The 43,174-nt window shown below is 49.2% G+C and carries 40 protein-coding genes, 1 tRNA gene and 2 pseudogenes (1 of these 43 running past the window's edge); 24 read left to right on the top strand and 19 right to left on the bottom strand.

Features of this window, described 5'->3' with window-relative positions:
• The 4 genes from B7991_RS13930 to B7991_RS13915 form a co-directional block, all read right to left on the bottom strand.
• Window positions 1–1,648 (bottom strand): acyl-CoA dehydrogenase family protein (locus B7991_RS13930; protein ID WP_088631362.1); only part of this gene is annotated, 1,648 nt, incomplete at its 3' end.
• A gap of 5 nt (window positions 1,649–1,653) precedes the next feature.
• Window positions 1,654–2,679, bottom strand: coding sequence for an electron transfer flavoprotein subunit alpha/FixB family protein (locus B7991_RS13925; RefSeq protein ID WP_072827777.1), 1,026 nt, complete (start codon window positions 2,677–2,679; stop codon window positions 1,654–1,656).
• 3 nt (window positions 2,680–2,682) lie between these two features.
• Window positions 2,683–3,564: an electron transfer flavoprotein subunit beta/FixA family protein gene (locus B7991_RS13920; protein ID WP_014545688.1), complete on the bottom strand. Its 882-nt coding sequence runs from the start codon at window positions 3,562–3,564 to the stop codon at window positions 2,683–2,685.
• A 175-nt stretch (window positions 3,565–3,739) separates the two neighbouring features.
• Entirely contained in the window at window positions 3,740–4,042 is a 303-nt protein-coding gene (locus B7991_RS13915) for a hypothetical protein (protein ID WP_088631361.1), read from the bottom strand.
• A gap of 326 nt (window positions 4,043–4,368) precedes the next feature.
• On the opposite strand from B7991_RS13915, the gene B7991_RS14920 reads away from it, so the two are divergent.
• The gene (locus B7991_RS14920) at window positions 4,369–4,521 is read left to right on the top strand and encodes a hypothetical protein (RefSeq protein WP_173476176.1); all 153 of its coding nucleotides are present in this window, start codon (window positions 4,369–4,371) and stop codon (window positions 4,519–4,521) included.
• 4 nt (window positions 4,522–4,525) lie between these two features.
• Window positions 4,526–5,098, top strand: coding sequence for a GNAT family N-acetyltransferase (locus B7991_RS13910; protein WP_088631360.1), 573 nt, complete (start codon window positions 4,526–4,528; stop codon window positions 5,096–5,098).
• Window positions 5,099–5,651: 553 nt separating this feature from the next.
• Here the strand turns inward: B7991_RS13910 and B7991_RS13900 are convergent.
• Window positions 5,652–7,613, bottom strand: coding sequence for a M6 family metalloprotease domain-containing protein (locus B7991_RS13900; RefSeq protein WP_088631368.1), 1,962 nt, complete (start codon window positions 7,611–7,613; stop codon window positions 5,652–5,654).
• 164 nt (window positions 7,614–7,777) lie between these two features.
• Between B7991_RS13900 and pyrH the strand changes: the two genes are divergently transcribed.
• Window positions 7,778–8,482, top strand: a complete 705-nt coding sequence (pyrH, locus tag B7991_RS13895; RefSeq protein WP_173346818.1) for a UMP kinase — start codon at window positions 7,778–7,780, stop codon at window positions 8,480–8,482.
• A 58-nt stretch (window positions 8,483–8,540) separates the two neighbouring features.
• Here the strand turns inward: pyrH and B7991_RS15250 are convergent.
• The 5 genes and pseudogenes from B7991_RS15250 to B7991_RS13875 all read right to left on the bottom strand — a co-directional run.
• Window positions 8,541–9,101, bottom strand: a pseudogene (locus B7991_RS15250) (aspartate/glutamate racemase family protein); the annotation flags it as partial.
• 3 nt (window positions 9,102–9,104) lie between these two features.
• Window positions 9,105–9,578 (bottom strand): annotated as a pseudogene (locus tag B7991_RS15245) (CatA-like O-acetyltransferase, family 2); the annotation flags it as partial.
• Window positions 9,579–9,609: 31 nt separating this feature from the next.
• Window positions 9,610–10,131 (bottom strand): GNAT family N-acetyltransferase, encoded by a 522-nt coding sequence (locus B7991_RS13885; protein ID WP_088631357.1) that lies wholly within the window; start codon window positions 10,129–10,131, stop codon window positions 9,610–9,612.
• A complete protein-coding gene (locus B7991_RS13880; RefSeq protein ID WP_088631356.1) occupies window positions 10,131–10,811 on the bottom strand; it encodes a dihydrofolate reductase family protein in 681 nt (226 codons plus the stop codon). The genes B7991_RS13885 and B7991_RS13880 overlap by 1 nt, the downstream gene beginning before the upstream one ends.
• On the bottom strand, window positions 10,808–11,392 hold the full coding sequence (locus tag B7991_RS13875; RefSeq protein ID WP_088631355.1) for a TetR/AcrR family transcriptional regulator: 585 nt from the start codon (window positions 11,390–11,392) through the stop codon (window positions 10,808–10,810). The genes B7991_RS13880 and B7991_RS13875 overlap by 4 nt, the downstream gene beginning before the upstream one ends.
• A 304-nt stretch (window positions 11,393–11,696) precedes the next feature.
• On the opposite strand from B7991_RS13875, the gene B7991_RS13870 reads away from it, so the two are divergent.
• The 6 genes from B7991_RS13870 to B7991_RS13845 all read left to right on the top strand — a co-directional run bounded on the left by B7991_RS13870 (window position 11,697) and on the right by B7991_RS13845 (window position 17,993).
• Entirely contained in the window at window positions 11,697–12,515 is an 819-nt protein-coding gene (locus B7991_RS13870) for a TIGR02147 family protein (protein WP_254917988.1), read from the top strand.
• Between the two features lies 1 nt (window position 12,516).
• Window positions 12,517–14,067 carry an FISUMP domain-containing protein gene (locus tag B7991_RS13865; RefSeq protein ID WP_088631353.1) on the top strand — a complete coding sequence of 517 codons (1,551 nt, stop codon included), beginning with the start codon at window positions 12,517–12,519 and terminating at the stop codon, window positions 14,065–14,067.
• 29 nt (window positions 14,068–14,096) lie between these two features.
• The gene (locus tag B7991_RS13860; RefSeq protein ID WP_088631352.1) at window positions 14,097–15,704 is read left to right on the top strand and encodes an FISUMP domain-containing protein; all 1,608 of its coding nucleotides are present in this window, start codon (window positions 14,097–14,099) and stop codon (window positions 15,702–15,704) included.
• A gap of 158 nt (window positions 15,705–15,862) precedes the next feature.
• Window positions 15,863–16,396 carry a ribosome recycling factor gene (frr, locus tag B7991_RS13855; protein ID WP_014546512.1) on the top strand — a complete coding sequence of 178 codons (534 nt, stop codon included), beginning with the start codon at window positions 15,863–15,865 and terminating at the stop codon, window positions 16,394–16,396.
• A gap of 12 nt (window positions 16,397–16,408) precedes the next feature.
• Window positions 16,409–17,119, top strand: coding sequence for an isoprenyl transferase (locus B7991_RS13850; RefSeq protein WP_088631351.1), 711 nt, complete (start codon window positions 16,409–16,411; stop codon window positions 17,117–17,119).
• Window positions 17,112–17,993: a phosphatidate cytidylyltransferase gene (locus B7991_RS13845; RefSeq protein ID WP_088631350.1), complete on the top strand. Its 882-nt coding sequence runs from the start codon at window positions 17,112–17,114 to the stop codon at window positions 17,991–17,993. Before B7991_RS13850 ends, B7991_RS13845 begins: the two co-directional genes overlap by 8 nt.
• A gap of 91 nt (window positions 17,994–18,084) precedes the next feature.
• Here the strand turns inward: B7991_RS13845 and B7991_RS13840 are convergent, their stop codons facing one another.
• Both B7991_RS13840 and B7991_RS13835 read right to left on the bottom strand, forming a co-directional pair.
• Window positions 18,085–19,242, bottom strand: a complete 1,158-nt coding sequence (locus B7991_RS13840; RefSeq protein WP_088631349.1) for a histidine phosphatase family protein — start codon at window positions 19,240–19,242, stop codon at window positions 18,085–18,087.
• Window positions 19,243–21,228 (bottom strand): SUMF1/EgtB/PvdO family nonheme iron enzyme, encoded by a 1,986-nt coding sequence (locus tag B7991_RS13835; RefSeq protein WP_088631348.1) that lies wholly within the window; start codon window positions 21,226–21,228, stop codon window positions 19,243–19,245.
• A 237-nt stretch (window positions 21,229–21,465) separates the two neighbouring features.
• On the opposite strand from B7991_RS13835, the gene dxr reads away from it, so the two are divergent.
• The 5 genes from dxr (at window position 21,466) to rseP (ending at window position 29,891) form a co-directional block, all read left to right on the top strand.
• The gene (gene dxr / locus B7991_RS13830; protein ID WP_088631347.1) at window positions 21,466–22,614 is read left to right on the top strand and encodes a 1-deoxy-D-xylulose-5-phosphate reductoisomerase; all 1,149 of its coding nucleotides are present in this window, start codon (window positions 21,466–21,468) and stop codon (window positions 22,612–22,614) included.
• 127 nt (window positions 22,615–22,741) lie between these two features.
• Window positions 22,742–23,953, top strand: coding sequence for an alpha/beta hydrolase (locus tag B7991_RS13825; RefSeq protein WP_254917986.1), 1,212 nt, complete (start codon window positions 22,742–22,744; stop codon window positions 23,951–23,953).
• A gap of 100 nt (window positions 23,954–24,053) precedes the next feature.
• Complete coding sequence (locus tag B7991_RS13820) at window positions 24,054–25,916, top strand: glycoside hydrolase family 9 protein (RefSeq protein WP_088631346.1); 1,863 nt, start codon at window positions 24,054–24,056, stop codon at window positions 25,914–25,916.
• Between the two features lie 380 nt (window positions 25,917–26,296).
• Complete coding sequence (locus B7991_RS13815) at window positions 26,297–28,342, top strand: glycoside hydrolase family 9 protein (RefSeq protein ID WP_088631345.1); 2,046 nt, start codon at window positions 26,297–26,299, stop codon at window positions 28,340–28,342.
• A gap of 196 nt (window positions 28,343–28,538) precedes the next feature.
• Complete coding sequence (gene rseP, locus B7991_RS13810; protein WP_254917989.1) at window positions 28,539–29,891, top strand: RIP metalloprotease RseP; 1,353 nt, start codon at window positions 28,539–28,541, stop codon at window positions 29,889–29,891.
• Window positions 29,892–29,996: 105 nt separating this feature from the next.
• Here the strand turns inward: rseP and B7991_RS13805 are convergent, their stop codons facing one another.
• Both B7991_RS13805 and B7991_RS13800 read right to left on the bottom strand, forming a co-directional pair.
• Entirely contained in the window at window positions 29,997–30,362 is a 366-nt protein-coding gene (locus tag B7991_RS13805; RefSeq protein ID WP_014546523.1) for a cupin domain-containing protein, read from the bottom strand.
• Window positions 30,363–30,436: 74 nt separating this feature from the next.
• On the bottom strand, window positions 30,437–30,682 hold the full coding sequence (locus B7991_RS13800) for a TIGR03905 family TSCPD domain-containing protein (protein WP_088631367.1): 246 nt from the start codon (window positions 30,680–30,682) through the stop codon (window positions 30,437–30,439).
• Window positions 30,683–30,894: 212 nt separating this feature from the next.
• Here B7991_RS13800 and B7991_RS13795 point away from each other — a divergent pair, with 212 nt between their 5' ends.
• Together B7991_RS13795 and B7991_RS13790 are read left to right on the top strand one after the other, a co-directional pair.
• Entirely contained in the window at window positions 30,895–31,428 is a 534-nt protein-coding gene (locus B7991_RS13795) for a flavodoxin family protein (protein WP_088631343.1), read from the top strand.
• A 20-nt stretch (window positions 31,429–31,448) separates the two neighbouring features.
• Entirely contained in the window at window positions 31,449–31,928 is a 480-nt protein-coding gene (locus B7991_RS13790; protein ID WP_088631342.1) for an isoprenylcysteine carboxylmethyltransferase family protein, read from the top strand.
• Window positions 31,929–31,931: 3 nt separating this feature from the next.
• On the opposite strand, the gene B7991_RS13785 is transcribed toward B7991_RS13790, so the two are convergent.
• Window positions 31,932–32,336, bottom strand: coding sequence for a GNAT family N-acetyltransferase (locus B7991_RS13785; protein WP_176421837.1), 405 nt, complete (start codon window positions 32,334–32,336; stop codon window positions 31,932–31,934).
• Between the two features lie 60 nt (window positions 32,337–32,396).
• Between B7991_RS13785 and B7991_RS13780 the strand changes: the two genes are divergently transcribed.
• Window positions 32,397–32,849, top strand: a complete 453-nt coding sequence (locus tag B7991_RS13780; protein WP_088631340.1) for a GNAT family N-acetyltransferase — start codon at window positions 32,397–32,399, stop codon at window positions 32,847–32,849.
• Here B7991_RS13780 and B7991_RS13775 read toward each other — a convergent pair.
• On the bottom strand, window positions 32,846–33,574 hold the full coding sequence (locus B7991_RS13775) for a hypothetical protein (RefSeq protein ID WP_088631339.1): 729 nt from the start codon (window positions 33,572–33,574) through the stop codon (window positions 32,846–32,848). The two genes, B7991_RS13780 and B7991_RS13775, sit on opposite strands and share 4 nt — an antisense overlap.
• 368 nt (window positions 33,575–33,942) lie before the next feature.
• Here B7991_RS13775 and B7991_RS13770 point away from each other — a divergent pair, with 368 nt between their 5' ends.
• From B7991_RS13770 to B7991_RS13745, 6 genes are all read left to right on the top strand, one after another.
• A complete protein-coding gene (locus B7991_RS13770) occupies window positions 33,943–34,257 on the top strand; it encodes a type II toxin-antitoxin system RelB/DinJ family antitoxin (RefSeq protein ID WP_088631338.1) in 315 nt (104 codons plus the stop codon).
• On the top strand, window positions 34,254–34,835 hold the full coding sequence (locus tag B7991_RS13765) for a putative toxin-antitoxin system toxin component, PIN family (RefSeq protein WP_088631337.1): 582 nt from the start codon (window positions 34,254–34,256) through the stop codon (window positions 34,833–34,835). Before B7991_RS13770 ends, B7991_RS13765 begins: the two co-directional genes overlap by 4 nt.
• 49 nt (window positions 34,836–34,884) lie before the next feature.
• Complete coding sequence (gene purD / locus B7991_RS13760; protein ID WP_088631336.1) at window positions 34,885–36,177, top strand: phosphoribosylamine--glycine ligase; 1,293 nt, start codon at window positions 34,885–34,887, stop codon at window positions 36,175–36,177.
• A 103-nt stretch (window positions 36,178–36,280) separates the two neighbouring features.
• The gene (purE, locus tag B7991_RS13755; RefSeq protein ID WP_088631335.1) at window positions 36,281–36,754 is read left to right on the top strand and encodes a 5-(carboxyamino)imidazole ribonucleotide mutase; all 474 of its coding nucleotides are present in this window, start codon (window positions 36,281–36,283) and stop codon (window positions 36,752–36,754) included.
• Window positions 36,755–36,870: 116 nt separating this feature from the next.
• Window positions 36,871–37,797, top strand: coding sequence for a DUF3108 domain-containing protein (locus B7991_RS13750; protein ID WP_254917985.1), 927 nt, complete (start codon window positions 36,871–36,873; stop codon window positions 37,795–37,797).
• Between the two features lie 204 nt (window positions 37,798–38,001).
• Complete coding sequence (locus tag B7991_RS13745; protein WP_235003019.1) at window positions 38,002–38,928, top strand: autotransporter outer membrane beta-barrel domain-containing protein; 927 nt, start codon at window positions 38,002–38,004, stop codon at window positions 38,926–38,928.
• A gap of 75 nt (window positions 38,929–39,003) precedes the next feature.
• Here the strand turns inward: B7991_RS13745 and B7991_RS13740 are convergent.
• From B7991_RS13740 to B7991_RS13730, 3 genes are all read right to left on the bottom strand, one after another.
• Window positions 39,004–39,075, bottom strand: a tRNA-Arg gene (locus B7991_RS13740).
• 98 nt (window positions 39,076–39,173) lie between these two features.
• Window positions 39,174–40,487 (bottom strand): 30S ribosomal protein S12 methylthiotransferase RimO, encoded by a 1,314-nt coding sequence (rimO, locus tag B7991_RS13735; protein WP_088631334.1) that lies wholly within the window; start codon window positions 40,485–40,487, stop codon window positions 39,174–39,176.
• A 104-nt stretch (window positions 40,488–40,591) separates the two neighbouring features.
• A complete protein-coding gene (locus B7991_RS13730; protein ID WP_088631333.1) occupies window positions 40,592–41,134 on the bottom strand; it encodes an SPOR domain-containing protein in 543 nt (180 codons plus the stop codon).
• Between the two features lie 339 nt (window positions 41,135–41,473).
• On the opposite strand from B7991_RS13730, the gene B7991_RS13725 reads away from it, so the two are divergent.
• On the top strand, window positions 41,474–43,174 hold the 5' portion of the coding sequence (locus tag B7991_RS13725) for a SpoIIE family protein phosphatase (protein ID WP_088631332.1). 234 nt of this gene lie beyond the right edge of the window; only the first 1,701 of its 1,935 coding nucleotides appear in the window; the start codon lies at window positions 41,474–41,476; its stop codon lies beyond the right edge, outside the window.

The following is a 43,174-nucleotide window of genomic DNA, read 5'->3' as shown; positions in this document are numbered from 1 at the left end:
CGACTTCGGCTTCGGCGAGGTTCAAGTACACCTTCATGCTCTTGTCGAACAGTTCCGGTGCCTTGGTGGCGTCGCGGAGGAGCAACTGGGTCATCACGCAGTTGGCGGCGAGTTCGTACAAGTGACGGCTGCAGAGGTCGGTGAATTCGTTGTTTTCAACGGACTTCACGTATTCGATAGCTTCGTTGTACTTTTCGTCCATAGCCTTGGCACGAGCCTTGAGGCTTTCGTATTCCGGGCGAACGTCCATAGCTTCGAGTTCTTCGAGCATGAGGCCGTAGCTGCCGGTGGTGATGTGCGGGAGTGCTGCAACAGTCTGGAGCTGCGTCGTACCTTCGTAAATGGAGGTGATACGAGCATCGCGGTAGAGGCGCTGGCAAGCGTATTCAAGCATGTAGCCCGAACCGCCGTGAACCTGGATACAGTCGTAGCTGTTCTGGTTTGCGTATTCGGAGTTCATGCCCTTGGCGAGCGGCGTGCAAGCGGAAGCGAGCTTCTGGTAAAGCTTGAGTTCCTTCTTTTCGTCGTCGGTGAGCTTGCGGGTGCGCTCGATGTCCTCGAGGCACTTGTAGATATCGACGTAACGAGCTGTCTGGTACAAGAGGGCGCGGCCTGCATCGAGGCGAGCCTTGATGTTCGAGATCATTTCGTAGACGGCCGGGAAGTTCACGATAGCCTGACCGAACTGCTTACGGTCCTTGGCGTAGGCGAGAGCTTCGTTGTAAGCCATCTGGCTGATACCCACAGACTGAGCGGCAATGCCGAGGCGGGCGCCGTTCATGAGGGCCATCACGTACTTGATGAGACCGAACTTGCGGCGGCCGCAGAGTTCAGCCTTGGCGTTCTTGTAGACAAGTTCGCAAGTCGGGCTTCCGTGAATACCGAGTTTGTTTTCGATGCGGCGAACGTCAACGCCACCGTCACGCTTGTCGTAAATGAACATGGAAAGACCACGACCATCGTGCGTGCCTTCTTCGGAGCGGGCGAGCACCAGGTGAATGTCGGAGTCGCCGTTCGTGATGAAGCGCTTCACGCCGTTCAAGTACCAGCACTTGTCAGCTTCGCTGTAGGTGGCCTTGAGCATCACGCGCTGCAAGTCAGAACCTGCATCGGGTTCGGTCAAGTCCATGGACATCGTTTCGCCGGCGCAGATGCGCGGGATGAAACGGGAACGCTGGTCTTCGTCGCCGAATTCATAGAGCGTTTCAATGCAGTCCTGGAGGGACCAGATGTTCTCGAAACCGGCGTCTGCAGAGGCAATCATTTCGTTGATGGCCGTGTAGGCGGTAATCGGGAAGTTGAGACCGCCAAAGCGGCGCGGCATCGTGACACCGTTGAGGCCAGCCTTGCGGGTGGCTTCAAGGTTTTCGTATGTCTTGGATGCGTAGCGGACGCGGCCGTTTTCGCAGTGCGGACCTTCGGCATCCACGTCTTCGGAGTTCGGGAAGACCGTGTTTGCGGTGATGTCGCCAGCGACTTCGAGCACGCGGTTGTAGTTGTCCATAGCGTCGGCAAAATCTTCCGGCGCATAGTCGAAATTGTCCTTGTCAGCAAAGCCGTTTTCCTTGAGCTCGACAATGCGCTGCATCAAGGGGCTGCTTTCGAGGTTGAATTTAATCTCGGGGTGATCTGTGTAGAAATTTGCCATAGCGCTTACTTGTTGTTTGCCTTGTAATACTTGATCATCTTCGGGAGAACTTCTTCGACGGTGCCGTTGATCACGTAATCAGCGATAGCGTTGATCGGAGCTTCGGGGTCGGAGTTCACGGAGATGATGATACCTGAATCCTGCATGCCAGCGAGGTGCTGGATCTGGCCGGAAATGCCGAAAGCGATATAGACCTTCGGGCGGACCGTCACGCCAGTCTGACCGATCTGACGGTCATGATCGACGAAACCTGCGTCCACAGCGGCGCGACTAGCACCGACTTCAGCGTGGAGTTCCTTGGCAAGTTCGAACAGCATGTCGAAGTTTTCCTTGGAGCCCATGCCGTAACCACCGGCGACCACGATCGGAGCGCCCTTGAGGTTGTGCTTGGCCTTTTCCACATGGCGTTCGAGCACCTTGACCACGTATTCCGTTTCCGGAACGTACTTGGCCACGTCGTGCTTGATGACTTCGCCCTTGTAGTTCGGGTCCACGATTTCCTTCTTCATCACGCCTTCGCGGACGGTTGCCATCTGCGGGCGGTGTTCCGGGTTCACAATCGTTGCGACGATGTTACCACCGAATGCCGGACGGATCTGGCAGAGCTGGTTTTCGTAGAACTTCTTCACGCCACCGATGCTCATTTCGAAGCTGTCGATTTCGAGTTCGGTACAGTCAGCGGTAAGGCCGCTGTGCATGGCGCTGGAGATGCGCGGGCCGAGGTCACGGCCGATAACCGTTGCACCGAGCAAGCAAATCTGCGGCTGTTCTTCCTTGAAGAGGTTCACCACGAGAGAGGCGTGCGGGTTGGTGGTGTAGGGGAACAGGCCTTCGGCGTCGAACACATGAACCTTGTCCACACCGTAAGGGAAAACCTGTTTTTCAATGCCATCAAGGCCCTTGCCAGCGCAAATGCACTCGAGCTGAACGCCGAGAGTGTTGGCCAACTTGCGACCCTTAGAAAGCAGTTCAAGGGAAACGTCAACGACGGTGGTTCCCTCAATTTCGCAATATACAAATACGTTATTCATAGGTTAGCCAATAATCTTCCCGTCTAAAAGTTCCTTGATAAGTCCTTCAATGTCGGCGTCGCTTGCGGAGAGCGTGCGGCTTTCCTTGGCCTTGAACACGATGTTCTTGACGGCCTTCACGTTCGTCGGCGAGCCTGCCTTACCGATCTGGGCCGGGTCGGCGTCGATATCGGCGGCACCCCACTGCGGGATGTCGAGGTAGGGCTTCTTAGCGATGAGAGCTGCGTACTTGTCTGCATCTTCCGGCTTGCGTTCGGCAACTGCAGTAGCGTTCTTGAACTTCATGATGCGCTTTGCATTGCGCGGACGGCACGGAGCTGCACTGCCGTTCACGGTCACGACCAGCGGGAGCGGTGCTTCCACAGTTTCGACACCACCGTCAATGTGGCGGCGGATCACGACCTTGCGTGCCTGTTCGTCGAGCTTCAAGATTTCTTCGGCGTAAGTGACCTGAGTAAGTCCGAGCTTTTCTGCAATCTGCGGACCGACCTGTGCGGTATCGCCGTCGATAGCCTGGCGGCCACCGAGGATAATGTCATAGTCACCAATCTTCTTCACTGCCTGGGCGAGCGTGTAGCTCGTAGCGAGTGTGTCAGCACCACCGAGCGGGCGGTCCGTCACGACGTAACCGCAGTCAGCACCGCGGTACAAAGCTTCGCGGACGACTTCGGCAGACTTCGGGAGACCCATGGTCAACACGGAGATGGTGGAACCAGGGAACTGGTCCTTCAAACGAAGGGCTTGCTCCAGGGCGTTCAGGTCTTCGGGGTTGAAGACCGCGGGCAATGCGGCACGATTGATAGTACCCTGCGGCGTCATGGCGTCCGGGCCTACGTTTCGTGTATCAGGTACTTGCTTTGCAAGCACAACGATTTTAAGACTCATATTACTATAGTGTTTTAATTTAACGGTTAATTGAAAATCCTGCTACTCTGCAAAATTTTACGGATACAAGATAAAATTATTAAGCCCGACGGATTTTTGAATATGCTCCGAACGGGCCGAAAATAACTCCATTTTAAGATTTGTGTAATAATTTTGTAATGTTTAGGGGCGGGCGTTAATCCGCTTTCAAAGCGAGATTCATCAAAGTTGCGAAATTCAGCTTTTTGTTTCTCGCGATGGTCAAAAATTCCTTTTCTTCTTTCGTTACGCGAATCTGAAATTTCAGCGGAGAGGCAAACTTAGTTTTTCTTCCTGCATTTTCGCGAGCGCCCCCATGTCCGAATTTCTTCTCGTATAAAGCGAGTCCAGATTTTTTCAAGTATTCTTTTTCGGAGATGATCTTTTCTCCGGCAACAACTTCGGATTCTTTCTTCTTGAAAACGAAACCTTCTGAATCTTTAACATATACATATGGCATATTAAACCTCTATGTAGAGTATAAACAAAGATTTTGATTTTGTCAACATATTCAAAGATTGTGCGGAATTAAGGTGATTATGTTTTTAGGAGTGAGGCGACCTCCCCTGATTACAGCCTCGTCGGGTCTTTCATAACGACCTCAGAGCCTGGCTTTTTGCTAACAGTTGTTTGCAAAATGAACGGTTCGCGGCTTGACCCCTTGCTTTGCAAAAATCCTTTTGGTATATTATGAACACGCCGGTTTATTAGAGCGTTGCCGGGCTTTCACCTGTTTAGTGTTAGCTCCAGAGTTAATATATTCACCTTCAAAATAAGGATAAGGCTATGGCTATTCGTTGCAAACCGGCAAGATTCCCCAATTGTAAGCCCGTTGTGGTGCCACCTTCGCAGGTTGAAAGGGTCTTGAAGTACCTTAGGGGCGAAATAAAAGTCCCTGTGGTTGACCGTCCGATTGTAGACAAGCCTGACGATCAGTAAGCTGATGCTTCAACCTAGTGATTTCTCTTTACTTCCTTGCACAAAGGAAGATATTTCGGCTATTGCTTCTCGGGGGCATTTCTGTTTTCCACCATTTGATCCGACAAAGGATGATGATCCCGTTTCTTTGGATACGTTCTTTTGCAATGTGGTTCCTAATGAAGCCGAAGAACATTTTTCAAAAACTTATAAGCTAGTGAAAAATGTAAAGCCAGATGATATTCTTGCTTTGGCGAGTATAGCTAATTCAGGATTTTCTTTTGGCTCGTATGAGGCCAAACCTGCTAATTTGCGAAATACGGGATACAATGAAGACTTTCCTTCGATTATGCTACTTGCTTTTGGAGTTAGGCTTGATTGGCAAAATCGAGGTATTGGTTCTGTGGCTTTCAAAAAACTTTTGCAGATGATACGAGATTATTCAATAGCTGGGGTTCGCTTATTGATTCTTCATCCACTCGAAACAGCAGTTCCTTTTTATAAGTCGCTCGGTTGCGTAGAGGTTTTTAATGAAGATTTCCAAGATGAAGTAGAATCTATGTTCATTGATGTATGGCATAAGGAGCATGTTTCATGAATCGTATTAAACTTGTTGGTGTCAATTGCGATGGAAGTATGCGTCTTTGGCGTGGTCCTGAAGTGAAGATAAGTGTGTTTGCGTCGCGGCTCTTTAATGTAGATAGCTGTTGTCTTGAACAGTGGGCGACAAAAATGGGAGAAATGCATCGGTGCCTTGTGGGAACGTTCCATTCTAAAGCTGAACAACGGATTTTGAATGTTGCTCTTGCGAATGGGGCGTTCGCAGTTTGGCTTCGCGGATGCTCACTTCCAAGTTGTTACAGTGGCGAATTATGGAAAGCTATGGCCGAAGATCGGTTGCTTGTGATTTCGTGTTTTCATATGAAACATCATACGCGTGATACAGCTCGGTATTGTACGCACTTGGCTACAATGTGCTGCAAGCGGCATGCGTATTTCTTGAAAGACGATGATTCGCTGCTTATTCCGTGCTGCCGCAAGGCAATCTCTTGGCGATATGACGTCCAAGTGTATAATGAAGAATGTTCATGAAGTTTTCTTCTAAAAAAACGCGGGCTTTAGTTCATATCATATAGCCTGCGTTTTGAATTCTACTGAACCATTTCTACATATGCGCCTTTAGGTAAGTCGGGCAGAGAGCCGTTCGCGTTGCGCTTTCCGACGGGTTTTCCGAGCGCATTGAAAATCATGTTTCCGGGCTTGCCGCGTTTTGAACTGCGAATGTTTGAAATCCTCGTCGTCTTTTGCGGTATCGTGACCGTGATTTCAAAAGTGACTTGCTTGCTTTCGTAAACGACCGCTTGTCGCACGGTGAACGAATCTCCGGCCTTGACCTTGTTCGGCATGTGTCCGATTTTTGTTGTCATCGTCGTAAGGTCTGCGTTGGAATAAACGATGCTCGTACCGTTCGGATCCCAGGCGACGATTTTGCCATCCTTGTCAAACCAATGTCCGGTCCCTTCGCCGGTGGTGCGGCTGTTGAGCGTTCCGTCGGGCTCTACACCGTAGAATTTGACTTTGTTTGCAATCTCGTTTTGCTTGATGCCTAAAATCTTGGCGACTTCGCTGCCCTTCAGGTCAAGCGTCACGGGCGCGTAGTTGTCGCTTATCGGGAGTATCGTCTCCAGTGCGATTTTCTGGACCGTGATTTGGACAGAACTGCTCGAGCTTCTCGGTGGTGTCACGCTAGACGAACTCGACGAGCTTGAAACAGCCGGCGCACTTGACGAACTCGACGCAATCCCTGTTGAACTTGACGATTCTTGTGCTGGGCAGTTCCCGCCTATGCAGAATGTTAGCGTTTCTCCGGGCGTCCCGATGTCCGTAATCTTTAGCCCTGTTTTGGAACCGTTGTACCAGCGGATGGCGGGATACTTGTCATCCGAAAATTCGGGATAGGCGCTGTAACTGAAGAACGTGTTGGCTGTACTTCCTGGGCTTGGCCACTGTTCTGTCACGTTGTCGTTAGACTTGCCTGCTGCGCTCGCGTGTACGATTCTCAATCCGAGTTTGTCCGAAGCGGAGTTGCCTTCGATCGAAAAATCGTAGTGCTGCATCAAGAGTCCGCTTCCTTTTAGCACTTGGTTGCGGCCCTTGTTTTGTACGTAGGACCATACTAAACCTTCTTTGTCGGGCCTTGCGGGGTTCTTGTAGCGGTAGCAGACTTCGCCGGGCTTTGTGGTTTCGAGGCTCACGTCATTGCTGGTTACGTCCACAAAGGGAATCCAGCCTTGGTCCGCGCGGTAAAAGTCGTTGATGGCGACTGGGTTCAAATCATGCGCACGGTTGCCCATGGTGCAGTAGTCGCCGTACCAATAAAGGTCTGGCCAGCCAAAAATCATGTGTCCCGATTCATGCACAAAGACGTAAATGGAAAACTTTCCCGGCATGTCCGTCATTTGATGATGCGTGAGCCGGACTCCGTCGCGTCTTTCGTTGGACCATCCGGAATGCGGCCAAAGGCCTTGTCCCCATGTTTGTCCGGGGCCTGCGTAGACGATGTTGATGGCTTCGGTGGTGCCGTCCTTGTCATTGTCGTAGCGCGAATAATCCACCTGCGAATCGAAATACGCGAATACTTCTTTCATGAGCGAATCCGATCCCGTATATCCTTGCAGGCTCTCGTACCAGGATTTGGGATGCTTTGCGCGATACCAGCCGAAAACTTCGTTGGTGAGGTCGAGCTGCCCGTTCGAAACATCCAAATAGTAGTCGCGGACGGAACCGTTGCAACCGTCCCTGTTGAACCCTTCCTTGTTCAGCCATTCTTCAACGTCGGCTACCGAGACGGGCGCCTTCTGGTCTGAAAAATCGACGAGGAGCGTGAGGCTGTAAATTTTGCCCTTTGGGGCTGCATAATGGCTCTTGTTTTGTGTGACAGGCGTTCGTGCCAAGAGAAAACTTGGCTTGCCTGCGCTTTGGTTGTTGAATGTCGGTCGAGCCTCTTCGGGCCATTCCTGGACGCGTTTCCCTTGATACACGATGTCTGCAAAAAGCATCGTCGGGAGCAATAATATGCTCGATAATAGGCCAAATATAATTTTGGTTTTCATAAACATCCCTTTCCCTTTAATCCATTTTTAGAAATACATTAATTTGCGGCAAGAAGGCGTTTCGTATGAAAAAAGCAAGGACTATTAGTATTGTTTATAGCCTATTTTTATTACATTTCCTCTGAAACACTAATAACTAATGACTAATAACTAGTGACTAGATTATGAAATTCAAACGCATTCTTCTCAAGCTCAGTGGCGAAGCCCTCGCAGGCGAAAAAGGCCACGGTATCGATAATCAGATTCTTTCTGACATGGCCTCCGAAATTGCATCCATCGTCAAGCAGGGTGTGCAAGTCGCTCTCGTGATTGGCGGCGGCAACCTCGTCCGTGGCATTTCTGCTTCTGCTGGTGGCATGAACCGTGCCCAGGGCGATGCTATGGGCATGCTCGGCACTGTGATGAACGGCCTTGCCATGCAGGACGCTCTCGACAAGCAGGGTATCGACTCCGTCGTGATGTCCGCTATCCGCATGGAACCGGTCTGCGAATTCTTCGACCGCCGCAAGGCTCTCAAGCTCCTCTCCGCTGGCTCCGTGGTCATCTTCTCTGCTGGTACGGGCAATCCGTTCTTCACGACGGACAGCTGTGCTGCTCTCCGCGCGATCGAAAGCGAATGCGACGTCATCATGAAGGCCACTAAGGTCGATGGCATCTACACAGCAGACCCGGTCAAGGATCCGACGGCAACCCGCTTCGACGACATCAGCTACAAGGAAGTCATCTCTCGCGGCCTCAAGGTGATGGACACCGCTGCCGTTGCTCTCTGCATGGAAAACAACATGCCTATCTTCGTTTTCAAGATGGAAAAGGGCAACCTCACGCGCGCTGCCATCAATGGCGACCTCGGCACGCTCGTGCATTGCTAATAAAAGTCGCTTACGCGAAAAAACGAAACCCTCGCATTTTTGCGAGGGTCGTTTTGTTTTATTCTAGGGCCATCCTCGCGGCTTCGGTCGCGTGGATGATGGTTGTGTCGTAGGTGGGGAGCACGCTATCTTTTGCGCTGATGAGCATGCCGATTTCGGTACAGCCGAGAATCACGCCTTCGGCGCCGCGGTTCTTCATTTCTGTAATGATTCTCTGGTATTCCTTGCGGGATGAATCAAGAATTTTGCCGAGGCAGAGCTCGTTGAAAATGACATCGTTTACGAGTTCGGTGTCTTGGGCGTCAGGCGTCATGACTTCGAGACCGGCTTCTATGATACGGTTCTTGATGAAGTCTTGCGTCATCGTGAATTTGGTGCCGAGGAGGGCAACTTTCTTGATGTTGTCGCGTTTGATGCAGTTGGCGGTCGCATCGGCAATATGCAAAATCGGGATGCGGATTTCTTTTTCGATTTGCGGGACGAGCTTGTGCATGGTGTTGGTCGCGATGACGATAAAGTCGGCGCCGGCGATTTCGAGGCGTTTGGCCGCATCCGAAAGAATCTTGGCGTTTCCGTCCCAGTTTCCGCTAGACATATTTGCTTCGAGTTCGGCAAAGTCCACATTGTACATGCCGGAATTCATGCCGACCGCGCCGTCGATTTCCGTATCGATAATAGCCGATGTGCCGATGACCATGCTGTTCTCGGACAAGTCCCAATCCTGGCAACTTTCCGCCACGATTTTTGTGTACTTGAGGTAGTCGCGGTTGAATGTCGCCAAATCTTCGGAATACGGGATGTCGCAGGAGCTGACTTCATCTTCGTCGTTTTTCACGATTGTGTTCACCGCAATCGAATCGTATTGCATGAGCTTGCCGTTGACCGGGAGCATGTAAAATTCCTTAACGCCTGCCGCAGCCTTGCCGATGCAGTAATCCATAAGCATATTGAATTTCAAGCCGCGCTTTTTGCTCACCTTCACGAGTCTTGTGACGTTCAGCGTTTTGAAAAATGTCACCATCGGATTTGGAGCTTGCATCCAAAACTCAAACGCTTTTGCTCTCGTTGTGCTTTTCGGATCGATTTCTTTTGCCATTTTTTACCTTTAAATATGTTCGCCGATGACTTTATCCGTTTCGGTGGAGTTTCATCACTTTCACGGGGCGCTTGCTGCCGCCATAAAGATTTTCGCAGTAGCGCATTTCGCCAGTTTCGCGGAACCCGCATTTTTTCATGACGCGGCCAGAGGCGGGGTTGTCGATGAAAAAATCGCTCCAGAGAACATCAATGTGCTTTTCGTTGAAACAATAGTCTATCATCAACTTCAATGCTTCAGTACAAATTCCTTTGTTCCAGTAAGGCTTTGCAATCCAATAACCGGCTTCGGCCTCGTTCTCGCCGATGTCGATGTTGCTTTCGCCTTTGAGCAGGTAACCGATGCAACCGATGGGTTCTCCCGTCTCTTTCAGCTCGATTGCCCACATGTGATCTCCGCCGAAAATCGTGCGGATGATTTGCAGGCTTTCTTCTACGGATTTGTGCGGTTCCCAACCGGCGCGCGGTCCTATATCCGGGTCACTTGCGTATTTGAAAAGTGCTTCGGCATCACATTCGCGCCACGGGCGCAGTAAAAATCTATCTGTTTCCATTATTTAATAACCTGATAACGCAATCTCAAATATGAGTCTTGTAAAGCTGTGCAGTCCATCAGTTTCAATGCACAGAGCTTGTGAAGTTCTTCGACGGATTTTAACGAATCCCCGTCAATCAAAGTTGCGGTCTCTTTTCCGCCAATCAAAACTGGTGCCACTACAATATCGATAAAGTCGAATAACTTTTCCCGCAAAAAGAGTCCGTTGATTGTTCCGCCCGATTGCACCGTCAGCCGCTCGCAATCATAATCCGCTTTCAAATTCGCAAGGGCTCTGTGCAAGTCCAATTGTTTCTGGTAGATGATGTGTAAGTTTTCTTCGTGAACTGAAAACGCGGGATGCTTCGGATTCGATGTGATTAAAACAAAAGTCTTGGACCTCGCACAAAAATAGCGGATGCCATGTTCGGTCAGGTGCGTGTTGTCCAAAAGAACAAACGATACTGGCGACTTGGCGGGCATTTCCTTTTCGTTGCAGCCCATCTTTTGCTGGACGCGGCCCGTGTTAAATGACCAAAGATCTGTTGTCTGCTCAATTTCGTAATATTGGTGCAGACCTTCCTTGATGCCTTCAATATGCGGAAAGTCCTGATCTACGTCCAAAGCGTCCGTAGAGCCGGTGCTGATTTTACCGTCAACGGACATCAGCATGAACAATGTAGTTGTTGGGCGGTTCATTTCCTGTATGTTTTGAAAAAATGTTGTAAGTGCTTCTCGATAAATTTGAGTGCTTCTTTTTCGCATTTTGGTTGGCGATCGACTTTAGAAATCCATAGTGCAACGGGTGCCGTAATCTCTGTCGCAAGCATTTCCGGGTCGTCCTTGACGATTACGCCTGCAGCCATCAGAGTTTCGAGAATCTTCTTGTACATTTGCAGAAGTCCATCCACCTGATGCCTTGTCGTGATTTCGGCAAGGCGCTCGCTGCGGAACTGTTCTTGCACCAAGAAAATGCGCATCTTCTTGATGATCGGGTCGGTCATCGTAAAGCGCACTTTCTTCATTGTCTCATGGATGAATCCGTCGATGTTTTCGGGGATTGTGCCGACCTTTTTCGCGGAGCCAAACGATTCCTCGTAACGCGCTTCGGCGATGTCGATTAGCGAATTCAGAATGTCTTCTTTGCCTTTGAAATGCTTGTAAAGCGACGGCGCCTTGATGCCGACATCCTGGGCGATTTGCTCCACGCTCGTGCCATCGTACCCGTTTTTAGCAAATAGCGTTAATGCGGTTTCGAGGATTTTTTCTTTTGTGGACATAGGCTGGTCTCCGCGCGGTTTCCTGTAGTGAATGCTGGCTAATGACTATTAGCTTCTTGTGCTCGGAAATTTAGCTAATGAACATTAGCCTTGCAAGTGAAGGCGGCTTTTGATGATCGGCAAATCGATATTGAAATGAAATACCAAAAAAACGTGTTCTAGGAATACGACTGTGTTCTGAAAATATGTCTTCATTTTTGAAAAATGATAAAAACTTCTTATTTTCGAAAAATTTAAGGCATTTTGTGTCCTAAAAATGTTGCCAATGTGGTATGTAAATAGGTATTTTATTAGTATGAAGCCAATGATTGAATACATCGATTATCGAAAAGTCATCCAAGACTTTTATGACGAAAAAAAGCGAGCTTCTGCTTTTTCATGGCGTGATTTTGCTAAGTCTGCCGGTTTTTCTTCTGCAGTTTTTCTTAAGTATGTTTGCGAAGGAAAAAAGAATCTGAGCAAAGCGGCTGCATCATCAGTTGCTTCTGCAATGGGACTTTCTGAATTTGATGCCGCTTATTTTAACACTATGGTTGCTTACGGTTCTGCAAAAAATGAAAGCGACAAGGTAAAGGCTTATGAGGAATTGTGCTCTATGGCGAACCAGCGAAAGGTTAGAACGCTCGGCGCAAATGAGTATGATTACTTCAGGTCCTGGAAAAACTCTGTTATCCGCGAATTAGCTCCGGCAATGCCTGGCGCAAAGCCCTTTGAAATGGCTAAAGCTTGTAAACCGTTGATTTCTGCGAATGATGTTGACTCCACCCTGAATTTTTTGGAAAGGAGCGGGTTGCTTGTCAAAGACGGCAATGATGTCTACCATCAAACGGACAAGACTATTTCTATTGGCGCCGTCGATGTGATTCCTGCGGCTGCTAGGAATTTGCAGCGTCAAATGGGTGAACTTGCTTTAGATGCCGTCAGCTTGCCTCCTTCTGAGAGAAGTATGTCGGGCATTACCATGGGCATAACCCGTCAAGGGTATGAGCGGATTGTGAAGGCTCTTACGGAATTTCGCAAACAGGTTTTGAATATCATCTCCAAAGACGGTGATACGGAACAGGTTTATCGATTGAATTTTCAATTTTTCCCACTTACAGAAAAAGTTAGAGGAGAACGTTAATATGGCTTTGAAACGGTTTATTTTATTGTCCGCCCTTGTTTTTGCGGCTTGCTCGGACAATGTTGCAAGTGGTGCCAGCGAAGATGTGGGTATTACGCCTCTTGGTAAATGGCAGGTGGCAGGCCTTTCTCAGAAGGGACCTTTTGTTACTGGATCTACAGTGAATGTTTTCGAGCTTGAAGGTTCGACATTGAACCAGACTGGAAAAATATTCAAGTCTACGATCAGAAGCGATAAGGGCGATTTCGTGGTCTCGGGGCCGGGACTTGCTTCGCAATATGCGATAATTGAAGTAGAAGGTTATTACCGTAACGAAATGACTGGGCGAAAGTCTTCGGGCTCTCTTGTCTTGAATGCGATTACGGACCTCAGCCATCGAGAAAATGTCGTCGTGAATTTGCTGACTCATTTGGAATATGAACGAGTCAAGTATCTTGTCGTCAACGGCAAGTCGGTAAAGGACGCCAAGGCGCAAGCCGAAAAAGAAATCCTTACCACGATGGCGATGGATGAATCTGGAACAAGTTTCGAAGATTTGAACATCTTTAAAGAAGGCGAAGAAAATGCCAAACTCCTTGCGATTAGCGTCTTGATGCACAGTGATGTCGATGTCGCTGGTCTTACAGAGCGCATCGGCAAATTTAGTTTAGCCTTAGAAAATAATGGCGTATGGAATGATTCTCTAACGAGAACATCTATTGCTGACTGGGCTTCAGATGCTTCGGAAGAAGGAACGCTTAAAAATATCAGGGATAGCATTCTTGCCTGGGATGTTTCAAAAACATTGCCGAACTTTGAAAAGTACATCGATATGTTCTGGGCCGATAATTACGGCTTGGGAAAATGTTCTAAGTCGAATGAAGGCGATACGTCTGTAAACGTAAATATTTTGAGCTCTCGATATGGAGACAAGTTTATTTGCATGAATGAACGTTGGGAATATGCTCATACAAGGATAAGCAAGTATAAAGGTGAATTTGGAATATTGAATGACGAAAGAGACGGACGTTCTTATAAAACTGTTCAAGTGGGGGACCAGACTTGGATGGCCGAAAATTTGAGATACAATTACTCGGCAAAAGAACTTGTTACTGGGTGTCCTGAAAATATTCCTGATAATTGTGAAAAAATGGGGCGCTTGTATTCTTATGCCGCTGCTATGGATTCTGCTGGACTTTTTAGCAAAGATGGATTGGAGTGCGTCTTGAATGAATCCCAAGAGATGGACTGCGATTATAAGGAATCGTTGCGGGGTGTTTGTCCAGAAGGTTGGCATTTGCCATCGCAAAAAGAATGGGAATCTTTGATATCCGTAGCTGGAGGATATATCATGGCAAAAAAGACTTTGAGAACGGCTGATGATTTTGGTACAGATGAGTTGGGCTTCAATATCACTGATGAAACATCAAGGTTTTGGACGTCTTCCAAATTTGAATATTCGGGTTCGTTAACCAGATTTCCGGCTTGCCTTAATTTTGCTGCCGCCAGCTGGATCTCGTTTGCACCCAGCAATGAAAATGAATATGTTCGTTGCGTGAAGGATCGCGTTTAACAGTTTTTAATTAAAAAAGGAGCTTTTATATGAAATCATATTCAAGTATAATTTTGATGGCCCTCTTGTTTGTTGCCTGTTCTGATAATATTTCGGGCAGCGATATCACAAAGGATGATGCCACAAAGGGCGAAGCCACACCTCTTGAAAATCCTTCTGTTGACGGTTGGAAAATTTCTGGGTTCTCACAAAAAGGACCTTTTGTTACCGGTTCTAACGTGAGTATTTTGGAACTGGATAGCTTGACGTTTGATCAGACCGGTAAAATATTCAAGTCGACAATCCGAAGTGACGAAGGTGACTTTTCTGTCTCGGGAAAAAGATTCCCTTCGCCGTATGCGATGGTTCAAGTTAAAGGCTATTACCGTAACGAAATTACGGGAAAGAGGTCTTCGGGCCCCTTGACTTTGAGCGCATTTACTGATCTTCGTAATCGTGAAAAGGTTAATGTGAACCTGTTGACTCATTTGGAATTTGAACGAGTCAAGGCGCTTGTTTATAACGGAAAATCTTTTAAAGAAGCCAAGGCTCAGGCCGAAAGAGAAGTCCTTGCAGCGATGGCTATGAATGAAGCTGGTGAGTCTTTTGAAGATTTGGATATTTTTAAATCGGGTGACGGAAACGCCAAACTCCTTGCGATAAGTGTTTTGATGCAAAGCAATGTCGACGTCGCTGGCCTTACGGAACGTGTTGGAAAGTTCAGTATGGAACTTGCTGAAAATGGCTCTTGGAAGGATTCTGCGACGAGGACGGAAATCGCAGACTGGGCTTGCGAAGTTTCACAGCGAGGCTTACTCGTCGATGTCAGAAATAATGTCCTTGCGTGGAAAATTTCGGATACTCTTCCGGACTTTGAAAAGTTTGTCGATGTGTTCTGGGCCGATAACTATGGTCTTGGGATATGTTCCGATGCGAATGCGGGTGATACGGCTGTAAACGTAAATCCTTTGAGCAAACTAAACGGAGAAAAATTTATTTGCAAAAACGAACGTTGGGAATCTGCGGATAAGAAAAGCAACTATAAGAGTGTGTTCGGAACGATGACCGATGCAAGAGATGGTCAGATGTATAGAACCGTCGAAATCGGTGACCAAGTTTGGATGGCTGAAAATCTGAATTATGATTACCAGACTCTTCAAACTCATTCTGTATGCTATAAAAGCGAATCTGGCGAATGTGATGAATTTGGATTGCTGTATCCTCTTGCGGCGGTAATTGATTCGGCGGGCTTGTTTGGTAATGAAGGTGTTGGTTGTGGCAATGGTAGTTGGAGTATGTGTAACTACAGTGAATCTTTGAGGGGTGTTTGCCCAGAAGGGTGGCATTTGCCTTCGGAAAGTGAATGGTTCCGATTACTTGAGTATACTGGTGGAACTGTTGTAGTGCCTGATGTCGAGGAAGTTATTTATAAAGATGTTAATGGAATTAATGTCAATGATTATGGATTTAATAGTCTGGGAGGAGTTGCTTTTTATGCTACGGGTGGTTTTGCAAGTAGAGAAAGTGCTGTTTACTGGGCTTCTTCTCAATATGAAAATCTTCCATCGACAATGGAAATTGGTACAGAAAATGCTGAAATAAACTATACAGGCTGGGGTTTCACCTCATTGCACTATGTTCGTTGTGTGAAAGATTGATTGTTATTTAGAGGATTATTCGCACATACCGATCCATCGAGTTAAATTTTTACCTATATTTCAAACGTATAACTAACGCTAGGAGTCCTTCGGCTTTTGCCGCAGGTCTTTCTAGTTTTAAACGTATTAACTAGTAACTAAGAACTAGGAACTAAAAGATGTCTGAATATTCTGAAAAGATGGACAAGGCCATCGAGGCCACCGAACGTGAATTTTCCAAGATCCGCGCTGGCCAGGCAAGCCCGGCTATCCTCAACGGCGTGCGCATCGACTACTACGGCACTCCGACCCCGATTTCTCAGGTCGCCAAGATTTCTGTGCCCGAACCGCGTATGTTGCTCGTGACTCCGTGGGAAAAGCAGCTCGTCGATACAATCGACAAGGCTATCCTCGCTGCTAACATCGGCCTTACCCCGATGAAGGACGGCAACTGCATCCGCGTGACGCTCCCGATCCTCACGACCGAACGCCGCAAGGAACTTGCCAAGATCGCCCGCAAGCATGCCGAAGACGGCCGCGTGGCCATCCGCAACATCCGCCGCGATGCTAACGACGCCCTCAAGAAGAACAAGGAAATTTCTGAAGACGAAGTCAAGAAGCAGCAGGACGAAATCCAGAAGGCTACCGACAAGGCTATCGCCGAAATCGACCGTTTGCTCGCCGAAAAGGAAGCAGACATCCTCAAGGTGTAGTCCGGGGTTTGCGTGGCAAATCAGCTTAGACATGTCGCTATCATCATGGACGGCAACGGGCGTTGGGCTCGTAGCCGTGGCCTTGAACGTTTCTTAGGTCACCGCAAGGGAACCGAATCGACGATTGATGCGGTCGAGGTGGGGGTAAACCTCAAGCTCGAACACATGACGTTGTATGTTTTCAGTTCCGAGAACTGGGGCAGACCGTCGAAGGAAGTGGATTACCTGATGAACCTCCTCATCGAGATGGTGGTCAAAGAAATCCCCGACCTTATGGCCAAGAACGTGAAGCTTACGGTTATCGGTAACATGAACCGCATTCCCGAAAAGCCGCGTGCAAGCCTCCAGTCCGCTATTGATATTACAGCAAACAATGCGGGCATGCAGTTGAACCTCGCCATCTCTTATGGCGGTCGTCAGGAAATCGTCGAGGCGACAAAGCATATTGCGGCAGAAGTTGCTGCGGGTAAGCTTAGCCTCGATGAAATCAATGACGATGTTTTTGCAAAACATTTGTACCTGAAGGGTGCTCCCGATCCGGATCTGATTATCCGCACGGGTGGCGAGTTCAGGCTTTCCAACTACCTTCTGTGGCAGGCCGCCTATAGCGAGTTCTATGTGACGGACACGCTCTGGCCCGATTTCACGAAGGAAGAGTTCATGAAGGCGGTCGAGTTCTATAACACTCGCGAACGCCGTTTTGGGAAGGTTCTTCATGAGTAATTTGACTCAGCGATTGATCACTGCATTTATCGCAATTCCAATCGTTTTTGTTTTACTTTGGTTCAACGACTTTAGTCGCATTGGACTGATGTGCTTTTTGGGCGCCGTTGGCGCCTGGGAATGGGCTCGCATGGCATCCAAGATGTACGCAGGCCCGGACATGCGTTACCTCTCGTTTGCGTCGTCTTTGGCATTGACGCTTGCGTGGGCGCTCTCGAAGGGCGGCTACTTTGGACTCCCGGCTGTGCCTTACGTTGTCGGCATGACGTTCCTCGCCATTTTCGCAATCTACATTGGCGTGGCCTACGCGAAGGTCGAAATCGACCATTTGTTCCCGTGGCTCGTGATGCAGCTCGGCGCTCCGCTGTACGTAGGGCTCTGGGGTGGCATGAACGTACTCATGATGGGCAACGGCCAGGGCTTTGAACATTGCTACCCGTTCATCCTCGTGATGACTGCGGTGTGGCTCTGCGATACGGTCGCTTATTTCTTTGGCAAGTTTGCTGCAGGCAAGGGACCGTTTGGCCGTCATTTGTTTGCACCGAGCATTAGCCCCAAGAAAACTTGGGAAGGCTCGATTGCAGGCTCCATCGCAACGATTGCATGGGTTGCGTACTGGGTCAAGTGCAGTGCTGCTCTTAGCTCGTTCGAAATGAATTTCACTTGGACATCGGCAATCGTCATCGGCCTCCTTATCACGGTAGCTGGTCAGGTGGGCGACCTCTTGATGTCTGCACTCAAGCGCTGGAGCGGCACGAAGGATTCCGGGAACTTGTTTGTCGGGCACGGTGGCGTGCTTGACCGTTGCGACTCCTTCCTCCTTGCGGCGCCTGCTCTATACATCTTCATGGACTTCTTGAAGACCATCGTGTAAAAACAAAAGCGCTACGCAAAAGCATTGAAAAGACCGTAACTGATTCTCTCAGTTACGGTCTTGTTTTTTTTTGCAAGGTTTAAGTTCTTGATTATCTTTTGGGGGTTGACGGCTTCTTGCCTCCCATGCCGTGCTCCTCCATGTAAATGGCGAGGTAGTCAATAACGCCTGAATCTGCGCCTTTGACCGGAACATAGCGCAAGCTGTTGTCTGCCCCGATGATGATGGCAAGCCCGGCAATGTAATTAATCCAGTGGTAATCTTCATGGTACTTCAAGGCGACTTTGCCTTTGGAGCCGAACACGGCGAGCGGCATGACGAAAATGTCGTGCGAGACCATTATGCTTACGCGCTTCCATTTGGATAAATTCTTGAGGATGACTTTCTGTATGAATTCTTCGGCGCGTGGGGTGAGTTCGTAAAGCGCGTCTGTGTAGCCGCCTTCGTAAGCCCAGTGGGCCATGAGTTCTACAGAACCGCCTTTCATGTTGAGCTTGGTGGCGTACTGTGCGAGCGAATCTGCTGAAATTTTCAGGAACCAGTTTCCGGTGATGTCGTAGTTGGTGATGAGTTTCGGGAGACTTGCTTCTCCGCGGCCTTTTGAAATGTTGTTTGCAGTCTCGTTGGTGCGCACGAATCCCGAAGTGATGTAACTAAATTCCTCGTCGCTCTTGAGCGTGGTACCTAAATTTTGGGCCATTTTTACGCCGTTAGCGGTGAGTTCCGTTTCTATGGCGACGTTGTCTTCGCGCTCGGAATGTCGAATGATGAAGACTGCTTTTTCGTCTGCGGTAAGACTCTTGTAGACGTCGGCGACAGTTGCAAAACCGTTCTCGTCAAGCGAAATCTCTTTTGCTGGTAGCGATGTTTGCGAGGAACTGGAAGATTTTGCTACATCTGAAGACGAAGAAACTGTCGTCTCTTGCGATGATGAAATTGCGGATGAACTTGTTTGAACTGCAGAAGACGAAGACCGCCGATGACTGCTTCGTGATGAACTGGAAAATTGTTTTTGCCCGCTTGACGATGAGCTTTTTTGAATGGCTGAACTTGATGGCTCGACGGTTGCAGTCTCCGATGACGATTGCTCCTCAATTGTTGTAGTTGTGGAAGAGGATGAAGCGGTGCTTTCAGAAGCTGTTGTGGATGTGGCATTGTCACAGGCTGAAAGCATCGCCGTGTATGCGATTGCGGCGAACAAGGGATAAGCCGCAATCGCGCAGAGCGCGCTTTGTGTAGTTTTATTCATTTACGAACCCCACTGGTAATCGCCGGCTTCATAGATTGGATTTTCTCCGTTGAAGCCGCGTGGGCGCTTGATTTTATCATCGAATAAAGTCTTATTGAAAATGCGGAAGTCGCCGCGTTCGTAGCTCTGGAATGAAATGTGACAGAAAATGGGGCCCGCCGGCATGTATTCGCTGAAGCTCATGGTGCGTTCGCCCGCCGTGTAAAGGTAGTTGAAATACTTGCCGTTTAAAACGATGTGGAGACCGATATTTCCGACGGTGAACCAGCGCCCTTTGGCGAGAATGTTTTCGTGGTGGGTGTCGTCGTAGTCCATGACGACAAATTCTGCATCGCCGCTCTTGTCTAAGTGGAAGCGGTACTTATGGTTTCCGCCACAGCAACGCCCGTCGAAAAACCACGTGTATCCGCTTGCGGCTGCAATGCGCGGGTCGCGAACGCTTGTGTCGGGGTGGGCGAGTTGCTCGTCTGTGACGATGCGTTCGGGTTCTACAGCGGCGATAAGCTGTGCTAAAGTCTTGGGATTGCTTACGGTCGGGAGACTTACTTTATTCTTGGCTTCGCTTGCGGCTCGCCTGTACAGACGGTATGGAATGCCGTCATCGCTAATCATTGTGAGTTCATCTTCGCTGAACACGTAGTAAGCGTAAGTCTTTGTGCCGCTCTTGGTGACAACGTTAAAACTGCGGTTGTTGAGCGTGTACCACTGCCCTGAAACATTCGGGAAGCCAGAAACTGCCGCAACATCATTTTCTCCGATAACGACAGTGTAGTCGTCGCTGATCCAGGCTTCGTCTGCGGTGGTAATCAAGCGGCAGTCGCGATTCTTGTCGCCTTGGCAGGTGGCTGCAGACGGATTTGCCGCTTCGCAGGGACTTACCATTCCCGGCGGGAGTTCCGTAGACATGCCTAGTCTAAAGCCCATGTCTGCGGCGCCATCGCGGCTGCGGATGGCGCGACGGCTCACTCGCGCAAAATCCGCGGGCTCGCCGTAACTCCCGCCTCTTCGCGTCTTGTTGCCACTTCCTGTGAGCTGTACCGGATTTACCTTGTCTGCGTCCGTGTAGGCTACGAGCCAGTCGTAGACCCATTCCCACGAGTTGCCACTCATGTCGTAAAGTCCAAGCTTGTTTGGTTTCTTAGTGGCAACATCGTGTGATTTTCCGCCGCTGTTTTCGGAATACCATGCCACATCATCGACGTTGTTACTACCTGAAAATTTAAACTTGTCTGCAATTCCGTCTTTGCCACCGCGGGCCGCAAATTCCCATTCGGCGTCTGTGAGCAAGCGGTATTGCCGCCCTGTTTTTTGTCCGAGTTTGCAGGCGTAATTGTTGGCGTCAAACCAGCTTACTCCGATTTTGGGAGCTTTGTCCGATTCCCATGCATTCTTTTTCCCGCCCATGACGGCATTCCATTGGGCTATCGTTACTTCGGTCGGTGCGATATGGTATTCGTCAACTGTTACTTTATGCGAAGGTGTTTCGTAAATTTTATCAGGCTCGGCACAGTTGTCGCAGCCGCGCGTGTAAGTGCCTCCAGCCACATAGACCATGTTGAAGGCGACTCCGTTTATCGTGTCTGCAAAATTTGCGGGCGAGGTGTAGACAAAGGAACTCTCGCTAGAACTGGAATTTGCATGTGCACTAGAGAAGTTCCCTTGCTCGATTTCCGAAGAAGAACTTCTGTGCGGATGCCCGCTTGAAGAGCTTTTGACTGAGCCCGAGGAACTCCCTTGCATTCTGGAAGACGTTGCCGAATTCCCCGCTGAAGACTCCGCTCCTGAAGAAATCAAATCCCCGGATGACGAAGAACCGCCTGCGTTCCCTGTAAAACTGGAACTGGACGAAATTCCAAAATCATCTGTAACGGAAGAAAGATTACTGTTTTCTCCGGAGACTCCGTTGTCCGAAGAATCCGAGCACCCTATGAACATCCCCACTGCGCAACAACACGCAGCATATACACCCGAGGAAAGTATGCGCATATGCACCTCCTTCGAGCAAACCTAACCCAATTTCAAAATAACCTAAAAAAGATGGTTTCGTTTGTAAATTTTCGCAAACGTGTGGACAAAATGCCAGTTTGAGTCGAATGCCTATTTTTTAAGTGTCAAAATTAATCGAAACAAATAAGGATGAACACCGCCTGCACGGGAATGACCACATCGGGTACATCCGTCTCTTTTTTTATCTTTTAACTGAATAAAAAAAGAGGTTTTTAAATGAAAAACGTTGTTCTTTTGGGTGCCACCGGTTCTATCGGTACCTCTAGCGTTGATGTCATTCACCAGCATTCGGATATCTTCAACCTTTACGCTGTGGCTGCAAATAGCAGTGTCGAGAAGGTTGCTGAAATTGTGCGCAAGTACAATGTTGAACGTGTGTGCATGTTCAACGAGACGGCCGCCAAGGAACTTGAAGGCGTGCTTGGCCGAAAGGTTCTTGCTGGCATGGACGGCCTTTGCGAACTCGCTGCCGACCCGAAGGCAGACATTATCATCAACGCCTTGATGGGCGCTGTGGGTTGCCTCCCGACGATTACCGCTATTGAACATGGCAAGCATGTCGCCCTTGCAAATAAGGAAACGATGGTGATGGCAGGCCCGGTCATTTGGGACAAGCTTGCTGAAAATCCGAAGTCCTTCATTACGCCGATTGACTCCGAACACAGTGCCATTTTCCAGTGCCTCGAAGGCGGCAAGCGCGAACACGAAGTCGAATTCCTTGAAATCACGGCTTCGGGCGGTCCGTTCCGCGAACGGCCTATCGAAAAGTTTGAAAACATCACCGTCGCTGATGCCTTGAATCACCCGGTGTGGAGCATGGGCAAGAAGATTACGATTGACTCTGCTTCCATGATGAACAAGGGCCTCGAGGTTCTCGAAGCACATTTCTTGTTCCACATTCCGTATGACCAGATCAAGGTTGTGGTTCACCCGCAGTCCATGGTGCACTCGCTCGTGCAGTTCCGCGATGGTTCCTTGATGGCACAGCTCGGCGCTCCCGACATGCGCATCCCGATTCAGGTGGCTCTCACGTGGCCTGACCGTCTCAAGCTCGAAACCAAGCGCCTCGACTTGCCGACGCTTGCAAAGCTCACGTTCTTCGAACCGGACTTCAACAAGTTCCGTTGCCTCGCTCTTGCCTTTGAAGCTGGCCGCCGTGGCGGTATCGTGCCTTCGATGATGAACGCTGCAAACGAAGTACTCGTGGACCGTTTCCTCAAGGGTAACCTCAAATTCACCGACATCCCGAAGTACGTGGAAATGGTGATGGAAAAGGCCCCGAACGTGACCGGTCACCTTTCGCTCGAACAAGTGCTCGAAGCCGACAAGGAAGCCCGCCTCATGACGGAAGGCTTCTTGAAGTAAGCTGGTCACAAACTAGTTGTAAAGTTCAACAATGGAAATGAAGCTCCGCTTTATTGCGGGGCTTTTGTTGTATATAAATTTATAATAGCCGATTCTAGTGTTAGAGGCGGTGTTGATTGGAGTGTGCATGAAAAAGATGACAATGGCGGTATGCTTTGCCGCTGTTTCTGCGTTCGCCCAGTGGGGCGGTGGTATGGGCGGGGGCTTTGGCGGCCCGCAAGGTGGTGGCAGTGTTCCTGATGCCGAAAAAACAGCCGATGTCAATTATGTAGGCGATGGAAAGACCTATCATACATTGGATATTTACATCCCTAAGGAAGTAAAGGAATCGTATCCTGTGGTCATCCATACTTACGGCAGCGCCTGGAGTATGAACAACATGAAGGGCTCTGCGGACTTGAGCACCATTTGCGCTGCTTATGTCAAGGCGGGCTATGCTGTAGTTACGCCTAATCACCGTTCTGCTAGCGATGCCATATATCCGGCTCAGCTGCACGATATCAAGGCCGTGGTGCGTTTTGTCCGCGGCAATGCGGCCAAGTACAAGTTCGACACGAATTTTGTGGCCGTTTCCGGGTTCTCTTCGGGTGGTCACCTTTCGAGCCTCGTGGCGACGACTTGCGGTTTGAAAGAGGGCAAGTCCGGCTCGGTGACGGTCGATTTGGTCGGTAATCTCGGTGAATTTACATCGTTCAGCAGCTGTGCTGATGCTGCCGTGCTTTGGTCTCCTCCGACCGACATCTACACGATGAACCCCATTAGCATGGGTGGCTCCGGAACAATGGAAGGGAAATTCATTGGCGTGGAACGCGAAGGCAACAAGGACAAATGGATGGTTGCAAGTTCTCCCTATTATGCAAGCGATGACGATCCGCCGATAATCATGTTTCATGGCACGTCCGATAATATTGTGAACATTGAACAGAGTGAGGAACTTTACGATTCCCTAAAAAATCACAATGTGGTAACGGAATTTGTCAAAGTATCGGGCGGTTCTCATGGCGGTGACAAGATGAACTCGACCGAGAATTTGAACAAGGCTGTTGCCTTCCTGGACAAGGCGCGCGAAGCTAAAACCACTGTTAAAAAAGATTCGACGGTAGGTTTTGTGCCTAGACTTGCAAAGTCCTTCGGTATGGAAATTCGTGGAAACCGGCTGTCTATTCTCGGAGGCGATGGCGCTTTCCGTTACACGGTGGTTTCTGTAAACGGGGAACGCAAAGCTGGCGGATTTTTCCGTAAGGAACTCGATTTATCTCAATTGCCAGTTGGCATTTATGGGATTATGGTAGAGGCGCCTTCGGGAACATCAAACTTCATAAAATTTGCGAAGAAATAATACATTGGGTACAGTTGTAACCAGATTGTCCAACAAAAGTTGGGCAATCTCTTTTTTTTAGGGGTAAATTTATATTGTGAAAAATGGCAAGGAGTGTCTTATGAAAGTCTCGTTCGGCTTGAAACAGTATATTTCTGCTGCGGCTGTCGCATTGACGTTCGCGTCTACAGCGTTTGCAGCAACGGCTTACATCAACCAGGTCGGTTATCGTACCACGGATCCGAAGGAATTTACGCTTTTTGAAGGTTCTGGCGATATTGAAATTGTGGATGCCGCCGGTCAGACAGTCCTTACGACAACGCCGAAGGCCGCTACGAAGTGGAATCCGAGTGGCCAGAATGTGCAACTTGTCGATTTCTCCGAACTGAAGACTCCTGGAACTTACAGCATTACGCAGGGCGGTCAAGTGCTCCGTTCCGATTTGGTGATTGCGGAAAAGCCGTTTGAAAGCATTGCCAAGGCTGCGCTCAAGTGGTACTACTACCAGCGTGCTTCTATGGCGTTGGAAGAAACTTATGCAGGTCAGTGGAAACGCGATGCGGGCCACACCAATCCGACTGCTAAAATGCATAGCTCTACAGGTGCTTCGGGTACGCTTGAAACGAGTAAGGGCTGGTATGATGCTGGTGACTATGGTCGCTATATCGTGAACTCGGGCATTACGACTTATACGCTCCTTTCGCTTTATGAACACTTCCCGGATTACTTCAAAACGCTCAAGTGGAATATTCCGGCTGAAGGCACTTTGCCGGACTTGCTTGCCGAAATCAAGTATAATCTTGACTGGATGCTCACCATGCAGGCCGAAGATGGCGGTGTTTACCACAAGCTTTCGACGCTCCAGTTCCCAGGTGATGTGATGCCAGCGAAGGATACGGACCCGCTCTATGTGATTGGCAAGGGTACGGGGGCTACGTTTAATTTTGCTGCTGTGATGGCGACGGCCTATCGAGTGTTTAAGCCGTTTGACGCCACCTATGCAGCAACGTGTCTCGAAGCGGCCAAGAAGGCCTATGCCTGGGGTGCCCAGCATCCTGATGTGGCTTTCAACAATCCGATGGATGTCGCAACAGGTTCGTACAGCGACGGCAAATTGGATGATGAAAAGGTCTTTGCCGGTATGGAATTGTTTATTTCTACGGGTGAAGCCTCTTATAAGCCGACTTTAAATGCAAATGAAGCAAGCATTGTTCCTGCTTGGCCTGAAGTCTATGGCCTTGCGGTTTATGGTGCTGCAAGTCATCCGACTGAAACTGGTGACGAAGCTGCAACGGCTAAAAAGATGCTCACGGAATATGCCAATGAGTTTGCCTATGTCTCCACGACGGGTTTTGGCGTTGTGATGTCCCAGGAAGACTTCGTTTGGGGCTCGAATGCAGTTGCCGGTAATCAGGGCGTGTTCCTCCTCCATGCTTATTACGTGACTGGCGAGCAGAAGTATTACGAAGCCGCAAAAAAAGTGGTGGACTATTTGCTTGGCAAGAACCCGCTTGATATGTCCTTTGTGACTGGTTTCGGAACAAAGTCTCCGAAACTGCCGCACCATCGTCCGAGTACAGCCGATAAGGTGACGGATCCTGTTCCGGGCATGGTTGTGGGTGGCCCGCAGCCGGGTGGTGAAGATATTGGAACGAAGTCTTGGGAATGCAAGGATTATAAAACGGGTCAGGCTGCCACTTCTTACATTGACAATCGCTGCAGCTATGCAACCAACGAAGTCGCTATCAACTGGAATGCTCCGTTTGCATACCTGGTTGGTGCCATGGAAGCCTTGAATGCCGGTTATGCTCCGTCCTTTGCTGCAGAAGGTGTTGCAAAGGGTGGCACTTCCGCTCTCAGACCTTCGATTTTGAGAAACCGTGGAACGGTCGATGCTACACCGCGTCTGCGCTTTGTGGATCAGAAGGTGTTTGTCGAAAAGAATGGCAAACGCTTTGACCTCAAGGGCCATCTTCTCAAGTAAGAACTCCTAACGAACCTCAAAAATCCATATTCATAGAATGCAGAAACGGCGTCCCTCCCGGGACGCCGTTTTTGTCATTTCCCTAACGGGGCTTGACTGCTACGGCTCGGCAATAAGAATGAGTATACTTATTCTTGCTGCACTCGCCTTGCATGTCATTCCCCTAAAGGGGTCTGACTTGTTCGCCTCGGATATAGAAACATGCAAGCATGTTTCTGCATCACTCGGCTCCTTTGTCATTCCCGCCACCGAGCGGGAATCTCCCTTTCAATGGATAAAACACTTGCAACACTTTTCTTTAAAATGATGTTCGGACGGGTGGAAAATATGCTTGAACGGCTCTATATTATGTGGGCTAAAACTTGCACTTTTTTACGAGGATGTTTGTGAATAATCATGCGTTAAAGTCCGTAGCGCTTGCCGCGCTCGTCGCAGCCCCAGCTTTCGCAGCGACTGCCTACATCAACCAGATTGGCTACCGTCCGGGCGATTTCAAGGAACTCGCCTTGGTCGATGCAAACGGCAACGTGGATTTTGTGAATGCAGCCGGCCAGGTCGTTCTCTCCGTGACGCCTAAGGCCGCATCTTACTGGGATGCGAGCGGTCAGAATGTCCAGCTCGTCGATTTCTCCAAGCTTGCCGAAGCGGGCAAGTACAGTATCAAGGTAAACGGCAACGTGCTCCGTTCTGATCTCGTCGTGAAATCCCAGACGTACGAAGAAATCGTCAAGGCTTCCATCAAGTGGTTCTATTACCAGCGCGCTTCCATGGCTCTCGAAAGCCAGTATGCAGGCAAGTGGGCCCGCGCAGCCGGCCACACGAATCCGACTGCTGAACTTCACAATTCTACGGGTGCTTCGGGTACGATCAATTCCAGCAAGGGCTGGTACGATGCTGGCGACTACGGCCGTTACATTGTGAACTCGGGTATTACGACCTACACGCTCCTCTCTCTTTACGAACACTTCCCGCAGTATTTCAAGACGCTCAAGTGGAACATCCCGGCCGAAGGCTCCCTCCCGGATTTGCTTGCCGAAATCAAGTACAATCTCGACTGGATGCTCACCATGCAGGCGTCCGATGGCGGCGTCTACCACAAGCTCACTTCTCTCGGTTTCCCGGGCGATGTGATGCCGGCCGCGGACAATTCCAAGCTTTATGCTATCGGCAAGAGCACGGCGGGCACGTTTGACTTTGCTGCCGTGATGGCAATGGCTTCCCGCATTTACAAGCCGTTCGATGCCACTTACGCTTCCAAGTGCCTCGAAGCTGCCAAGAAGGCTTATGCTTGGGGCCTCTCGAACCCGAGCCGCAACTATCTCGCCAATCCGTCGGATGTTTCGACGGGTGCCTACGAAAACGACAACCCGAACGACGAAAAGGTTCTTGCCGGGACAGAACTCTTCATCACGACGGGTGATGCTTCTTACAAGCAGTCCGGCTCATCGGAATACGTTTCGTACTGGGGCGATGTCATGGGCCTTGCCACGTACGAAAAGGCTACGCATCAGGCGCAATTTGGTGGCGATGCAAACGAAGCCAAGCAAAAGATTTTGGGCACTGCAGACAACTTTGCTAACCGCGCCGAAAAAGGCTTTGGCGTCGTGATGGCAAAGGATGACTTTGTATGGGGTTCCAATGCGGTTGCCTCCAATCAGGGCGTTTGGCTGTTGCATGCTTACTACCTCACGGGCGAACAGAAGTATTACAAGGCTGCCGTCAAGGTTCTTGATTACTTGCTCGGCAAGAACCCGCTTGACATGTCTTTCGTAACTGGTTACGGCACCAAGTCTCCGAAAATGCCGCACCACCGCCCGAGTACTTCGGATAACGTAGAAGAACCGATCCCGGGTATGCTTGTGGGTGGCCCGCAGCCTGGCGGCGAAGACGTTGGTTCTGCCGCCGAATGGAAGTGCGCTGATTATCGCAAGGGCCAGGCGGCAACCGCTTACACCGATCAGCGTTGCAGCTACGCCACGAACGAAGTCGCTATCAACTGGAACGCTCCTCTTGCATACCTCGCTGGCGCTATCGAAGCCATCAACGCGGGCTATGCACCAGAATTTGCAGCCGCAGGCGTTGCAAAACAGGATACGCCGGCCTCTAGTTCTTCTGAGGTTCCCGCAAGTTCATCTTCGAGCGTACCGCAGAGTTCTTCCTCCGAAGTTGCAAGTAGTTCTTCCGCGATTTCTGGCAATTCCTCCTCTTCCGAGATGCCCGCAAGCTCATCTTCTATTCCGGGCGTTTCCTCTAGCTCTTCTGCAAACGTAGAATCTTCAAGTTCGCAGGGCACGATTGCAATTCACGCTACGGTGGATTACAAGGCCGTTCGCTCGACGCAGCCGCGCCTCCGTTTCGACGACCAGAAACTCTTCATCGAAAAGAACGGCAAGCGCTTTGACCTCAAGGGCCATCGCATTAAGTAAATTCTCTCATATTCATAGAATGCAAAACGGTGCTCCATTCGGGGCATCGTTTTTTGTGTCATGCCCGCCGGAGCCTGTGCTGAGCGCGGTCGAAGTAAGCGGGCTTCTCCTTATATACTTGTAATTGCGTTACATCGCGCTTGATTATAATTACTAAATTGTCCTTATGATGTCGAGTATATTAAATAATTTGTTGATGTTCGTTTTGGGGCTTTTGGCATTGAGCTTCCTCGTGACCATTCACGAACTGGGTCATTTTATTGTCGCCAAGTGGAATAAAGTCCGAGTGAACACGTTCTCGGTAGGATTTGGCAAAAAGCTTTTCCGCTTCAAGAAGGGCGAAACGGAATATTGCATCTCAGCAATTCCTTTTGGCGGCTACGTCGCCATGGCGGGCGAAAATCCAGATAGCATTGAAGATGGTAAGCTTCCATCGCAAGATGATTTTTTGGGGAAATCGGTTGGCGCTCGGGCAGCAATTGCTTTTGCAGGTCCGTTTGTGAATATCGCATTTGCGTTTATCCTTCTGATTTTCCTTTATATGGTTGGCGTTCAGGAACCGGATAATAAGAGTCTCATTATCGGTTTTGTGGCGAAAAATTCTTCTGCTGAAATCGCTGGCATCCAGCCGGGCGATACGATTACGTCTATCAATGGCAAGCAAACGCAAGGTTGGGATGACTTCCGTGAACAGATCGGCGTGAGTCTCGGTGCCGATGTGATGCTCGAGGTTCATCGTGGCGGGGCGCCGCTCGCCATCAAGGTTGTTCCACAAGAACTCGTGATTCCGGCTGCAGATTCGACTTCTGAACCCATCAAGATGGGAATTGGCGATATCGGTATTTATCCGCGCAACCGCGTGATTGTGCGTCTGCCGCCCAAAGAAGGTTCTGCCGCGCAAAAGGCGGGCATCATGCGCGGTGATACGATTTTTGAAATCAATGGTGAACATATTTCGCGTTACGAAGAAGTTGTTCGTTTGATTGATGGTTCCAAAGGTGCCGAAGTCAACGTGACGCTTTTGCGTAATGGCGAAAAGGTCAATGTGAAGATGACTCCCGCTTACGATGAAGAATTCAAACGCTACATTGTGGGCATCCAGATGGGCTATGTGATGTTCAGTGAAACGCATCTTGTGCGTCGCGGTCCGATTGAAGCGTTCGAAAAGACTTGCGCTACGAGCTGGAAAATGACGACGAGCATTTTCCGCTATTTCAAGCGCTTGTTCCAAGGCCAGGTGAAAGTCGATGCATTCTCCGGCCCGGTTTCGATTGTCGCTGTGATGGGCAATGTGTGGATGAGCGGATTCCAGGATTTCCTCATGCTCCTTGCGCTTATCAGCATCAACCTGGGTGTGATGAACTTGCTCCCGCTTGCGATTACCGATGGCGGTCTCCTGATGTTCCTCGGTATCGAAAAGTTACGTGGCAAGCCGCTGAGCCTCAAGACTCAATCCGTAATCCAGAACGTCGCTGCGGCATTCTTCATCAGCTTCTTCGTGTTTATCACGATTCTTGATTTCGGGAAAATCTCGCTCTTCTTGAAATAAAAAATGGCGGCTTTAGCCGCCGTTTTTTTGTCATTCATCTCCGATGCTTCTTTGTCATTCCCGCCTACCTGTCCTCACTTGACGGGGACGAGCGGGAATCTCCATTTATCTCGCTTGCATGTACGCGTACGCGAAATTCATCGGCGGTGTGCTGATGCAAATGTATTCGAAAATCTCGGGTCCCATATTGCGCAGCCCGTGGATTTCCTTCTCTGCAAAACGCACGACATCGCCTGCTTCAAACGGAACTTCCTTATCGTCAGCAAGCAAGAGAACGCCACGGCCTTGGACTGCGACCCACACCTGTTCCGACGTGTAATGCTTATGACGCGGCTGTTCTGCACCCGGCATGACCGAAACCTTCGTGACCGAAACCTTTTCTGACCTGCTGTTCTCGGGCGTGAGCAACTGTGCAGACTCCACTCCAGGATTGCACAAAACCGTTATGTCGTACTTTTTAATCAGTTCCATTTCGTGTACAAAGATAGCTCTTTATTGTGCGCTGAAGGCTCAAAGCTGTGCTATTCTTGCGTATTTTGCAGGTTTTAGGCTTCCATCCCGAGAACGGCACGGGCGAGCTGGTCTGCGCAAGAGGTTGGCTTTCCGCCGCAGGTGTTGCCGAGCAACTTGGCTGCAATGTCTTCAGCCTTCATACCTTCACAAAGTTTTGCAATCGCCTTGAGGTTTCCGTTGCATCCACCCGTAAAGCGAATGTTGCGGATTGTGTCTCCATCGCGCGTGAACTGAATTGTCGTTGCGCATGTACCTTTTGTCTTAAATGTTTCTTCCATAGAAAACTCGTTGTTGTAATTGTCTGTCATGCCCGTCGCTAAGCGGGGGCATCTCCTTTACATTGTCATTCCGGCCTACGAGCCGGAATCTCCTTGAAAGGATTTGTTTTTACACTAAATATAGAATGTCTTGTCAATGAGTGTGGCACCGTAGCGATCGCTAGTTATTTTTTATAGATTATAGCAACAAACTATATGGCAATGGTTTAGGTATGAATATTCTTGTTCTTTCTGGGAGCCCGCGCAAGGGCGGCAATACAGATTTGCTGGTGGAATCGTTTGTGAAGGGTGCTTCGCAAAAGCATCAAGTTGAAGTTGTTTCCGTTCACGATTACAAAGTCAATCCTTGCATTGGTTGCAATTCGTGCTTTGCCCGCGAAGACCACAAGTGCTGCCAGAAAGATGATATGCAGATCGTCTATGACAAAATGGCCAAGGCCGAAATGCTCGTGATTGCATCGCCGGTTTATTTCTACGGCTTGAGCGCACAGCTGAAAGCGGTCATCGACCGTTTCCACAATCCAATTCGCGATACTTTTCACATCCACAAGATGGCGCTCCTCTTGGTGGGTGCGGCTTCGCTCCCGGAACTGTTCGATGGCATTCTTGTACAGTACAAGCTTTGCCTCAACTTCTTCAAGCTGCAGGATATGGGCCAGGTACTTGTGCGCGGTGCAAAGGACAAAGGAGATGTCAAGAACTGCGATGCGCTCCAGAAAGCTTTTGAGTTAGGACAAAGTCTTTAATAATGATTGAGGAGGGAAAAATGAAACGCTTTCGTGATTTTATCGGTTACTTGTTGGGTGGGTTTCTCTTTGTGATGCTCATCCCGACAATCATGTGGCTTGCGTCTGGAATGCCCGCGCTTTGGCCGGTCGATACATGGCGTTGCATTGTGGCGCCTATTGTGATGCTTGTGGGCCTTGTGCTGAGTATTTGGACTATCGTCTACATGCGCAATCGTGGCAAAGGAAACCCGATGGATGCTTTCGGCCACGAAGTGGCCCCGCGTACGCAGCATCTGATGATTGAAGGTCCGTACAAGATTAACCGCAACCCGATGCTGACGGGAACCCTCGTTTATCTCGTGGGTGCCGCCGTGTGGCTGTGGACTTGGCAATCTTGCGTCGTGTTCGTCGTCTTCTTTGCGATTATGATGGTGCAGGTGCTAAGCGAAGAAAAACGCCTCCGCCGCGACTTCGGCGAAGAATACGAAGAGTATTGCAAACACTCGAGAAGGTTTTAGAGATTACGTCCACAAGCTTGTGATGAACATTGGGCTTGCGTCAGTTGCCTTCTTGAATCCGCAGTATTCGTAAAAGTCTATTTCCTTGTCGTATGCCACGACGACAATACGCAAGTAATCCTTGTACACGTCCTTGACTTTTTCGACAAGAGCCTTGCCGATGCCTTTTCCTTGGTATTCCGGGCGTACAAGCAAATAATGAACATACGCATTCATGATGCCGTCGTCCATTGCGCAAATCATACCGACAAGCTTGTCGCCGTCCCATGCTGAAATGGCCGTCTTGAAATTCTTCATGGCGATAACAAGTTTGTCAGGGAAATGCCCCGAAGACCATTCCACCGAAAGGAACAAATCTTTTAAATCTTGCTCTGAAAAATCATGAATTGTTTTGTACGTGATAGACATAATTACGTTTAAATATAACATTGTTGACAGTGCTGTCACGAAATTTTATCTTGAAACCAAATGAAAATCGAAATCGCGACAATCAATGATATTCCCGAGCTCATGGAACTGCATGATAGGGCGTTCTTTGCTATTGCTGCAGAAGTAGATTGGCTCGATGCTCCCGGTTTGAAGGAATCTCTGGAGCAAGCCTGCGAAGACTTTCCGAAATACATGACGCTAAAGATGCTCTCTGACGATGGTAAAATTGTTGGCTCTGTTCGTGGACGCGTTGAAGATGGCTCATTGTATATCGGTCGCTTGATGGTTCTGCCGGAATGTCAAGGGCGCGGATACGGCAAAATCCTGTTTCGCGAGATTCAGAAGAGAATGCCGCACAATCGTGCATGGCTGTTTACCTGTGGTGAAGTCCAGCGCACGGTTTCGTTCTACGAACGTGAAGGTTTTCGCACATTCAACACTGAACGTTTCGAAAATGGTCACACGTGGATTTCCATGGAAAAAAGTAATTAGTCCTTATTATTCTTTTTTTCCAAACTCATGAAAAAACATGCGTCTAATTCGCAAGGCAGAATTTGTAGTTCCTCGGAAATCATTTGTAATCCGTTTTCTAAATATTCATATGTGGCGTCATCTTGAAGAGCTTTAGGCCCTGGAATAAAATTACAGCCGCAATTTTCTAAAACCTTAATAACTCTGCTGTCAATAGGAATCTCGTATATAGACAGACCTAACCACTGTAGAAAATTACGTGATTGTTTTAAACCGAGACCTTTGTATTTCCCGCTTCTTAGATAGTCTATAACTTGCTTTTCATCTTCTTTTGAATGATCTTTTTTTAGAAGTGTTAGTTTTTTCTGAAGTATGTCCCATTCTCCTAATTCCCATTCTTTTATAATAAGAATAAGCCATTCTGCAATTGTATTGTATCTTCGAAGATTGAATTTTTTTAATTCTTCTATGATGAAATTATGATTGTTCTTGCAGTAATTAAAATCAAAGAGCTTTGATTCTGATTTTAGTAGTTGGTCTGTGGGGGAGTTTTCTCCAGATTTTTGTCGTGATGTTATTTCGCATCCAACTAGTATTTTCCAAACATTGTTTTTTGAAAGGTCTATTCCCTTTTTTTCAATGTTTTTGGATTTTCGTTCTTTTGCAAGTTTGGAATCTATATTGTCGATTATCACTTTCCGGATGTTTTCTAATACAGTGTTGTCGATTGTCCAAATAGATTTCATTTTTATAATCTCGCTCAATTAATATTACAGTATATACCAATATAATGAATTCATGCTAATCAAGCGACGACTATCGTGTCGTTCACAACCAAAAAAGGCAAATGCAGCGGTTTCAGCAGAGAGAGTACGCGGCTTCTAAGATTCTTCAATCATCCCGAACTTATCGTAATTGATTTTTTACTGATTTGGTTTCTGCATAAGATTCTTGAGTAATTGGGCAGATTACCATTCTTTTCTGCATAAAAAGTGCAATGCTATATGCGGAAAAGGGGCTGATTATTTGCAAAAATGGGGCGCAACGAGGCCCCTTTTCTTAAATTTCTGCATAATATATATTATAGCTGTAATTCAAAATTAGGGGAATGATTATGGCTATGTCAGTATTGCAAATAAGGCTTGATGAAAATTTGAAAAATCAAGTATCGGCTCTGTTCGAACGGTTGGGAATGGATGTTCCTACAGCGGTTCGTGCTTTTTTTAGGAGGGCTCTTGTGGAAAATAAACTCCCTTTTGAAATGAATGAAGTTCCGTCTGCGACAAATCAAGATGGGGAAAATTTGTTGAGCCTTTTGCATAAGGCCCAGCGTTTGGCTTATGAAAATGGGGTGGCGAATTTGAGCGAAGAAGAAATTGAGGCGGAGATTAAGGCTACTCGTGCTGAAATGAGGAATAAAAAGAAATGATTTATGCAGTAATTGATACGAATATTCTTGTTTCTGCTGCTTTGGCGTATAATAATCGGAAATCTATACCGTATTTGATATTTAAAGGGGTTTTTGATAAATCGTTTATTCCGTTGGTCGATGATAATATTGTTAAGGAATATCGGAATGTTCTATATCGACCTAAATTTTCATTTGAAACGTTTCTTGTTGATAAAATCATCAATACGATTTTAAAGTATGCAGTTAACCAAACCGTGCCGTCAACGGGTACAGAATTGCCTGATGAGGATGATATTATTTTTTATGATGTTGCTGTAGCCCATCAGGACAAGGGTGCGTATCTTGTGACGGGAAATCAAAAACATTTTCCCAATTGTCCTTTTGTTATTTCTGCACGAGATTTTTTGACTGTTATAACTCCAAGTTCGTTGCCTAATGTAGTAAGTGAAAATAAAGTTCCCTATGATGCGTATGGACTTTTGGATGCTTTGCATAAAGCCCAGCGTTTGGCTTATGAAAATGGGGTGGCCAATTTAAGCGAAGAAGAAATAGAAGCGGAGATTAAGACGGCTAGGCGAGAACGGCATCAGCGTTGATTCGTTCTTTTTTCTACATTTTCCCCCGTACAAGTATAAGGACTCGCTTATGAATATTCTCGTCGTTGGTAGCGGTGGTCGCGAACATGCCATCGCTCTTGCAGTCAAGAAGTCGCCGCTGTGCGACACTCTCGTGTGCGCTCCGGGCAACCCGGGCATGGCAAACCTCGGCAAGTGCGTGCCGGTCGATGTGGCCGACCCGAAGGCTATCGCCGACCTCGCGGTTGCCGAAAAGATTGACCTCGCGGTCATCGGCCCCGAAATTCCGCTGGTCGCCGGCGTGGTAGATGAATTCCGCCGTCGCGGGCTGCGCGCTTTCGGCCCGACTGCGGCTGCTGCCGCGCTCGAAGGCTCCAAGGCCTTCAGCAAGGATATCATGAAGAAGTATAACGTGCCGACGGCAGCCTTCGAGACCTTCACCGATCTCGCCTCCGCCAAGAAGTTCCTTGCCGAACACCCGGCTCCGATCGTGGTGAAGGCGTCGGGCCTCGCTGCGGGCAAGGGCGCTATCGTCTGCATGACCGACAAGGAAGCGAACGACGCTGTCGAAGAAATGCTCGGCGACAAGGCCGTGTTTGGCGAATCCGGCAAGACGGTCGTGATTGAAGAATTCATGGACGGCGAAGAGGCCTCCATCTTCGTGGTTTGCGACGGCAAGGATTACGTGATTCTCTCTTCTGCCCAGGACCACAAGCGCGTCTTTGACGACGACAAGGGCCCGAACACCGGTGGAATGGGCGCTTACAGCCCGGCTCCGGTAGTCACGGACGCTCTCCTTGACGAGGTGAAGAAGACGATTATCGAACCGACCCTCAAGGGCATGGCCGCCGAAGGCAAGCCCTACACGGGCGTGCTCTACGTGGGCATCATGGTGACTGCGAAGGGCCCGAAGGTCGTGGAATACAACTGCCGCCTCGGCGACCCCGAATGCCAGATTGTGCTCCCGCTTTACGACGGCGATGTGCTTGCGTTGTTCGACGCTGCCGAAAAGGGCGAACTTGCCAAGCTCGGTGCCCCGAAGGCTCCGAAGGGCAGCTCCGCAATCGTCGTGCTTGCAAGCGCCGGTTATCCGGGCTCCTACGAAAAGGGCAAGGTCGTCACGGGTATCGAAGAAGCCGAAAAGAACGGCGCCCAGGTGCTCCATGCCGGTACCAAGATGGTTGATGGCAAGCTGGTCACGAACGGTGGCCGCGTGTTCGGCGTGGTGGGCCATGGCGAAACGCTCCAGGCCGCTCTCGACATCGCTTACGAAGCCGCCGAGAAGGTTCAGTTCGAAGGCAAGTTCTACCGCAAGGACATCGGCAAGAAGGGTTTGGCCCGTCTCGCCAAGATGGCGAAATAAGGACTTAATACGTCATTCTGAGGACTGAAAGTCCGAAGAATCCAGTAAAATAAAGTTCTGGATCCTTCGCGTTGCTCAGGATGGCGAAATAAGAGGTAACAAAATGGATTTGAAAGAAAATGCAAAGGTCGGTATCGTTGCGGGTAGCAAGTCCGACCAGGAAACTGTAGATAAGATTACCGCCGTGCTCGACAGCTTCGGCATCGTGTGGGAATTCAACATCCTCTCCGCGCACCGCACCCCGAACGCCACCGCGAAGTATGCTCGCGAAGCCGCCGGGCGAGGCCTCCAGGTCCTCATCGGTGTTGCTGGCCTCGCTGCAGCCCTCCCGGGCGTGCTCGCAGGGCACACGATTCTTCCGGTGATTGGTCTGCCCTGCGCCGGCGGCCCGCTCAACGGCGTCGATGCTCTGCACTCCATCGTGCAGATGCCCCCGGGAATCCCGGTGGCCACGGTCGGCATCGGCAACGGCAAGAACGCCGGTTACCTCGCCGCCCACATCGTCGCCATCGCAGATCCGGCTGTCCGCGAAAAGCTCATCGCTTACCGCAAGGGCCTCGGGGATATCGAAGGCTAAGCCTTTTATTCCTATCTAGAATAAAAAAAACAGAGCGCCTGTGCGGTTTCCGCGGGCGTTCTTTTATATATTGTCCTTATCTTGAATTTTATCCTTTAAACAGAGTATTGGGGTTTATGATTTTTCGTGCTGTGAAAAGAGTTTTGCTGTTGGGACTTGTTTTGTCATTTTCGTCTATGGCGGCGGAGTCTCTGGTTTCGTCCTCGTCCGCGCTGTCCCAAAGTGCGGCGACTCTCGATAAACAGTCTCTGTCCTCGGCGACTCTCGAAAAGCCGTCTCCAAGCGTTCTGTCGTCCTCAAGTGCTAGTGCCCCTGCAAAGCCGCTTCCCAAGTGGCAGACCCTGCCCGAAATCAGCGCTCCGTGGATGAAGGGGGAACGCCTTGAATATGAGCTCAGCTGGGGCTTTATTACGGCAGGCTATGCGACGATTGAAGTCAAAGCGCGTAATGATGGAAAATCCGAAATTTACACTTATGCGACCGCCAACAAGACCGTCAATAAGTTCTACCCGGTTCATGATACTGTTTTTACACTTGTTCGCAATAAAGGTCTCATGACGGATGTGTTCCGCAAGTCTCTCCATGAGGGAACATTCCATAACAAGTCATTAATTCGTTTTGATCGCAATGCCAAGAGGGCACTCCTGTCCGATACCGTGTTTAAGGATCCTGTCAAGCATGTGGTTAAGCGCTCTGCGGATACGTCCGTGACTATCGAGGGGCTTGAGCATAGCATTATGTCGGCGTTTTATCTTGTGCGTACACTCCCGCTTAAGGAAGGGGCTACGTCCCGTTTTTCGGCTGTGAGCGGCAAAAAACGCTATGAACTCAAGGTGATTGTACACAAACGCGAAACGATTAAAACAGACTTGGGCTCGTTCAAAACAGTTAAAGTAGAACCTGTTTTGGATGGCGATGGCATTTTCAACTCCAGTGGCCGTATTTTCATCTGGTTTACCGATGACGAAAAGCGGATTCCTGTGCTTATGCAGTGCGAAATTGCGCTTGGAAGTATTAAGGCCGAGCTAACAAAAGTAAAATAGCCATACTAGAATCTTACGAAAATGTAAAATCAAACGAAAAAACAAGTTTTACAAGAAGTTTTTGAAAAAAACTTGGATAAAAAGTTATATTCCAAGCGTGGTTATTTATCCGAGGCTTTTTTAATGCTGAAAAAACTGTTGTTGCTGTTGTGTCTGTCCTGTTTGGTTGCTTGGGCTGCCCCATCAAAAGCACGTAAAGCGACTATGAAGTCTAAATCAAAGAAGGCAACAACCGCTGTTGTCGAACAGACGGTTGAAACACCTGCAGCTGCGCCTGCTGAAACAGATGATGGTTTTATGTCTGTTTCTGAAAGTTCTTCTTCTGCTGCTAAGGCTTCTGCTGATGACGATGACGAAGAAGAAAATGTCGAGGCTTCTACGGCTGGCATGACTGCTGCCCAGAGGCAGGATTATTTTACCCGTAAAAAGTTTGAAGAAGAACAGCGCTTGGACGAATATGCAAACTCCGAACGCCGTCGTGACTGGCTGAAAGACCGTCTTATTTTTGAATTGGGCCTCGGTTCCCGTATGCCGTTCATGGGCGAAACGGGCATGGGTATGGGCCTTGGTGCTGGCATCGAATATATTACCCGCTGGCATGTGGGTGCTTTTGCTTCTTTCGGTTTCTTGCCGAAGGTCAAGGATAGCGAATTCGAATACTGGGATCTCGAAGGCGGTACGGGCTATAAGATCGGTATCAATTACTACTTCTTCCCGAAGATTCCTATCCATTTGGGCTTGTCCGCTTCTTATGGTACGGTTTACTTTGATCATGACATGACTCCGAATTCGGATAATGTCCGTAGCTTGATTTCTGTGAAGGGTTATCAGTTCGATGTGTTGGTATCCTACCTCACTAGCGAATGGTACTACTTGCAGTTCTCCTTCGGTTTCTACTATGCTCCGGATCTTGCTAAGCCTCGCGAAAAGAACCCGAGTTTCACAAAGACTCAGGATTCCAAGACCGAAGCCGTCGATACCTATGTTTCTCGTGTCGTGAACAAGGACGGTATGGATAAGATGGGCATCGTGTTTGGCATTACCATCGGTTATTCCTTCCCGGAATTCTTCCCGGACGATACCGAAAAGCGTCGCCGTCAGCGTGAAAAGGAACGCAAGAACGCCAAGTAATTTACGCCTAGCCTAGCTTAAGTGCTAAAAAGCCCGCCAGTTCAAAGGAACGGCGGGCTTTTTGTTTGCTTTTAATACCCATGTCCGGAATCGAACCGGAATACCTTCCTTCGGAGGGAAGGACACTATCCATTGTGATACACGGGCCTAAGCCTTTAAGGCGGGTATAATATAGTAAAAAAGCGTTTGTCACCCCGGCTGGAGCCTGCCCCGGACTGGTTCCGGGGTGCCGGGGTCGCCTTTTCCTAGTCTATCAATTTGACCACAAGTTCGTGCGGTTCGGCGTCAACGACGAGTGCGTTGTGGAATTCACCAACGTCGCCATCGCCTTCGATGACCTTCACGATATCGTCGTTTTCCATCGAGTTGCCTTCTGTGCGGCCGTAGAAGTGGTATTCGCTTTCTTCGGCGACCTGGTCGATGATAATCTTGACGGTCTTTCCGATCATGTTCTCGGCGTATTCAGCGGCGAGTTCTTCCTGATAGTCCGTGACTGCTTCGAGCCTTGCTCGGGCGTCGCTTTCATCCACGGCAGGGAGGTCCATTTCCATCACCGGAGTGCCTTCTTCGGGGCTGAACACAAAGCCGCCCAGGTGGTCGAATTGCACGTCCTGCAACAACTCCATCAGCTCTTCAAAATCTTCGTGCGTTTCACCGGGGAAACCGACGAGCACCGTGCTGCGGAGCGTCACGCCCGGGATGCGTTCGCGAATCTTGTGCAACAGGTCGACAAGTTCTTTTTTGCGGTAGTTGCGCTTCATGTTCTTGAGCATCTTGTCGCTTGCATGCTGGATAGGCATATCCACGTACTTCACAAGGCGTGGTTCGTTTGCCATCAAGTCCAGAAGTTCATCGTCCACGAACATCGGGTACCAATAGAGCATACGGATCCACGGGATGCTCGTGTTGTCCAAGAGTGCGCGCAAAAGTTCGACAAGCGTGCCACCTTTTTTGCCCTTCTCACGTCCAAAGTAAGTCGTGTCCTGCGCAATCAAAGTAATTTCCTTGACGCCCTGCGCTTCGAGGTCTTTGGCCTCTGCTACGATGTCTTCAATGGAACGGGAATCCTGCTTGCCGCGAATCAGCGGAATGGCGCAGTAGGCGCAACGGCGGTTGCAACCTTCCGCAATTTTCAGATAAGCGTGGTGGCTAAATCCTCCCAAGTTCATGCGGGGGAGGTTTTCGGCGTCACAGCTCTGCGGAGCGACAATGCCCATCTTCTTCAAAAGTTCGCCCGGCTTGTACGTGCCGACCCAGTAGTCCACTTCGGGCAGTTCCTTCATCAGCTCTTCGCCATAGCGGCCGCTGAGGCAGCCCGAAACAATCAGTTTCTGCTTGGCCTTCTTGGCTTTGGCCTGGGCAAGAATCGCGTTGATGGATTCTTCCTTAGCGGCTTCGATAAAACCGCATGTGTTCACGAGGATGTAGTCCGCCTTTCCGGCGGTATCGCAGGTAGCAAAACCTGCATGGAGCATTTCACCGACGAGGTTTTCGGCATCGACCTGGTTTTTTGCGCATCCGAGATGCACGACAAATACTTTGGGCTTTTTTGTAGGCATGGCACAAATATAGATTTTACGGCTATCGGTTGTAAAGGAAAAGACTGAACGAAAAAAGGCTCCGCAAAGTGCGGGGCCTTAACAGTTCGTTGCTTTTGTAAAAATTACATGTCTTCGCTTGCGCCCGGTTGGCCAATGCGGTCGTTTTTGCGGTTATCCACCCAACCAGCGTAACCCTGCGGAGCGAGAACTTCCTTGCCAAACTGCTGAGCGTTTGCAATCGTGGAGAAGTATCCGACACGTACGCGGTAGAACGTGCCTTCGAGTTCACCCGGATTTTCAACTTCGGCGACGTATGCCTTGATGCCCTGGTCGGAGAGCTTGCTTACGACATTGTTGGCGGCTTTCTTGGAGGCCTGGATGCTCACCTGGATGACGAACGGGCCGGAGGATTCCTGTTCGACGCTAGAAACCGGTGCAGCAGGTTCTGCAGGAGCGGGCTTTTCTTCACTAAGAGATTGGATCGGAACGAGGGCCGGTTCTTCCTGGGCTGGTTCCGGTGCGGCTTCTTGTACAGGAGCTGCTTCTTCGACGGTTGGCTTTACTTCGGCTTGAGGAGCCGGTTGTTCTTCCTTGCTACCGCAGGCGGAAAGTAAGGCGCACGAGAGGGTTATTGCCCCGATTAACGATACCGATTGCAGCTTCATTTGGTGTACTCCGCGTTATAAAAAATAATGGCTAAGGCTGTTTGGAATATTCTTACAAAAAATATACATAAGTCGTTGATACTTCGCAAGTTACGAAGGTTTATTTTTGCGAATATTTTTGAAATTTTACAAAAAATTACGCGAAAAAAGCGGGTTTTTACCTATATTTGGTGCTCAAATGTTTATTGGTTTTGAGCTTGGCGATTCCGCTTGCTTCAAAGGTGTCTTTATTCGACAAAATTTTTTTTAGAGTTCCTACACAAGGTCGATTAAGTTACATATATTTTCGCATGTAATAAAAAACGATTTTTGTCGTAACAAAAAGAAAAGGTTTTCCTTATGGGCTTCAATATGCACGGGCTGGCGTTTAAACAGTCCATGATGACCCTGGTCGGTTTCAGCATCGTGTTTGCGACGCTGTTTGGGGTTCTCAGTTTTAAAGTGCAAAGCGAGCTTTCGACGGTGCTCACGGAAAAAGGCGAAGAAATCAGTCTTGCAAATGTCGCCATAATTGAAAAGCTTTTCGAAAAAGGCAAAAAGCTCGGCGATGAATATGCCGAAGTGCTCGGTAAGGAGATGCTTTCGGGGAAGGATCTCGATGACTTCTTGACTCAGGCTGTCTTTGATGCCCGCCAGACGCTTCCGCAAGTGCTTGCCGTGGTTGTCGCTTACGAGCCGGGGATGGCTCCCAAGGCTAAATGGCATCAGGAAGTCATGCGCCTTGCCCAGTATTCGGGTAACGAAATCAAGCTCATGAAGGGCAAGGACTACTTCGAAAAAACCTGGTACAAGAGCACCAAAAACTTGCAGAAGGGCCTTTGGCAGGAACCGTTCGTTGGAGACTTTATCAAGGAACCGATTGCGATTTACACCGCCCCTATTTACCAAAAGGATGCCTATGGGAATACTGTTTTTGCTGGCGTTCTTTGCGTCGATATGTCGATTGCGTTCCTCAAGGAAACCGTGGCGTCGATTCCTGTGTCGAACTCGGGCTATGTTGTCGTGCTGTCCGCGAACAATACCATTATCGCACACCCCAAGAACGAGATTGTTTTCAAGGAAAGCTTGTCTGACCTTTCCGGTGGAATGGGCGCACAGACGGTTACGGAATTCGAAAAGACCGTGCAGAGCATGAGGAAGGGCCTCTTTATGGGGACTACTGCTGATGGCAAGGATGCGGTCATTTACTTCAAGGCGATGGAATCGAACGGCTGGACGTTTATGATTGTGTGGCCCGCGAGTGAATTCATGGAAAGCCAGCGCTCCCTAGAAAAAATGTTTGCGTGGATGTGCTTTGCCGGCTATGTCGTGATGCTGCTTTTGATATTTGTGATTTCGACCAGGGTGTCCCGTCCGCTCAAGGAACTTGCTGTGGCGGCGAACAAAATGGGGCAGGGCGACTTCGATGTGGAGATTCCGCACCTCTCTGGCCGCGACGAGATTGCGCAGTTTGCATGGGCGTTCCTGAATATGCGCACCTCGCTCAAGGAGCACATGGAAAAGCAGAAGGATCTGGACCGCATCGAAAGCGAACTTGATTTTGCGAAGGATATCCAGATCGGGTTCCTGTCGATGGACGAGAAAGAAGAAGGTTCCGAAGATCCGTACCACGAGCTGACTCCATTCCTCTTGCCGGCGAAGGAAGTTGGCGGTGATTTTTACGATTTCTTCAAGCTGGACGACGGACGTCTGTGCGTGGTCGTAGGTGATGTTTCGGGCAAGGGCGTGCCTGCCGCACTGTTCATGATGGTTTCTCGAATTGTGTTGCGAACGATGGCACAGAACTTGAAGTCTGTTGTTGAGACCTTTGAAAGGGCGAACTATGAGCTTGCCAAGCGCAATCGCGCGAACATGTTCGTGACGGTGTGGATGGGCATTGTCGATTTGAAAACCGGGCGTGTGGAGTTTGCTTCGGCTGGGCATAACCCGCCGGTCATCCGCCACAAGGATGGCTCTGCTGAATTTGCGAAGAGCAAGGCCGGTGTTGTGATGGCGGCAATGGAGAACTCGCACTACAAGATGCAGACGCTCGAGCTAGCT

It is taken from the genome of Fibrobacter sp. UWB3 (genome assembly GCF_002210405.1).
Classification (GTDB): domain Bacteria; phylum Fibrobacterota; class Fibrobacteria; order Fibrobacterales; family Fibrobacteraceae; genus Fibrobacter.
This window is presented reverse-complemented; position numbering and strand designations above follow the sequence as displayed.

What these genes read in the sequence shown, in the direction of transcription:
- B7991_RS13925 (WP_072827777.1), bottom strand. Translation starts at nt 2,679, where the DNA reads ATGAATAACGTATTTGTATATTGCGAAATTGAGGGAACCACCGTCGTT.
- B7991_RS13920 (WP_014545688.1), bottom strand. Translation starts at nt 3,564, where the DNA reads ATGAGTCTTAAAATCGTTGTGCTTGCAAAGCAAGTACCTGATACACGA.
- B7991_RS13915 (WP_088631361.1), bottom strand. Translation starts at nt 4,042, where the DNA reads ATGCCATATGTATATGTTAAAGATTCAGAAGGTTTCGTTTTCAAGAAG.
- B7991_RS14920 (WP_173476176.1), top strand. Translation starts at nt 4,369, where the DNA reads ATGGCTATTCGTTGCAAACCGGCAAGATTCCCCAATTGTAAGCCCGTT.
- B7991_RS13910 (WP_088631360.1), top strand. Translation starts at nt 4,526, where the DNA reads ATGCTTCAACCTAGTGATTTCTCTTTACTTCCTTGCACAAAGGAAGAT.
- B7991_RS13900 (WP_088631368.1), bottom strand. Translation starts at nt 7,613, where the DNA reads ATGAAAACCAAAATTATATTTGGCCTATTATCGAGCATATTATTGCTC.
- pyrH (WP_173346818.1), top strand. Translation starts at nt 7,778, where the DNA reads ATGAAATTCAAACGCATTCTTCTCAAGCTCAGTGGCGAAGCCCTCGCA.
- B7991_RS13885 (WP_088631357.1), bottom strand. Translation starts at nt 10,131, where the DNA reads ATGGAAACAGATAGATTTTTACTGCGCCCGTGGCGCGAATGTGATGCC.
- B7991_RS13880 (WP_088631356.1), bottom strand. Translation starts at nt 10,811, where the DNA reads ATGAACCGCCCAACAACTACATTGTTCATGCTGATGTCCGTTGACGGT.
- B7991_RS13875 (WP_088631355.1), bottom strand. Translation starts at nt 11,392, where the DNA reads ATGTCCACAAAAGAAAAAATCCTCGAAACCGCATTAACGCTATTTGCT.
- B7991_RS13870 (WP_254917988.1), top strand. Translation starts at nt 11,697, where the DNA reads ATGATTGAATACATCGATTATCGAAAAGTCATCCAAGACTTTTATGAC.
- B7991_RS13865 (WP_088631353.1), top strand. Translation starts at nt 12,517, where the DNA reads ATGGCTTTGAAACGGTTTATTTTATTGTCCGCCCTTGTTTTTGCGGCT.
- B7991_RS13860 (WP_088631352.1), top strand. Translation starts at nt 14,097, where the DNA reads ATGAAATCATATTCAAGTATAATTTTGATGGCCCTCTTGTTTGTTGCC.
- frr (WP_014546512.1), top strand. Translation starts at nt 15,863, where the DNA reads ATGTCTGAATATTCTGAAAAGATGGACAAGGCCATCGAGGCCACCGAA.
- B7991_RS13845 (WP_088631350.1), top strand. Translation starts at nt 17,112, where the DNA reads ATGAGTAATTTGACTCAGCGATTGATCACTGCATTTATCGCAATTCCA.
- B7991_RS13840 (WP_088631349.1), bottom strand. Translation starts at nt 19,242, where the DNA reads ATGAATAAAACTACACAAAGCGCGCTCTGCGCGATTGCGGCTTATCCC.
- B7991_RS13835 (WP_088631348.1), bottom strand. Translation starts at nt 21,228, where the DNA reads ATGCGCATACTTTCCTCGGGTGTATATGCTGCGTGTTGTTGCGCAGTG.
- dxr (WP_088631347.1), top strand. Translation starts at nt 21,466, where the DNA reads ATGAAAAACGTTGTTCTTTTGGGTGCCACCGGTTCTATCGGTACCTCT.
- B7991_RS13825 (WP_254917986.1), top strand. Translation starts at nt 22,742, where the DNA reads ATGAAAAAGATGACAATGGCGGTATGCTTTGCCGCTGTTTCTGCGTTC.
- B7991_RS13820 (WP_088631346.1), top strand. Translation starts at nt 24,054, where the DNA reads ATGAAAGTCTCGTTCGGCTTGAAACAGTATATTTCTGCTGCGGCTGTC.
- B7991_RS13815 (WP_088631345.1), top strand. Translation starts at nt 26,297, where the DNA reads ATGTTTGTGAATAATCATGCGTTAAAGTCCGTAGCGCTTGCCGCGCTC.
- rseP (WP_254917989.1), top strand. Translation starts at nt 28,539, where the DNA reads ATGTTCGTTTTGGGGCTTTTGGCATTGAGCTTCCTCGTGACCATTCAC.
- B7991_RS13805 (WP_014546523.1), bottom strand. Translation starts at nt 30,362, where the DNA reads ATGGAACTGATTAAAAAGTACGACATAACGGTTTTGTGCAATCCTGGA.
- B7991_RS13800 (WP_088631367.1), bottom strand. Translation starts at nt 30,682, where the DNA reads ATGGAAGAAACATTTAAGACAAAAGGTACATGCGCAACGACAATTCAG.
- B7991_RS13795 (WP_088631343.1), top strand. Translation starts at nt 30,895, where the DNA reads ATGAATATTCTTGTTCTTTCTGGGAGCCCGCGCAAGGGCGGCAATACA.
- B7991_RS13790 (WP_088631342.1), top strand. Translation starts at nt 31,449, where the DNA reads ATGAAACGCTTTCGTGATTTTATCGGTTACTTGTTGGGTGGGTTTCTC.
- B7991_RS13785 (WP_176421837.1), bottom strand. Translation starts at nt 32,336, where the DNA reads ATGTCTATCACGTACAAAACAATTCATGATTTTTCAGAGCAAGATTTA.
- B7991_RS13780 (WP_088631340.1), top strand. Translation starts at nt 32,397, where the DNA reads ATGAAAATCGAAATCGCGACAATCAATGATATTCCCGAGCTCATGGAA.
- B7991_RS13775 (WP_088631339.1), bottom strand. Translation starts at nt 33,574, where the DNA reads ATGAAATCTATTTGGACAATCGACAACACTGTATTAGAAAACATCCGG.
- B7991_RS13770 (WP_088631338.1), top strand. Translation starts at nt 33,943, where the DNA reads ATGGCTATGTCAGTATTGCAAATAAGGCTTGATGAAAATTTGAAAAAT.
- B7991_RS13765 (WP_088631337.1), top strand. Translation starts at nt 34,254, where the DNA reads ATGATTTATGCAGTAATTGATACGAATATTCTTGTTTCTGCTGCTTTG.
- purD (WP_088631336.1), top strand. Translation starts at nt 34,885, where the DNA reads ATGAATATTCTCGTCGTTGGTAGCGGTGGTCGCGAACATGCCATCGCT.
- purE (WP_088631335.1), top strand. Translation starts at nt 36,281, where the DNA reads ATGGATTTGAAAGAAAATGCAAAGGTCGGTATCGTTGCGGGTAGCAAG.
- B7991_RS13750 (WP_254917985.1), top strand. Translation starts at nt 36,871, where the DNA reads ATGATTTTTCGTGCTGTGAAAAGAGTTTTGCTGTTGGGACTTGTTTTG.
- B7991_RS13745 (WP_235003019.1), top strand. Translation starts at nt 38,002, where the DNA reads ATGAAGTCTAAATCAAAGAAGGCAACAACCGCTGTTGTCGAACAGACG.
- rimO (WP_088631334.1), bottom strand. Translation starts at nt 40,487, where the DNA reads ATGCCTACAAAAAAGCCCAAAGTATTTGTCGTGCATCTCGGATGCGCA.
- B7991_RS13730 (WP_088631333.1), bottom strand. Translation starts at nt 41,134, where the DNA reads ATGAAGCTGCAATCGGTATCGTTAATCGGGGCAATAACCCTCTCGTGC.